The 55,827-nt window shown below is 48.5% G+C and carries 57 protein-coding genes, 1 pseudogene and 2 riboswitches (1 of these 60 only partly in view); of the genes and pseudogenes, 16 read left to right on the top strand and 42 right to left on the bottom strand.

The window, feature by feature from the left end; genetic code table 11:
- Positions 1-126 precede the first annotated feature (126 nt).
- Positions 127-594 carry a cysteine dioxygenase gene (locus ACQ5DJ_RS05145; RefSeq protein ID WP_429841484.1) on the top strand — a complete coding sequence of 156 codons (468 nt, stop codon included), beginning with the start codon at positions 127-129 and terminating at the stop codon, positions 592-594.
- 18 nt (positions 595-612) lie between these two features.
- Here the strand turns inward: ACQ5DJ_RS05145 and ACQ5DJ_RS05140 are convergent, their stop codons facing one another.
- Positions 613-1,929, bottom strand: coding sequence for a globin-coupled sensor protein (locus ACQ5DJ_RS05140; protein WP_429841483.1), 1,317 nt, complete (start codon positions 1,927-1,929; stop codon positions 613-615).
- Positions 1,930-2,053: 124 nt separating this feature from the next.
- Entirely contained in the window at positions 2,054-2,845 is a 792-nt protein-coding gene (locus tag ACQ5DJ_RS05135; RefSeq protein WP_429841482.1) for a hypothetical protein, read from the bottom strand.
- 118 nt (positions 2,846-2,963) lie between these two features.
- Here ACQ5DJ_RS05135 and ACQ5DJ_RS05130 point away from each other — a divergent pair, with 118 nt between their 5' ends.
- Genes ACQ5DJ_RS05130 through corA form a run of 3 tightly spaced genes read left to right on the top strand, consistent with a single transcriptional unit; the run spans position 2,964 to position 4,766 of the window.
- Positions 2,964-3,665, top strand: a complete 702-nt coding sequence (locus ACQ5DJ_RS05130; RefSeq protein WP_429841481.1) for an NAD(P)H-binding protein — start codon at positions 2,964-2,966, stop codon at positions 3,663-3,665.
- Between the two features lie 26 nt (positions 3,666-3,691).
- Positions 3,692-3,868: a hypothetical protein gene (locus ACQ5DJ_RS05125; protein ID WP_429841480.1), complete on the top strand. Its 177-nt coding sequence runs from the start codon at positions 3,692-3,694 to the stop codon at positions 3,866-3,868.
- On the top strand, positions 3,831-4,766 hold the full coding sequence (gene corA, locus ACQ5DJ_RS05120; RefSeq protein WP_392429581.1) for a magnesium/cobalt transporter CorA: 936 nt from the start codon (positions 3,831-3,833) through the stop codon (positions 4,764-4,766). Before ACQ5DJ_RS05125 ends, corA begins: the two co-directional genes overlap by 38 nt.
- Here corA and ACQ5DJ_RS05115 read toward each other — a convergent pair whose 3' ends face one another.
- On the bottom strand, positions 4,767-5,861 hold the full coding sequence (locus ACQ5DJ_RS05115; protein ID WP_429841479.1) for an HD-GYP domain-containing protein: 1,095 nt from the start codon (positions 5,859-5,861) through the stop codon (positions 4,767-4,769).
- Between the two features lie 159 nt (positions 5,862-6,020).
- Here ACQ5DJ_RS05115 and ACQ5DJ_RS05110 point away from each other — a divergent pair, with 159 nt between their 5' ends.
- A complete protein-coding gene (locus tag ACQ5DJ_RS05110; RefSeq protein WP_429841478.1) occupies positions 6,021-7,034 on the top strand; it encodes a DUF2804 domain-containing protein in 1,014 nt (337 codons plus the stop codon).
- Between the two features lie 72 nt (positions 7,035-7,106).
- Here ACQ5DJ_RS05110 and ACQ5DJ_RS05105 read toward each other — a convergent pair whose 3' ends face one another.
- The 5 genes from ACQ5DJ_RS05105 to ACQ5DJ_RS05085 form a co-directional block, all read right to left on the bottom strand.
- Positions 7,107-7,409 carry a YunC family protein gene (locus tag ACQ5DJ_RS05105; protein WP_429841477.1) on the bottom strand — a complete coding sequence of 101 codons (303 nt, stop codon included), beginning with the start codon at positions 7,407-7,409 and terminating at the stop codon, positions 7,107-7,109.
- A 259-nt stretch (positions 7,410-7,668) separates the two neighbouring features.
- Positions 7,669-7,908 (bottom strand): DUF6154 family protein, encoded by a 240-nt coding sequence (locus ACQ5DJ_RS05100; protein ID WP_429841476.1) that lies wholly within the window; start codon positions 7,906-7,908, stop codon positions 7,669-7,671.
- 47 nt (positions 7,909-7,955) lie between these two features.
- Complete coding sequence (locus tag ACQ5DJ_RS05095; RefSeq protein WP_429841475.1) at positions 7,956-9,410, bottom strand: bifunctional metallophosphatase/5'-nucleotidase; 1,455 nt, start codon at positions 9,408-9,410, stop codon at positions 7,956-7,958.
- 24 nt (positions 9,411-9,434) lie between these two features.
- Positions 9,435-10,259, bottom strand: coding sequence for a sulfite exporter TauE/SafE family protein (locus ACQ5DJ_RS05090; RefSeq protein WP_429841474.1), 825 nt, complete (start codon positions 10,257-10,259; stop codon positions 9,435-9,437).
- 19 nt (positions 10,260-10,278) lie between these two features.
- Entirely contained in the window at positions 10,279-11,136 is an 858-nt protein-coding gene (locus ACQ5DJ_RS05085; protein WP_429841473.1) for a DUF72 domain-containing protein, read from the bottom strand.
- Between the two features lie 52 nt (positions 11,137-11,188).
- Here ACQ5DJ_RS05085 and ACQ5DJ_RS05080 point away from each other — a divergent pair, with 52 nt between their 5' ends.
- Positions 11,189-11,695 (top strand): M67 family metallopeptidase, encoded by a 507-nt coding sequence (locus tag ACQ5DJ_RS05080; protein ID WP_429841472.1) that lies wholly within the window; start codon positions 11,189-11,191, stop codon positions 11,693-11,695.
- Here ACQ5DJ_RS05080 and ACQ5DJ_RS05075 read toward each other — a convergent pair.
- Positions 11,626-13,029 (bottom strand): aspartate kinase, encoded by a 1,404-nt coding sequence (locus tag ACQ5DJ_RS05075; protein WP_429841471.1) that lies wholly within the window; start codon positions 13,027-13,029, stop codon positions 11,626-11,628. The genes ACQ5DJ_RS05080 and ACQ5DJ_RS05075 overlap by 70 nt on opposite strands.
- Before the next feature lie 189 nt (positions 13,030-13,218).
- Here ACQ5DJ_RS05075 and ACQ5DJ_RS05070 point away from each other — a divergent pair, with 189 nt between their 5' ends.
- Entirely contained in the window at positions 13,219-13,971 is a 753-nt protein-coding gene (locus tag ACQ5DJ_RS05070) for a polysaccharide deacetylase family protein (RefSeq protein ID WP_429841470.1), read from the top strand.
- A 62-nt stretch (positions 13,972-14,033) separates the two neighbouring features.
- Here ACQ5DJ_RS05070 and ACQ5DJ_RS05065 read toward each other — a convergent pair whose 3' ends face one another.
- The 14 genes from ACQ5DJ_RS05065 to ACQ5DJ_RS05000 form a co-directional block, all read right to left on the bottom strand.
- On the bottom strand, positions 14,034-15,575 hold the full coding sequence (locus tag ACQ5DJ_RS05065; RefSeq protein ID WP_429841469.1) for an SPFH domain-containing protein: 1,542 nt from the start codon (positions 15,573-15,575) through the stop codon (positions 14,034-14,036).
- Positions 15,575-16,114: an NfeD family protein gene (locus ACQ5DJ_RS05060; protein WP_429841468.1), complete on the bottom strand. Its 540-nt coding sequence runs from the start codon at positions 16,112-16,114 to the stop codon at positions 15,575-15,577. The genes ACQ5DJ_RS05065 and ACQ5DJ_RS05060 overlap by 1 nt, the downstream gene beginning before the upstream one ends.
- Before the next feature lie 259 nt (positions 16,115-16,373).
- Positions 16,374-16,838, bottom strand: coding sequence for an NUDIX domain-containing protein (locus ACQ5DJ_RS05055; protein WP_429841467.1), 465 nt, complete (start codon positions 16,836-16,838; stop codon positions 16,374-16,376).
- 16 nt (positions 16,839-16,854) lie between these two features.
- A complete protein-coding gene (locus ACQ5DJ_RS05050) occupies positions 16,855-17,391 on the bottom strand; it encodes a suppressor of fused domain protein (RefSeq protein ID WP_429841466.1) in 537 nt (178 codons plus the stop codon).
- A 737-nt stretch (positions 17,392-18,128) separates the two neighbouring features.
- Positions 18,129-19,526, bottom strand: coding sequence for a Fe-S cluster assembly protein SufB (gene sufB / locus ACQ5DJ_RS05045; RefSeq protein WP_429841465.1), 1,398 nt, complete (start codon positions 19,524-19,526; stop codon positions 18,129-18,131).
- A gap of 39 nt (positions 19,527-19,565) precedes the next feature.
- On the bottom strand, positions 19,566-20,003 hold the full coding sequence (gene sufU, locus ACQ5DJ_RS05040; protein WP_056491927.1) for a Fe-S cluster assembly sulfur transfer protein SufU: 438 nt from the start codon (positions 20,001-20,003) through the stop codon (positions 19,566-19,568).
- Positions 19,990-21,216 carry a cysteine desulfurase gene (locus ACQ5DJ_RS05035; protein ID WP_429841464.1) on the bottom strand — a complete coding sequence of 409 codons (1,227 nt, stop codon included), beginning with the start codon at positions 21,214-21,216 and terminating at the stop codon, positions 19,990-19,992. The genes sufU and ACQ5DJ_RS05035 overlap by 14 nt, the downstream gene beginning before the upstream one ends.
- Positions 21,216-22,514, bottom strand: a complete 1,299-nt coding sequence (sufD, locus tag ACQ5DJ_RS05030; RefSeq protein WP_429841463.1) for a Fe-S cluster assembly protein SufD — start codon at positions 22,512-22,514, stop codon at positions 21,216-21,218. Before sufD ends, ACQ5DJ_RS05035 begins: the two co-directional genes overlap by 1 nt.
- A 21-nt stretch (positions 22,515-22,535) precedes the next feature.
- Positions 22,536-23,324: a Fe-S cluster assembly ATPase SufC gene (gene sufC / locus ACQ5DJ_RS05025; RefSeq protein WP_017251436.1), complete on the bottom strand. Its 789-nt coding sequence runs from the start codon at positions 23,322-23,324 to the stop codon at positions 22,536-22,538.
- Positions 23,325-23,888: 564 nt separating this feature from the next.
- Positions 23,889-25,472, bottom strand: a complete 1,584-nt coding sequence (pckA, locus tag ACQ5DJ_RS05020; RefSeq protein ID WP_429841462.1) for a phosphoenolpyruvate carboxykinase (ATP) — start codon at positions 25,470-25,472, stop codon at positions 23,889-23,891.
- A 292-nt stretch (positions 25,473-25,764) separates the two neighbouring features.
- Positions 25,765-26,907, bottom strand: a complete 1,143-nt coding sequence (locus ACQ5DJ_RS05015) for a M20 peptidase aminoacylase family protein (protein ID WP_429841461.1) — start codon at positions 26,905-26,907, stop codon at positions 25,765-25,767.
- Positions 26,908-26,965: 58 nt separating this feature from the next.
- Positions 26,966-27,307 carry an SCP2 sterol-binding domain-containing protein gene (locus ACQ5DJ_RS05010; RefSeq protein WP_429841460.1) on the bottom strand — a complete coding sequence of 114 codons (342 nt, stop codon included), beginning with the start codon at positions 27,305-27,307 and terminating at the stop codon, positions 26,966-26,968.
- Between the two features lie 504 nt (positions 27,308-27,811).
- Positions 27,812-28,204 carry a VOC family protein gene (locus ACQ5DJ_RS05005; RefSeq protein WP_007726371.1) on the bottom strand — a complete coding sequence of 131 codons (393 nt, stop codon included), beginning with the start codon at positions 28,202-28,204 and terminating at the stop codon, positions 27,812-27,814.
- Between the two features lie 22 nt (positions 28,205-28,226).
- Positions 28,227-28,667 (bottom strand): hypothetical protein, encoded by a 441-nt coding sequence (locus ACQ5DJ_RS05000; protein WP_017251440.1) that lies wholly within the window; start codon positions 28,665-28,667, stop codon positions 28,227-28,229.
- A gap of 306 nt (positions 28,668-28,973) precedes the next feature.
- Between ACQ5DJ_RS05000 and ACQ5DJ_RS04995 the strand changes: the two genes are divergently transcribed.
- Positions 28,974-31,028, top strand: a complete 2,055-nt coding sequence (locus ACQ5DJ_RS04995; RefSeq protein WP_429841459.1) for a methyl-accepting chemotaxis protein — start codon at positions 28,974-28,976, stop codon at positions 31,026-31,028.
- A 50-nt stretch (positions 31,029-31,078) separates the two neighbouring features.
- Here the strand turns inward: ACQ5DJ_RS04995 and gcvH are convergent, their stop codons facing one another.
- The 6 genes from gcvH to ACQ5DJ_RS04965 form a co-directional block, all read right to left on the bottom strand.
- On the bottom strand, positions 31,079-31,459 hold the full coding sequence (gene gcvH / locus ACQ5DJ_RS04990) for a glycine cleavage system protein GcvH (protein ID WP_429841458.1): 381 nt from the start codon (positions 31,457-31,459) through the stop codon (positions 31,079-31,081).
- A gap of 59 nt (positions 31,460-31,518) precedes the next feature.
- Positions 31,519-31,971 carry a redoxin domain-containing protein gene (locus tag ACQ5DJ_RS04985; RefSeq protein WP_429841457.1) on the bottom strand — a complete coding sequence of 151 codons (453 nt, stop codon included), beginning with the start codon at positions 31,969-31,971 and terminating at the stop codon, positions 31,519-31,521.
- 33 nt (positions 31,972-32,004) lie between these two features.
- The gene (locus ACQ5DJ_RS04980) at positions 32,005-33,195 is read right to left on the bottom strand and encodes an aminotransferase class I/II-fold pyridoxal phosphate-dependent enzyme (protein WP_429841456.1); all 1,191 of its coding nucleotides are present in this window, start codon (positions 33,193-33,195) and stop codon (positions 32,005-32,007) included.
- A complete protein-coding gene (locus tag ACQ5DJ_RS04975) occupies positions 33,192-33,557 on the bottom strand; it encodes an arsenate reductase family protein (protein WP_429841455.1) in 366 nt (121 codons plus the stop codon). Before ACQ5DJ_RS04975 ends, ACQ5DJ_RS04980 begins: the two co-directional genes overlap by 4 nt.
- A gap of 132 nt (positions 33,558-33,689) precedes the next feature.
- Positions 33,690-33,863 carry a hypothetical protein gene (locus tag ACQ5DJ_RS04970; protein WP_429841454.1) on the bottom strand — a complete coding sequence of 58 codons (174 nt, stop codon included), beginning with the start codon at positions 33,861-33,863 and terminating at the stop codon, positions 33,690-33,692.
- A 47-nt stretch (positions 33,864-33,910) separates the two neighbouring features.
- A complete protein-coding gene (locus ACQ5DJ_RS04965) occupies positions 33,911-34,723 on the bottom strand; it encodes a DUF2797 domain-containing protein (protein ID WP_429841453.1) in 813 nt (270 codons plus the stop codon).
- A gap of 141 nt (positions 34,724-34,864) precedes the next feature.
- Here ACQ5DJ_RS04965 and ACQ5DJ_RS04960 point away from each other — a divergent pair, with 141 nt between their 5' ends.
- Positions 34,865-35,566: a polysaccharide deacetylase family protein gene (locus ACQ5DJ_RS04960; RefSeq protein ID WP_429841452.1), complete on the top strand. Its 702-nt coding sequence runs from the start codon at positions 34,865-34,867 to the stop codon at positions 35,564-35,566.
- Between the two features lie 59 nt (positions 35,567-35,625).
- On the opposite strand, the gene ACQ5DJ_RS04955 is transcribed toward ACQ5DJ_RS04960, so the two are convergent.
- Positions 35,626-36,354, bottom strand: a complete 729-nt coding sequence (locus ACQ5DJ_RS04955; RefSeq protein ID WP_429841451.1) for an amino acid ABC transporter ATP-binding protein — start codon at positions 36,352-36,354, stop codon at positions 35,626-35,628.
- Positions 36,355-36,531: 177 nt separating this feature from the next.
- Between ACQ5DJ_RS04955 and sppA the strand changes: the two genes are divergently transcribed.
- From sppA to ACQ5DJ_RS04940, 3 genes are all read left to right on the top strand, one after another.
- A complete protein-coding gene (gene sppA / locus ACQ5DJ_RS04950; protein ID WP_429841450.1) occupies positions 36,532-37,497 on the top strand; it encodes a signal peptide peptidase SppA in 966 nt (321 codons plus the stop codon).
- A 29-nt stretch (positions 37,498-37,526) separates the two neighbouring features.
- Positions 37,527-38,018: an RDD family protein gene (locus ACQ5DJ_RS04945; RefSeq protein ID WP_429841449.1), complete on the top strand. Its 492-nt coding sequence runs from the start codon at positions 37,527-37,529 to the stop codon at positions 38,016-38,018.
- A gap of 116 nt (positions 38,019-38,134) precedes the next feature.
- Positions 38,135-39,145 carry a CAP-associated domain-containing protein gene (locus ACQ5DJ_RS04940; protein WP_429841448.1) on the top strand — a complete coding sequence of 337 codons (1,011 nt, stop codon included), beginning with the start codon at positions 38,135-38,137 and terminating at the stop codon, positions 39,143-39,145.
- 67 nt (positions 39,146-39,212) lie between these two features.
- Here the strand turns inward: ACQ5DJ_RS04940 and ACQ5DJ_RS04935 are convergent, their stop codons facing one another.
- From ACQ5DJ_RS04935 to ACQ5DJ_RS04895, 9 genes and pseudogenes are all read right to left on the bottom strand, one after another.
- A complete protein-coding gene (locus ACQ5DJ_RS04935) occupies positions 39,213-39,365 on the bottom strand; it encodes a hypothetical protein (protein WP_017251452.1) in 153 nt (50 codons plus the stop codon).
- Between the two features lie 133 nt (positions 39,366-39,498).
- Positions 39,499-40,682, bottom strand: a pseudogene (locus ACQ5DJ_RS04930) (MFS transporter).
- 28 nt (positions 40,683-40,710) lie between these two features.
- Positions 40,711-42,795 carry an ABC transporter ATP-binding protein gene (locus ACQ5DJ_RS04925; RefSeq protein ID WP_429841447.1) on the bottom strand — a complete coding sequence of 695 codons (2,085 nt, stop codon included), beginning with the start codon at positions 42,793-42,795 and terminating at the stop codon, positions 40,711-40,713.
- Between the two features lie 19 nt (positions 42,796-42,814).
- Entirely contained in the window at positions 42,815-44,557 is a 1,743-nt protein-coding gene (locus ACQ5DJ_RS04920; protein ID WP_429841446.1) for an ABC transporter ATP-binding protein, read from the bottom strand.
- A gap of 134 nt (positions 44,558-44,691) precedes the next feature.
- Positions 44,692-45,267 (bottom strand): GNAT family N-acetyltransferase, encoded by a 576-nt coding sequence (locus ACQ5DJ_RS04915; RefSeq protein WP_429841445.1) that lies wholly within the window; start codon positions 45,265-45,267, stop codon positions 44,692-44,694.
- A 99-nt stretch (positions 45,268-45,366) separates the two neighbouring features.
- The gene (gene mtnA / locus ACQ5DJ_RS04910) at positions 45,367-46,407 is read right to left on the bottom strand and encodes an S-methyl-5-thioribose-1-phosphate isomerase (protein ID WP_429841444.1); all 1,041 of its coding nucleotides are present in this window, start codon (positions 46,405-46,407) and stop codon (positions 45,367-45,369) included.
- Positions 46,404-47,633 carry an S-methyl-5-thioribose kinase gene (gene mtnK, locus ACQ5DJ_RS04905; RefSeq protein WP_429841443.1) on the bottom strand — a complete coding sequence of 410 codons (1,230 nt, stop codon included), beginning with the start codon at positions 47,631-47,633 and terminating at the stop codon, positions 46,404-46,406. The genes mtnA and mtnK overlap by 4 nt, the downstream gene beginning before the upstream one ends.
- 135 nt (positions 47,634-47,768) lie before the next feature.
- Positions 47,769-47,914, bottom strand: a riboswitch (SAM riboswitch).
- 96 nt (positions 47,915-48,010) lie between these two features.
- Positions 48,011-49,201 (bottom strand): anti-sigma factor, encoded by a 1,191-nt coding sequence (locus ACQ5DJ_RS04900; protein WP_429841442.1) that lies wholly within the window; start codon positions 49,199-49,201, stop codon positions 48,011-48,013.
- Positions 49,201-49,716 carry a sigma-70 family RNA polymerase sigma factor gene (locus ACQ5DJ_RS04895; RefSeq protein ID WP_429841441.1) on the bottom strand — a complete coding sequence of 172 codons (516 nt, stop codon included), beginning with the start codon at positions 49,714-49,716 and terminating at the stop codon, positions 49,201-49,203. Before ACQ5DJ_RS04895 ends, ACQ5DJ_RS04900 begins: the two co-directional genes overlap by 1 nt.
- A 130-nt stretch (positions 49,717-49,846) precedes the next feature.
- Positions 49,847-50,024, top strand: a riboswitch (SAM riboswitch).
- A gap of 86 nt (positions 50,025-50,110) precedes the next feature.
- Between ACQ5DJ_RS04895 and ACQ5DJ_RS04890 the strand changes: the two genes are divergently transcribed.
- Genes ACQ5DJ_RS04890 through ACQ5DJ_RS04875 form a run of 4 tightly spaced genes read left to right on the top strand, consistent with a single transcriptional unit; the run spans position 50,111 to position 53,176 of the window.
- The gene (locus tag ACQ5DJ_RS04890) at positions 50,111-51,325 is read left to right on the top strand and encodes a 2,3-diketo-5-methylthiopentyl-1-phosphate enolase (RefSeq protein ID WP_429841440.1); all 1,215 of its coding nucleotides are present in this window, start codon (positions 50,111-50,113) and stop codon (positions 51,323-51,325) included.
- Positions 51,322-51,990 carry a 2-hydroxy-3-keto-5-methylthiopentenyl-1-phosphate phosphatase gene (locus ACQ5DJ_RS04885; protein ID WP_429841439.1) on the top strand — a complete coding sequence of 223 codons (669 nt, stop codon included), beginning with the start codon at positions 51,322-51,324 and terminating at the stop codon, positions 51,988-51,990. The genes ACQ5DJ_RS04890 and ACQ5DJ_RS04885 overlap by 4 nt, the downstream gene beginning before the upstream one ends.
- A gap of 3 nt (positions 51,991-51,993) precedes the next feature.
- A complete protein-coding gene (locus tag ACQ5DJ_RS04880) occupies positions 51,994-52,650 on the top strand; it encodes a methylthioribulose 1-phosphate dehydratase (protein WP_429841438.1) in 657 nt (218 codons plus the stop codon).
- Between the two features lie 13 nt (positions 52,651-52,663).
- Positions 52,664-53,176: a 1,2-dihydroxy-3-keto-5-methylthiopentene dioxygenase gene (locus tag ACQ5DJ_RS04875; protein ID WP_106839160.1), complete on the top strand. Its 513-nt coding sequence runs from the start codon at positions 52,664-52,666 to the stop codon at positions 53,174-53,176.
- A gap of 52 nt (positions 53,177-53,228) precedes the next feature.
- Here ACQ5DJ_RS04875 and ACQ5DJ_RS04870 read toward each other — a convergent pair whose 3' ends face one another.
- The 3 genes in view from ACQ5DJ_RS04870 to ACQ5DJ_RS04860 are tightly spaced (each overlapping or abutting the next) and all read right to left on the bottom strand, a layout consistent with a single transcriptional unit that may run on beyond the window.
- Entirely contained in the window at positions 53,229-54,347 is a 1,119-nt protein-coding gene (locus ACQ5DJ_RS04870) for a Ger(x)C family spore germination protein (RefSeq protein WP_429841437.1), read from the bottom strand.
- Complete coding sequence (locus ACQ5DJ_RS04865; protein ID WP_429841436.1) at positions 54,344-55,444, bottom strand: GerAB/ArcD/ProY family transporter; 1,101 nt, start codon at positions 55,442-55,444, stop codon at positions 54,344-54,346. Before ACQ5DJ_RS04865 ends, ACQ5DJ_RS04870 begins: the two co-directional genes overlap by 4 nt.
- Positions 55,444-55,827, bottom strand: the end of a protein-coding gene (locus ACQ5DJ_RS04860) for a spore germination protein (RefSeq protein ID WP_429841435.1). It continues 1,161 nt past the right edge of the window; the window shows 384 of its 1,545 coding nt (coding positions 1,162-1,545); the start codon falls outside the window, past its right edge; the stop codon is at positions 55,444-55,446. The genes ACQ5DJ_RS04865 and ACQ5DJ_RS04860 overlap by 1 nt, the downstream gene beginning before the upstream one ends.

Raw genomic sequence — 55,827 nt, 5'->3', positions numbered from 1 at the left:
ATCCTGTTGATTTACAATGTAATAATAATGGTAAATAATTCCCTTTTGGACGAACTCAGGCTATCACTACTCTTGAAATTTGATCATATGGTGTAGGGAGTATGACTTTCGTTTGGGAGGTTTTTTATGAATCTTGAACGTCTGGAACAAGCATTTGGGTCCCTCGTTTCGCCTACTCCTGACCAGCTTAGACACGCTCTCATTTCCTTGTCTCCATGCATGGAACAACTCGGTCCATACATCCCGGAGCCGCTAAACCTGCCCTATGGACGCAAAGTATTATTCTCCACGCCATATGTAGAGGTTGTCTTGATCCATCTACCGACAGATCAGGAATCCATTCCGCATAATCACGGTGACTCTTTTGGATGGGAATTGGTAGTCTCAGGTACGCTAACGAATATGATTTATGTCCAAACGAATAATGAAAATGAAGTACAACGAGCACAAACCACTCATGTCAGTACGGGTGAATACTATTTTGTAGAGCCTGGGGAAATTCACGCCATTCGCAACAATGGACAAAGTCCGGTTGTTTCCGTAAACGTCTACAGTCCCCCATTGCGTAATTGCCGCCACTATTGTTCCCTTTGAACCGACAATTTCCCTTTTTTACAGGTTTTCCGTTATTTCCGATAGTTCATCCGCAGAGCTGGCTACCTGTGCCACCGCTTGGTTCATATCTTCCATGACTTTGAAGAAGTTTTCCAGCTCCCGCTGAATCCGTGAGCTCTGTTCTTTACTATCTGAGACAGCACTCATGATTCCTTCAAAAAAGGCATTCGTCTCGTTTACTACCGCAGTGCTCGATTGGACCAGCGCTTGAATTTCTACCACGACAGACGAGAGAACCACTGTCTGCTGGTTCGTCTTCTCGATCAGCTCACGCACACCGAAAACCGACTTTTTGGTCTGTTCTGCCAGCTTGCGTACCTCATCGGCTACGACGGCAAATCCGCGTCCCTGTTCGCCAGCACGTGCTGCTTCAATCGCAGCATTTAGCGCCAAGAGATTCGTCTGCTCAGCAATTGCCGTCACGACCTCTACAATCCCTTGGATTTTTTCTGCGTTTTTCTCCATCGCGTTCATTTCTTCCGAGATTTGCGTGACGCTGCTCTGAATCAAGCACATTTGTTCCTGTTGTTTTTCCAGCTTTTCTTTGCCTTCACGGGACAGATCTTGTGCTTTCGCGGAAAAGCCCGTGCCATTTTCAGCAAAACGAAGCACTTCTCTCGACTGTTCTGTCAATTGCACAACAGACGCGCTGTTTTCTTCTGAGACCGCTGCCAGCTCATGCGCAGAATTGGTCAGGAGAATTCGCAGCTCGTCCTTTTTGTCTTGTTCCGCTCGCCGCGCCTTTTCATGCTCGTTTTCGTATTCCTCAAGCACAATTTGCTGTTCGATGCTGAGAATCTTTGTGACGGCCGTGAGGGCTTGTACGAATTCGTCCTTGTCCGCGATGTTTTTTTGCAAGAGATCAATCAAGGCAACCATCATGTTTTGAAATGCACTCAAGTACCATTTTGGTTCCAAGCCTATTCGCATATGAATGACCGCAATTCTACTGCGCTGTTCAATGTAAGCGCTGTCGATGCGTCCGCTAAACATTTCGCAGATATGGCGGTTCAACGTTAATTTCAACCGTTCAATCGTACTGTTTTGGTTTACAATATTCATTAAAAGCGGTTCTTTTTCAATACTGGTATAAAAATAGTCGACAATAGCGTCAATATTTTGAATGATAAGTGGCTGAAGTGCTTTCACAATGGCCAATTCTTCTTCGGTCAGATTGATCATTGCTAGTTGCTTCGCAAGGGTGCTTTTCCCTACAATGTGCACTTCCCCCTTTTCCTTCACCCCCTGAAAAAAAGATTCACTTTTTCCTTTCCCTTTCAATCCAAAAAAGGTGGAAAACGGACATGTGCTCATAGCCTGAACTCCTTTTATCCGAGTACATATAACTCTGGAATATCCTTTCAATTATATACCTCTTTGCAAACGGGTGTAAACCGCCCACATGGGCTATGGACGGTTGTATGAACATAGCAAACACCTATAATTCCGCTTTCCTCACGACTGCCCGTTGCAGCTTCCAGCTTGTCTTGTCCCACTTCCAGTACGACTCCACATACGCGATCGTATCCGCATTGGCTACACCACTGACTCTTTGTTCTCCTTTTAATTCACAGATGCCATCGCGATTCTCATCGATGGGCTTGAGTACGCTGAACGTGTTAGGCATGACTTCTACTGGCGAAACCAGCTTCCCGTTCTTGTATACCCCATTTTCTTCATAGATTTTTTTGCGATCTGACAAATCGAGAACGACAGTCTCCCCCGTCTCCTTGATCGTCAATGGCACTTTGTAATGATCTTGATAGGAGCCCGAGATCGTCAAGGGCTGCGGAACAGGCAAAATCGCCGGCTTATTGTCCTTGTCTGCGAACAAATAAAACTCCGACGTCCCTGCACTGCCCCCAGTCGGTGCCTGAAGCAAAATTTGTTGCACACCCCCGCCGGTAAAATCACAAAAGAACATCTCCGGCTGATAAGCGCCATACGGTGTTGTAAAAAAGGTTGTTTTTTTCGCAACGGGGTCTTGAACCATGATTTTTAAGTGCTCGAAGTAAGGACTGTCTGCCGCAAACCTCTTTCCTAGCAACGTAACGAGATCTGGTCGACCATCGCCTGTCACATCCTGCCGTTTGATCTGGATTTCCTCGAACACAGTCGGAGGAGGCTGTACATCTCTCGCCTCCAAGGCAAGAGCGGCTTGTCCCCACCCGGCTCCTGTCAACATCCATACGATACAGCCAATCATTCTTACCCTCTTGTTTGTCCACATGTCGATACATCCACCTTTTCATCTGTTCAGCTTATCTGTAGTATGCAAAAAATGGCTTTGGTCAAACCGTTCGAAACGGTAAAATAAGAGAGAGGGATCGTAGAAAGTGAGGAACACTATGGCAATGAAACGTGCGGTATTATTTGGAGCGACCGGACTCGTCGGCCGTGCATTGCTACAACATCTCTTGGAAGATGACGCATATGGAAAAGTCATCGCTGTCGTCCGCAACGAGCTCCCTTTCACGCATCCTCGCTTGCAGACAGTCGTCATTGACTTTCGTCAGTTGGGAGATTGCCGACAGTTTTTAGAAGGAGCAGACATCTTTTGCTGCTTGGGGACAACCATGAAAAAGGCGGGAAGTCGCGAGGCGTTTCGCACAGTGGATTATCAGTACCCGCTCGAAATTGCTCGATTGGCAAAAGAAGAAGGAGCCAGCCAGTTTCTCATCATCACAGCAATCGGCGCAAATAGCCGATCCGTCTTTTTCTATAATCGTGTAAAAGGTGAGTTGGAGGAAGCTCTGCGCGAGTTGGCGCTTCCGAGTCTGCATATGTTCCACCCGTCGCTTTTATTAGGTACGCGACAGGAACAACGTCGATCGGAAGAGCTCAGTGCGAAGCTATCACACTCACTCTCGTTTCTATGGATCGGACCGTTACGCGCCTATCAACCTGTCACAGCAACCAATGTCGCGGGAGCCATGCATCACATCGCCTCTCTTGGACTGGCAGGTGCGCATGCATACGAATCAAGGGAATTACCACAGCTAGCCCGCAGCGGGAAAAAGGACGAGTTGACGTTCATACGTATAGGATGAAGGCTTTTATCGAGGAGGCGAACGGCATGACGACTCCCAAGCAACAGCGTGTATCACAGGCTCCGCCTAGCCGCCGAGCACTTCGTTCTGCTTATGAACTGATTCTCACACAAATCTGGCCCCGTCTACCCGCTGCAACCGAATCCACTTGCAGGAGAATCGATCATGAAGATCAGACTCGTACAAAACGGAATCATCACTGAGATAGAAGACATCGAAGAAGCTGCTACTCCACCTGTGAACGGGTTTTACTGGATTCATGCCGCACCATTCGATTTGGATATTTTACAGCCGCTGTTCGGACTGCATCATCTGGCTGTCGAGGACTGCATCGACGAGGAAGAACAGCGGCCCAAGCTACAACATTACGATGATCATTACTTTATGGTCATCAATGGCATTACCTTCCACAATCACGATATCTTCTTACGCGAGATCAATATTTTTTTGGGCAGCAGCACCATTATCACCGTAACGAAGCAGGAGGCCCCCGAATTTACTACCATGCTGTCAATCATCCGAGAAAAAGAAGTCAATCGGCCCGATGCGTTTCTGTACTACTTGGTAGATCAAATTGTCGATCGTTATTTTGATGTGACGGAAAAAATTGAAGACCTGCTTGAAGATCTGGAAGAACAAATTTTGATGCACACGAAAAAATCCCATCTTGATCAAATTATTGGGCTGCGCAGTGAAATCTTGTACGCCCGTAAAATGCTCGTTCCCCAGCGGGATTTGATTGACGCCCTACATAAAAAAGAACTCCCGCTGATTCAACCTTATCTGCGGAAGTACTTTGGCGATATTGTAGAGGATGCCAGCAAAATTGTAGAGAGCTTTGAAGCTTTTCGCGAGCTCATCGGAAACTTGCGCGAAGCGTATCAAGCGGCGCTTGCTGGCAGAGCCAACGATATTATGCGTGTTTTTACCGCCTTGACGACGATTTTTATGCCGTTGACGATTGTGACTGGTATATACGGGATGAACTTTGAAGTGATGCCTGAGCTGCATTCACCCTACGGCTACTACATCGTGCTGGGAAGTATGGCGGCGATCGGCACGACGATGTTTATCATTTTCAAAAAGAAGGACTGGCTCTGATTAGACCAAATCGCCACAGGCGATGATCATGAGCGTCAGCATTTTGGACAAGTCACACTCATAGGGATGCTCGATATCCCGACCTTCTTCATCCACCAGGACTCTGACGATCGGACGGCTCGGCATTCCTTTGTTCGAATCGACGACGACACCAGACATACCATTGTTCAGGCTGACGGTCAGACCAACAGGGTAGAGTGCAATCGTATTTCGCAAAGCCTCTACATACACATGGTCAAACAGCTTACCTGAACCGGAGTAGAGCACCTCCATCGCTTCATGAGGGAGCATTCCACGACGGTATACCCGATGCGACGTCAGGGCATCGAATACATCTGCCACTGCCATCAAGCGACCAAACGGATGAATCTCTTCTTTTTTTAGGTGCCGCGGATAACCGGAGCCATCCCAGCGCTCGTGATGCTGAAAAGCGCAGTGGGCTGCAAGCAACGGGATGTCGTCTTGACGACGCAGCATTTCAAAACCGATCTCCGTATGTCTTTTCATGATTTCAAATTCTTCTTGCGTAAGGCGGCCCGGTTTTTGCAAAATGTCGTCTGGGATATGCACTTTTCCTATGTCGTGGAGCATACCGCCAATACTAATCTCCAACACATCTTTTTCCGAACAGCCAGTATTTATGGCGAGAGCCGTGCTATACAAGGCAACGTTAAAGGAGTGCGTGAATATGTAATTGTCGAAGGCGCAAGCATCTGCCAATAAATTCATGGCTGAATCATTACTGTTCAATTCATCCGCAACGGTTTGCATGACATCCCGCAGCTTACGTCCCAAACCCTTGTCCGAAAAAAGCTGCTGCCATTTGTCTGGGACTTGATGAACGGTTCGGAATGTATCGTGAATCATGGACATTGCTTGTCTGCGAGTATTTTCGGAAATGACTGTCTCCACAATGATATCATCCGTGCGCTTGTCTTGGATGTAGAGACTGTTCACGTTTTTGTTTTTGAGTCGAGTTATCATTCGTTGGGTTAGTTCTACACCAGCGCCAACGAGAATCGTTCCGTTCTCTGTATAGATGGAACGAGCCAGTTTATCACCCGGCTGGCATTTTTGAATGGATTTCAGTCGCATTTCCTTTCCTTCGCCTTTCCTCAGGGTATCCCTATTATAGCGTGATTCGACTTGATTCTACATGAAATTTTTTCTAGATTTTCTTTTCATGTCTACCGGGGAAAGACACTGGAGGCGAGTTTGTCTGGAAGAATCCTTGTTTGCAAGGGAGATGATCGTATGTCACTTATCGAAAAAGAATTAACGCAGCCGCTGTCATTATGTAATCAGGATGGTCGCCTGCTTCCCGAAGCGATTGGCTGGTCCCGTTATCCGTTGCATAACTGCCAATTTAGAGGGCATTGGCTTCGCCGGAAAAAATGGAATTTTTGGTTTATCACTGCACCTGAATGTGTGATGTCGATTGCGATGGTCAATCTGGATTACGCGGGCATTGTCTTTGTCCATTTTATTGATCTAACGACAGGAGAGACCGCGGACAGTGCCGTAACGGTTCCTTTTGGTGCAGGGATTCGGCTGGGGGCCACCGTAGATGAGCCTTGTCATTTTGCGAGTCGCAAGCTCTCTGTCTCCTTTCAGCCAGGAGCCAGCGGAACGAGCGTAGAAGCGACTGCTATTTGTCCCGACGATAAAACTCTCTCGCTCGACATCGTGATTGATCCGCCATCCGAGTCCTTAAATGTCGTGATACCGTGGAGTGCAGAGCGCTTTCAGTTCACATCGAAGCAAACAGCCCGGCCTGTGCACGGCACCATCGCCTATAACGGGAAGACCTATTTGCTCGATCGGCAGAATACCTTTGCCAGTCTGGATTTTGGACGTGGCGTTTGGCCATATCATACTCGTTGGAACTGGACGACCTGCTCTTTCCGGCACGCGGAGGGCGTAGCAGGCTTTAACTTTGGCAGAGGATGGACGGACGGAACGGGTATGACGGAAAATGGCTTGATGATCGATGGTGTCCTCTACAAGCTGAGTGAACAAATTCGTTTTTCCTACAACCCTGACAATCGTATGCTCCCTTGGACGCTTGCGAGTGAAGAATCTTCTGCGGTACGCCTCACCTTTACGCCGCTCTTTGCTCGAACCGAGCACAAAAATTTTGCATTGGTGCGGACCACTCTGCATCAAGTAATCGGCCGTTATGACGGGACCATTTTAACCGCTGATGGAAAAACGATTGCGGTGCAAAGCAAAATCGGAATCTGTGAAGAACAATCAGCCCGTTGGTAAACAAGGCCCCAGAAAACTAAGAAACCTTTGTCATCGGACAAAGGTTTTTTCTATAGGCAAACCATTTGTTGTTTACAGCATTTTCACGACAGCATCCCGACCAGTCATACCAGCCGTAATCCCCTTTTGTTCCGCCGTCGTCGTCACAGACTCCAGCGGCGCATCCAGTAATTCCTGTATGGTCTTGACCCCTACCGCACGACCGGCAAGAATTTCCCTCGCTGCTAACCGTTCGTTCAAGAGCCCCACATCCAGCGCTCCACACATGATGTAGCCATGATCGGTCGTTACAGCCAATAGCGTCGTCTTTGGCAAACGCACGGTGACAGCAATAGCCGTCCCCTCTGAAAAGTGGATTGGTACTACCTCGACCATCAAGTTTCCTCCTTTTCTCTCCTGTCTGTTGGCGTTACCATCCTATGACGCGCAGAAGAGAAATGTGAGGTTTCTAAGAGGTGGTTCAAAAAGTTATCTTTTGATCACGATGTAGTCCTGTAAGATTATTCGACATCGAAAATGATGTTCACCTCCGAAGTCCGGTGCTCATGTAGTTAGCTACACTCCGCTCCTCCTTCGTTCGGTTCTCACCATTTTCTCGGTGCTGAAAAGCTAACTTTTTGAACTTGATCTTATTTTAATGCATGACGCTTGTCGGAAATTGCTCATCCTCCATCGCGACTTTTCGTTTCATGACCTCAATCATATACGTCGCGAGCATGTGAAACAGCTCTTCCTCGTCCATTTCCTCGACCAAGTCCAACAAATCATCCCGAGACTGCTCCGCGAGAATGCCGACGATAACTGCTGTAATGTCCTCTTCATCACCATTAAAATGCCCTCTGTACAGCTCGTATACTTCATCTATGAAGCGCATCGTTCGTCTCCTCCCGTTTTTCGATAGCATTCCCGAAAAACCGGTCTCTACGATTGGTTTTTTGACGTTGACGATATCTTTTCCCAACGTGGACAAAACGCATTTTGCAGCATCTGTTGGTCCTTTATCGTGGTGGCGAGCACTTCACGCAGCATCTCGGGCAAGAAAAACGTAACCTCACTGCCGAGCAGCAAATCGGGAAACATGCGATTGTACATAAACATGTCGATCGTCCCGACTCGATACAGACGCTCGCGATCAAGCGGTTGCCCGTTGACTTCAATCTGGATAATTTGCGGTTGGTCATCCTCACTGTAGCGGATGTGCAATCCGTCCACACACATCCAGCCTTCTATTTTGCCGCGAAAACCGTACCCTCGCAGTTCCCGATGAACCATTTCCGGTTGAATGGCTTGCTCCAGAACAGTGGTGAGCTGCTCGCCTGTAATCGTGACTGCACAGGCATTAATCGGGTGGGGCATACTGTGCAACAAATCGGCAAAAGACAAGCTGCCCCGCTGCAAATCAGCAAGCAACAGCCCTCCATTTGCCATGCCGATCTCAGCACCCGTCCATTTACGAATACTTGCTGCGATGAAGGAACCATAGGGAGTCTCCTCCGTCCAGCCTATGTGCATGTCTTGCTCCAATTGAACAATTGGCTGAAACAAACGATTCTCTGCCCATACTTTTTCACTCTCAATGAACTGGCGTAATAATTCGTCTGCCTGATACTGTTCCGTGTGAAAAAGCTCTGCGCGCACGTTTTTGATGCCATGATGATTCCTGTCCCAGACGAGCTCTACATGACCGACATACTCGCCAAATCGCCCCGCTTGTGTGATTAAGGTACCGCCTATACGCACTCCATGAGGCAGCGTCCGGTGAGAGTGTCCGCCCAAAATGATATCCAGCCCATCGACTTCCTTTGCCAGCACACAATCTGTCTGATAGCCAAGATGCGATAGCAAAATGACAACATCCACCGACGAGCGCAGTGCTGCAATCTGCTCACGCAAAATCGGGATCGGTTCGTTAATCTCCCATCCCATACTTTGATAGGAGGGACCAAAGGGAATCGTCATTCCCAAGATAGCCAACCGCAGCTCGCCTACGGTATGAATAGCATATGGTACCGCCCAAGACGGGACAGAATTTGTTGTCGGTTCAAACAGATTGCCCGTAATGATCGCAAAACGGGCATCTGTGTACAGTTCATTCAGCTTGTCTTTTGGGAGTGTGATGCCTTCGTTGTTTCCGATCGTCGCGTATTGAATCCCGCTTCTGTTCATGATCTCGACGTTAATTTTCCCAAAGCTCGCTTCCGATCGGATATCCATTCGATCCATATGGTCTCCAATATCGACCGTCAGCACATGCTCTCCCCTGCCGTCCCACTCTTCTCGATGCTTCCTCAGGCAGGTTGCAATTCGCGGCATCGTATCAAAATGGCTGTGCAAGTCATTCGTATGCAAAATGTGTAAGGTACAGGTGTCAGCCACGACTTTCCCCTCCCTCTCGTCTCATTATCCAAAAATCGCTTCTCCGATCATTTGTATGGCAATTCCCAATATCAGAACACGCAAAAATAGCACGATGGTGCGCCCCTTCATTTTACTGGCAGCAATCGCTCCAAGCTTTCCGCCCGCCCATGCTCCTGGCGCGAGCATCGCTGCATACAGCCAGTGTACGTTATCGTGGAAGATATTCGTGACTGATCCAACCACCGCTGATAAAAAGATGACCAGCATGGACGTAGCAGTGGCAATGTGTGGCGGAAAGCGAAACAAAATGATCATGGCTGGAACCATCAAGATGCCGCCACCCACTCCAAATAGCGACGAGGTAATCCCGACAAAGAAGGCAATCGTAATCACGGACCATTTGCTATACCCGTACACATATTCATTTCCTTCGTTGTCGATGAAGTGGCGTTGGACTTCCCACTCAATGCTGCGTGGTTTGATTTTGTCTTTGACCATCAATACGATGAACATGGAGAGCTGAAACAAGCCAAACAGCAGCGAAAAGCCCCCCACTGCTAGTAATGTATTAAGATACACGCCCACAATAGCACCCGGTGCACTCCCGATAAAAAAGAGCAAGGCACTCTGCTTATCTACTTTCTTTTGCTTGAGATAAGAAAGGGAGGAAGAAAGGGCGGTTACCGCAATCACAATCAACGAAGTCGCCGCTGCTACTTGCGGATTCATCGATCCAGGCATGTACCAGTTCGCAAAATTCAGCAGAGCAGGCACGAAGAAAATCCCACCACCCAGACCCGCGATGCTGCCAATGACGCCAGCCACGACTCCGATGATGACAAACAAGATGGCAATTGCTACAAGCATGAACTCCCCTTCTTTCTAGCTACGTGGAGAACAGGTCCATCTGACGAGGATTCAGACCAGTAGGTGCAAGGCCAAGCATCTCCGAAAACTGCTTCGCATTCGCTGCTGCATCTCCTCCAGAGTTATTGTTGAACAAAATGCAGACTTCATCCGCTTCCCTTTCGAGCAGTCTGATGTGTTCAACCCACTCTGCAAGCTCTGTCTCACTGTATCGATATAAATAACGGACATCCCGCCAATTTTGTCCCTCTCCGGGATCTCGCCAGCCCGCTTTGTTCCGCCCATGAAAGCGGACCAACGCCAAGGATGTCTTCGTCACGGCAGGAACAATCGGAACCGAGCCTTTTCCCACTTGGGGTTCATCACATACGACATGTGTCGCTTCGATCTTGTGCAAGAAATCCAACGTTCGCTCCGAATACCGTGATTCAAACCAGCTTTGATGGCGAAATTCAACCGCAAACGGATACGCTTGCATGGCTTGACGACAAGCGGTCACATACTGGACATGCTCTCGGGTACAATCGAACCACGGTGGAAACTGAAACAGCAGCGCTTTGAGCTTGCCAGCCTCCACGACCGGCTGAATGCTCTCTTCGAACTGACGAAATAATTCCCGTCTGCTTCCCGAAGCGTCCCCCCGTTGATGCCCCGTCATCACTTGATGAGGCTTGACGATAAAGCCAAATCGTTCAGGTGTATCCTTCAACCACGATTCGAAATTTCGCTGTGGTAAAATAGCGTAGAAAGAACTATCCACCTCTACAATTGGAAAGTGGCTGGCATATACAGACAGCTTGTCTCGATTGCGTACACCTTGTACGTACAATTCGTGCTGATCGCCCCAGCCGCAAACTCCCACTTGTATCGTAGTCATCGATTGCTAACCTCCATATCATGGCCGAATAGAGAAGAAGGACGGAAGCCGTATGAAAAATCCCGCTTGGTTGGGTGAACCCTTTGCGATTAAGGATAACAAAATATTCCTGACGAAAAAAGTAGCGAAACGCCTCCTGGCCGAAGCACAAGAGGCGTTTCCTTATGAATATTCTGCTTTGCTCGCAGGTCGTGGAGCAACGGTTACGGCCTGTGTACCGATGCCCGTCTCACCCGACAAGCACGTGTTCGCTTGGGATGGGAAAGTGTTTCTTCAAGCCTTGCAACACATCCGCAGACACAATCTTCAATGGTTGGGTGTCTTGCATACACACCCCCATACGCCGCCAATCCCTTCTGCACGCGACATAGCTGGCTGGCATTATCCCACGCTCAGCTATTGGATTGTCGGACTCGCATCCGCACAGCCAGAATGGCGTGTCTATCAATGGGTACAAGCTGGACACAGCGGCTCATTTGAAGGCCGCGACTACACACTGACAGAAGCGGCTTCTGACGATGAGGAAACCAATGATTCTTGGGCTCCGAAAAACTCTTGATACAAAGCAATCACAGCACGATCTGCCTCTTCTGCTTTTACCCCGAACATCATGCTTACTTCCGATGACCCCTGATTGATCATTTCCAGATTGATTTTCGCAGTAGCCAACGCAGCTGTGGCTCTCGCTGTTGTCCCTACCGATTGACGCATACCCTCCCCGACAATCATGACGAGTGCAAGACTATGCTGAACAGCGACATCATCAGCGAACAGTTCTCGGCGGATGCGTTCCACAATCCGCTGTTCCTTCTCTTCTGTGAGATCGCGCTCGCGCAGAATGACGGAAATGTTATCGATTCCAGATGGAGTGTGCTCATACGAAAGCTCTTCCTCCTCCAGAATTTGCAGCAGCTTGCGGCCAAAGCCAATTTCGCGGTTCATCAAATACTTGCTGACGTAAATGCTACAAAAGCCGCCATCACTTGCAATACCCGACACCCTGTTTGTAGCAGATCCTCGCTCGGCCACAATCATCGTTCCAGGCGCAGACGGATTGTTCGTATTCTTGATGCATACGGGTATATCTGCTTGATACGCGGGAATCAACGCTTCCTCATGGAACACACTAAAACCGGAATAAGACAGTTCCCTCATCTCTCGATACGTAATCTCTGTCACCTTTTTCGGATCGGCAATCAGGTTCGGATTGACCACATACACAGAATCTACATCGGTAAAATTCTCGTAGACCTCTGCCTGAACCGCCGCAGCCAAAATCGATCCCGTAATATCCGAGCCACCGCGCGAAAAAGTAACCAGATCACCGGAACGTGAATAGCCGAAAAAACCAGGGAAAATGACAATTCCCTCCCGCTCTCGCAATGTCGCCAATTTGGCATACGCTTCAGGGAGGATATGAGCATTGCTTGCTTCATCCGTAACGAGCATTCCTGCATCCTTTGGATTGATGTAGGTCGCCACCTCGCCCAAGCTCTGCAAGTAACGAGCGACAACTTTGGCGCATGTATCCTCTCCCGCAGCTTTGACCGCATCCATGAATCTTTCCTTGGACAAGCCCGCCTTATTTGCAAGAACCTCACCGAGCTCCACTTCAATCGCTTGACCAATCTCGTCAGAAAGCCCGAGGCCTGCCACTATCTCCTGATAGCGCAAGAATATTGCTTGTTTCGCTTCCTCTGTAGGCTCCCCAGCCAAAAATCGCTCAGCATATGTGATTAACAAATCAGTAACCTTCGTGTCTTCCTTATGCCGTTTTCCAGGTGCCGATACAACAATGAATCGTCTGTCCCGATCCGCCAAAACAATTTGGCATACTTTTTTTATTTGCTCGGCATTCGCCAGTGATGTTCCCCCAAATTTTGCTACCTTCATAATCGATTCCTCCATCTAACTCTCACGTCTTTTGCTTTTACTAGCTTAATTTATCCACTTAAAAAGAACAAGTGTCTTTTCCACAGGGACACCCCCGGAATAATCATCAAGATTTGTCGCATAGTAACGGAGAGTACATCATCATGTACAGCTACCTAGCAGGAAAGTCTCTGATAAAGAGGTGAACGGATGAAAAAGCATATCCTCTTTTTCCCACTTTTGTTAGCTGTCATTCTTGCTCCTTCCTTCAGCGAGACAGCCAATGCCATCCGGGAAAAAAATCGCGAGTATTACGAAACAAGAGGAGATATCGTCTGGGAAGTGCCAACAGAGAGCAAGGTGATTGCCCTTACCTTTGACGATGGTCCTGACCAGGTATACACTCCTAAGATCGCCGCGCTGCTGAAGCAGTATCAAGCGAAATCTACCTTTTTTGTCGTAGGCAATCGTGTGAGCCAGTACCCGGAAATCGCCAAATCTCTCGTGAATGATCAACATGAGATTGCGAATCACACTTACAGTCATCCAGATATTCGAAAGCTGTCAGGGAATCGACTGTTAGAAGAGGTGCAAAAAACGCAGGAGACGATTTATTCGGCAACAGGGGTTCGTCCCACCCTCTTTCGTCCTCCGGGAGGATATTATGACGAGAAAGTCGTCGATACAGCCAAGCAAGCCGGTTTTCTCGTAATTATGTGGTCGTGGCATCAAGACACACGTGATTGGAGCGATCCCGGTGTAAAAAAAATCGTCAACAAGGTTTTGAACAACGCGCGAAATGGAGACATCGTGCTATTCCACGATTACGGAGGCAATCGCAGACAGACCGTTCAAGCTCTCGAGCAAATATTGCCTGAACTGAAAAATAGAGGGTATAAGTTCGTGACGGTCAGCGAGTTGTTGAGAGGATATGGACGTGCGAAGCAGGTAGACTATCCTTGATTTTCTTCCCACGAAAAAGTGCCCCTCACCATAAAGGGGCACTTCTCCTCTGATCCATTTGATTATTTGTTTTCGTTCTCCAAAATAGCATCCGTCTCTATCTGTACTTTTACGGGTACAGGCTGTTGCTGTGTGGGTACGGCACCACCCTTTTGCATAAAGTCTGCGATCATCTTATTCATATCCAAACCAGATACGTCTTTCAGCATCTCTGGGAGTTGGGCCATCAGCTTCGTAACATTCCCGCTCAGACGATTGACGCCATCTCCTTGACCGCCTCCTGCATCCACGATCGTTACCTTGTCGATCGCCTTCATTGGCTCGGCAATTTTCTCAGCCAGCTCAGGGAGCATTTTCGAAATAATATCGAGGACAGCCGCATGACCGAATTTTTCAAATGCTTCAGCCAGCTTCTCTTTCCCTTCTGCCTCGGCTTCGAGCTTGAGGCGCGTGACTTCTGCCTCAGCGCTACCACGTGCTTTTTCGGCCTCGGCAATCGCCAAACCTTCCAGACGCTTCTGCTCAGCATTTGCTTTTGCTTCTGCTTCAATGCGGTACTTGATCGCGTCTGCTTCTCTCAGCTTCTTCGCTTTTTCCGCTTCTGCCGCCTGTTCCACAGAGTAGCGGTCGGCGTCGGCCTTTTTCTTCACTTCCGCATCATATTGCTTTTCGCGGCGAAGAATTTCTTTTTCCTCCAGCTCGATTTCCTTCTGCTTGCGGACAAGATCGACCTTCATTTCTTCTTCGGTTACCTGCTGTTTGGCGACAGCTTCTTGCAGCTTGTAGGCTTGGTCCGCGCTCGCCTTTGCTTTGTCCTGCTCTTGCTTAAACGCCGCTACCTTCAGCTCTTTTTCCTTTTCTGCTTCGGCAATGTTCGTTTCCTTCAGCAGCTCTGCCTTGCGTGCTTCTTCCTCTGCCTGCGCCTGCTTGATCCGCGCTTCTTTGTCCGCATCAGCCTGCGAGATGGTCGCATCGCGCTTCACTGCAGCGATTTGCGGTATTCCAAGGGCAGCTAAATAGCCGTTTTTGTCCCGGACATCCTTGATCGTGAAGCTGACAACGGACAGCCCCATTTTCTTCAAATCCTTTGTCGCTACCGCTTGCACCTCTTGTGCGAATCGCTCACGGTTCTTGTAAATTTCCTCTACCGTCATACTGCCGAGGATTGCCCGCAAATAGCCTTCGAGTACCTCCTGTGCTTCTCCGCGCAGTGCCTCGTCACTCTTGCCCATAAATTGCTCGGATGCGGTCGCGATATCTTCAATTGAACCGCCTACCTTGATGATCGCCACGCCATCTGCCATGACAGGAACGCCTTGCTCGGTGTACACCTCTGGCGTCGATACGTCCAGCTTATGAGACAGAAGACTCAGAAAGTTTGCTTGTTGAAAAATAGGGAGGATAAATGCGCCGCCTCCGCGGACGATCTTCATTTTGCGGCCAGATTCGTCACTAAGTACATTTTTCGAGCCTAGATAGCTACCCGTCACGATCATGGCTTCATCTGCGCCCACTGTTTTGTAACGGGCCCAAAAAGCAATACCCAAAACGAGAAAGACTGCAACGACAACACCTACTACTGTCAAAATGCCGGGATCTAACATCACTTCTCATCTCCTTCGCCAGATTCAGTGTAAAAGGGGATCACATACAAGACATGGTCACGCACCTCGACTACGACGACACGGGTTCCTTGCGGGATAATCTCGCCCTCAAGACTCGCCGCCATATGGTAAGTAGTTCCACTAATCATCGGCAGCAGCACCTCTCCCAGTCCTTCTGATGGGATCGTCGTCCCGACTTCCCCTAGCTTTCCTCCTAGTTGACTCATGGAATAGCTCGTGGAATTTTCCGCATGGCTCATCGGCTTAACCCACAGGAAGTACGAGACAAAAGCCAAAGCGATGCCAATGACAGCAGCCAGCATCAACACGACAAGCGCACCAAGCGAAGTGTATCGAGATAGCAAATACCCGGCTCCACCAAAGGCAGTCATACCGCTGACCAACAAAATGGGCTGCGCAAAAGGCAGATGCAGATGTCCCAGCCAATCCGAGAGCGTATCGCCAAACAACAGCGAGATGACCGTGTAGATTAGACCAAGTACAAGGCAGACTATGTAGACGGTTTCAAGTACGCCCACGACTGTCCCCCCTTTCTAAAATTGCCTCTATAGTGCATACGAGTGAGATGTGAATTAGTTTCATAAATAAGGAAATAATTCCTTTTCTTATCGCTTTTTCTGCTGAAGGACTCTTTGGATACGGCGAATTCCTTCCTCGATATTCGCCGGGCACTCCCACGAATAGGTCAGCCGCAGCCAGCCTGCTTCCGCTCAGCAAAAAGCGTAAGTAAAAAAACACCGCTCCTCTTCACTATGAAAAGGGCGGTGTCTTTCGTTTTTATTCTGCTCGGCTAAACATATTTCCCAAGTACATCGGTTGATAAGTGGGATCAGACAAGACTTGCTTGACTTGATCCGGGCGTGACTTGTGGTCGTTCGGCAGTTGCTTCCACTCGTCTAGTGTGACCCAGCCAGCCCATTCGATTTCTTCATCGACGATACCACCTGGCGTAGGGTTCGTCTCTTCACCGATGAGCTTCGCCAGAACTCCCACTCCGACTGTATGCTTGCCGTTCCCTTCCTGATCGATCCGATCGTCTATCCAGATCAATCGCTCCATTTCCACGAGGAGTCCGGTCTCTTCCATCACTTCTCTTTTCGCCGCATCTGGAATCGCTTCTAAATATTCTACGATTCCCCCTGGTAAGTTGTAAAAGATGCCTCGTTGTGTCTGCTCACGGATGAGGAGGACTTTCCCTTCGTGTTCCACTACTACGGTGACTCTCAAGCGAATCGCTGACATTTCGCTCGCTCCCTTCTCAGATGGCAGGCGTACGCGTAACATTCAGGGAATCGACACCGGAGTGCGCTAACCATTCCTGTAATGCCATAAGTCCATATTGTTCCAAAAACTTTGCTTCAGAATCCGCGATTGCATGAAGCATCATGAACCTGATTACGTCCTTGCCGTTTGTATAATATTCAAGTCCAGCCTCTTCATAATAGGCAGGGGTCAGTACCATATGATTCAAAACTGATTTTTCCACGATTGTATCCTCAAGCGAAAAGACGCTCCCAGACTCCATGCGGGTCGTTTGACTCTCCCACTGACGAATTGCCTGGGCCGCTACTCTTGCCAAATGCGTAATCATTCGCTGCTCAAACTGATAGGAATAGACGAGGTACTCCGTTGCCACCATCTTGTGCAGCTCAAGTGTGGCATACGTCCACCAACCTCGCTTGCGCGTAGCCGGATAGACGGCAATCAGGATATCCGCATCCTCGGATTGATACAGCTCACCTTGACTCCCAAAAAAGCGGTGGCAATGATCCATTAATTGCTTTACCACTATCATATGTGCAACCCCGCTCCAAAAAGTATGAAAACCTCTACGGCTGCCTGCTCATAGAAGGGCAACTGCGTCTTGGTGAAATGATTGTGCTCGCCCGAAAAAAGCATGCCTGGATACGTAGGCATACTTCGTTGATGTTTGGCAGCGTTATCTTGTATATACGAACATTTTATCATTGTGTGGAGCGAATGTACATGTTTCAACATGCACAAAAATGCCCATGCGATTAGAGTATTGTTACCTTTTTCCATCTGCTCTCGTCTTGTTAGTAATTCCATTTTTTAGGGAGAATCAGGCACTTATGAAAAACAAGACAGCTTGTCTCGTCCTTTCTATTAGTCAAAGCGTATATGCCATTTTCTTATTGGCTTGGGTAATTTCTGTTTTTTTTTACCATTGTGCTTCTACCTGAAGATGAATATGATACTGGAGCGCCGGAGGTATTCTATACGATCCTATCGTATCCGCTTGTACTACTTGCCTCAGCGATAGGCAGTTGGTACTACTATCACAAATTGAAATTCAAAACGAGTTACGCACTCAACGCCATTCCTTTACTTTGGGTCATTCCGATGGCGGTATTTATGATCTTATTATGGAAATTCAGTTTGTCCTCGTAAAAACAGCCCTCCAGCGAATTACCGCCAGAGGGCTAATGCGTTTCCCCTATATAACGCAGGGGCAAATAAAAAATACGTGTCTGAACGAATCAGACACGTATTTACACGTTATAGAAACGGTTACCCGATAGAACCTTCCATCTCGAATTTAATGAGACGGTTCATCTCTACCGCGTATTCCATCGGCAACTCTTTCGTGAATGGCTCGATGAAGCCCATTACGATCATTTCAGTAGCTTCTGCTTCTGACAAACCGCGGCTCATCAGGTAGAAGAGTTGATCTTCGGATACTTTGGATACAGTCGCTTCGTGCTCAAGAGTGATGCTGTCGTTCATGATCTCGTTGTACGGGATCGTGTCGGACGTGGACAGTTTATCCAGAATCAGCGTATCGCACTTGATGTTGGACTTGGAGCCTTCCGATTTGCGTCCAAACTGGGACAGACCACGGTAGGTTACTTTTCCGCCATCACGTGAGATCGACTTGGAAATGATCGTCGATGTGCAATCTGGCGCCAGGTGAATCATTTTCGCACCTGCGTCTTGGTGTTGTCCTTTTCCTGCTACTGCAATGGAAAGAACGGTACCTTTCGCGCGAGGTCCTTTCATGATAACAGCTGGGTATTTCATCGTCAGCTTGGAACCGATGTTACCATCGATCCATTCCATGTTCGCATCCGCGTAAGCAACCGCACGTTTAGTAACGAGGTTGTATACGTTGTTGGACCAGTTTTGGATCGTGGTGTAACGGCAACGAGCGCGTTCTTTTACGATGATTTCTACAACAGCAGAGTGCAAGGAATCCGTGCTGTAGATTGGAGCTGTACAGCCCTCTACATAGTGAACGAAGGAATCTTCATCCGCGATGATCAGCGTACGCTCGAATTGACCCATGTTCTCGGAGTTAATGCGGAAGTATGCTTGCAGCGGAGTTTCCACTTTTACGCCTTTTGGAACGTAAATGAAGGAGCCACCTGACCATACTGCCGAGTTCAGTGCAGAAAACTTGTTGTCTGCGATTGGAATTACCGTCGCGAAGTATTCCTTCACGATTTCCGGGTGCAGTTTTACTGCGGAATCCATGTCGCAGAAGAGAACGCCCAGTTTTTCCAGGTCTTCCTGCATGTTGTGGTAAACAACCTCAGATTCGTACTGAGCAGATACACCAGCGAGGAATTTTTGCTCTGCTTCTGGAATACCCAGCTTATCGAAGGTTGCCTTGATTTCTTCTGGTACCTCATCCCAGCTACGGCCTTGCTTTTCAGAAGGCTTTACGTAGTAAGTGATGCTGTCAAAATCGAGGTCATCCAGATCGCCGCCCCATTTTGGCATCGGCATGCTGTTGAAGATGTCCAGCGATTTCAAACGGAATTCCAGCATCCAAGCTGGCTCATCCTTGATCTTCGAAATTTCTTCGACGATCTCGCGGGTTAAACCCTTTTTCGTACGGAATACGGACACGTCTTTATCGTGAAAACCGTACTGATACTCCTGTATTTCTGGGCCTTTAACAGCCATCGTAGCTCACTCCTTCATGTTCATGTCCCTTACCTATCACTATTCCTGCTCCGCCTGTTTGACCCCTTGCTCCAATGCTTTCCAAGCCAATGTCGCGCACTTGATTCGCGCTGGGAACTTGGCTACGCCAGACAAGGCTTCGATATCACCAAGATCAATCGAGTCATCGATTTCTTTACCTTGCATCATATCGGAGAATTTCTGTGACAGCTCCAGTGCTTCAGCAACTGGTTTGCCTTTGACCGCATCCGTCATCATTGATGCAGACGACATGCTGATCGAACAGCCTTCTCCGAGGAACTTGGCATCTACCACCTTGCCATCCTCCACTTTCAAGGAGAGCGAGATGCTGTCGCCACAGGTCGGGTTATTCAAATTTACAATGAGTCCTTCGGATTCTTCCAGCTTCCCGCGGTTGCGCGGTTTCTGGTAGTGATCCATAATGACGCGGCGGTATAAATCATCAAGAGAAGACATTGCCGAAATACTCCTTCGTCTTCTTCAAGCCCGCGATCAGCACATCCACTTCTTCTTCTGTATTGTACAGGTAGAAGCTTGCCCGAGCGGTAGCCGTCACATTCAGCCAACGCATCAGCGGTTGTGCGCAGTGATGACCGGCACGAACTGCGATTCCGTAACTGTCCAGCACCGTCGCCAGGTCATGCGGATGTACTGTATCCAGGTTGAATGTAATTAAACAGCTGCGGTCCTGCTGTGGGCCGTAAATCTTCAATCCTTCGATCTCGCGCATTTGTTCCATCGCGTAATTGACGAGATGTTTTTCATGACGCTCGATATTGTCCATTCCGATCTCTTCCAAAAAGTCAATCGCTGCTCCCAATCCGATAGCACCTGCGATGATCGGAGTTCCCCCTTCAAATTTCCAAGGGAGCTCCTTCCACGTGGAATCGTACATATCCACATAGTCGATCATTTCTCCGCCGAACTCCATCGGCTCCACACGCTCCAGCACCTCACGCTTGCCATACAGGACACCTACGCCTGTCGGACCAGCCATCTTGTGCGCGGAAAACGTATAAAAATCGCAATCCAAATCCTGGACGTCGATTTTCTTGTGTGGAGCACCCTGCGCTCCGTCAACAAACAGAAGTGCACCATGCTGATGGGCGATTTGGGCAATTTCCTTGATTGGGGTAGTATCCCCCAATACGTTGGAAACATGGTGAATAGCAACGAGTTTAGTATTGTCCGTAATGGTTTCCTTGACCGCTTCCAGAGTAACGGTACCGTCCTCTGCCAGCGGAATGAACTTAAAAGTCGCTCCGGTCGCCTTGGCTGCCTGCTGCCAAGGAATGAAATTGGCGTGATGCTCCACCAATGTGGTCACGATTTCATCTCCCGGCTTAAGGAACATGCGAGCATAGCCATACGCTACCGTATTACAAGCAGATGTCGTACCACGCGTAAAGACGATTTCTGCGGCTTCACGGGCGTTGATGAAGGCGCGAACTTTTTCACGCGCGCCCTCGTACCCATCTGTCGCTATGTTACCCAAGGTGTGCACGCCACGGTGCACATTGGAGTTATACTCCCTGTAGTATTTATCCATCGCCTCAATAACCTGAATCGGTTTTTGAGAGGTTGCACCATTGTCCAGATAAACAAGCGGATGTCCGTTTATTTCCTGGTCAAGGATGGGAAAATATTTCCGAAGCTCCTTGGCGTTCATTAGCCTAACTTCCTTTCAAGCGCCTGACGGAGTCTGTTTTTCACTTCTTCTACTGGAATCTCAGCAACAACTGGCTCCAGGAAGCCGAGAATGATCAGACGTTCTGCGCCTTGACGGGAAATACCACGGGACATCAAGTAGAAGATAGACTCTTCACTAAAACGTCCTACCGAAGCTGCGTGACCCGCTTTAACGTCATCCTCGTCGATCAACAGGATCGGGTTGGCATCACCGCGAGATTTATCGCTCAGCATCAGGATGTTTTCCGCCTGTACGCCGTTTGCCTTTTCAGCGCCTTTTTCGATTTTCGTGATACCGTTCAGGATACTCACTGCTTCATTCGTCATAACAGCTTTGCTCACCATGTCAGACTCGGTGTGCGTGCCGATATGCTGAACTTGGGAAGTGAGGTTTTGACGTTGGGAACCAGTTCCTACAGAAATGGATTTGGTCTCTGCGATCGAAGCAGTTCCCTTGAGAATGGTGGTGTTGTTGGCAACGGTATTGCCATCGTTCATCTCACCCAAAATCCATTCCATTTTTCCATCACGCTCAACGGTTGCACGACGGAAGCTGTAGTCGTGAACGTCTACAGACAGTGAACGTACAGAAGCTACTTGCACAGATGCTCCCGCGCCTACATATACTTCAACTAGGCTGTTCGCAACCATGCTTTTGCCTTCGCCAGATACATATGTATCCACGTAGGTTACTTTGCTGTTCGCTTCTGCCACGATCAAAACATGTGGAGCCAACAGAGCGTTGTCGCCTGCGATTTCATACACAGCTTGCAGTGGAACATCTACTTCCACGTTTTTCGGAACGTAGAGGAATACGCCACCATTCACAACCGCCGTATGCAGAGCAGTCAGCTTGTGCTCATCAAGTGCGATAACGTTCAGCAAGTATTTTTGCACGAGATCGCCATGTGTTTGCAGTGCATCAGCAAAAGTCGTGAAAATCACGCCTTGTGCCTTCAGCTCATCGGAAACTGCTTGAAAAACAGTAGAAGCATTTTTTTGTACCAACAGGTTTTTCACGCTGTCGACATCGATTTGTGCTTTTACCAAATCGCTGAGTTCATTCGCCGCTGCCACCTTTGCAGTGGTTTGGAACGGATCGAAATCAACGGTATTCCATTTATCAATCTTCGTTTTCTCCAAGGCAGGGAGCGCCAGCTCTCCCGCCGCCTTCAGTCCAGCGAGGCGCTTTTCCAGGAACCAGGCAGGCTCCTGATTAGCTTTGGAGTACTGGGTGATCGCCTCGGAATCGAAGCGTAGCTGTACATCCACACTCATTTCACTGCTGCCTCCTTCATCCTACACGTTGGCGTTTACGGTTTCGTCCTCGATGCCGAGTTCTTCCTTGATCCAGTCATAGCCTTCTGCCTCCAGGCGTTCAGCCAGCTCAGGGCCACCGGACTTCACGATACGACCTTGCATCATGACGTGTACGAAGTCAGGCTTTACATAGTTCAGCAAACGCTGGTAGTGCGTAATAATCAAGAATCCGCGGTCTGCGGAGCGCATTTCGTTTACACCAGCTGCAACGATTTTCAATGCGTCGATGTCCAAACCGGAGTCGATTTCATCCAGAATACAGATAGCTGGCTCCAAGAGCATCATTTGCAGAATCTCGTTACGCTTTTTCTCACCACCAGAGAAACCTTCATTCAGGTAACGGTGGGAGAAAGACTCATCCATTTCCAGCGTGTTCATCTTTTTGTCCATCTCACGGATGAATTTCATCAGGGAGATTTCGTTTCCTTCGCCACGGCGTGCGTTGATCGCGGAACGCAGGAAGTCAGAGTTAGTTACACCGCTGATTTCAGACGGGTATTGCATCGCCAGGAACAGACCTGCACGTGCGCGCTCGTCTACTGCCATTTCCAACAAGTCTTCGTCATTGATCAGCACTTCGCCATCGGTTACCTCATATTTTGGGTGACCCATCAATGTGGATGCCAATGTCGATTTACCGGTACCATTTGGTCCCATGATCGCGTGCACTTCGCCGCCCTTGATCTCCAAATTCAGGCCTTTGAGGATCTCTTTGTCCTCGATCTTGGCGCGAAGGTTTTTTATTTGCAAATGCGGTACTGCTGTCATCTGAATTCCCTCCATACACGTCAAAAGTGAGTTGGTAAATTCTCAATCCATTCTCAATAACTATCTTATAATAAGAATAATTATAAATCAAGGAATGAAACATATCTGTATTTTTTATATCATTATATTTAGAAAGTCCGTTTTTGCGCATGGATCCTTCCTAAATATTGTTGCCTCCGCAGCATTTTTCCCTTTGTAACTTTTGGGCATACGTCTCCGTCTAAACTCCAGGTACTTTTTGTAAAAAAGTACCACTGGATTAACGATTGCACGACGAAGAAAGAAGTCGTTTCCAAAGGTTATGTCAAGCTGACAGGAATGAGTAATCAGTAGTTCCTCGCTATGTATCGCTATCACTCTATGGAAAAGGTCCCTTCGGAAGCTTACCTGACTCTATTTCGACAGTCAAATGGAAAAGTTGTCCCATTCCTTACTTCGAAAGTACTCGATGCAACAAGGAACGGATAAGCTCAAAACCGTCGGTCACACGCTAACGGTTTTTTTACGTTTTCACGAAGAAAAAACGGATAGACCTTATCGTCTACCCGTTTCTCTCCTGTTCGGTTACTTTACTTTAGGACCCGCATTCGCAATATCTGTTGCATTCGGGAATTTCTTCTCGAAATTCTCAATGAAGCGTGCAGCCAGATCAGCCGATTGCTTGTCGTAATCTTCTTTGTTTGCCCATGTATTACGTGGTTGCAGAACTTCAGCAGGAACGTTCGGGCAAGAAGTCGGTACTTGTACCCCGAAAATCTCGTCAGCTACATAGTCTACTTTTTCTAGCTCACCGTTCAATGCTGCTGTTACCATCGCACGCGTGTAGGACAGCTTCATACGTTGGCCAACACCTACCGGGCCACCAGTCCAACCAGTGTTCACCAGGTATACTTGAACCTTGCGCTCGTCAATCTTCTTACCGAGCATTTCTGCATATACTACAGGATGCAGTGGCAAGAATGGAGAACCGAAGCAAGTAGAAAACTCTGTTTGCGGAGCGGTTACGCCACGCTCTGTACCTGCCATTTTGCTGGTGTAGCCAGACAGGAAGTGATACATGGCTTGCTCTTTGCTCAGCTTGGAGATTGGAGGCAATACACCGAACGAATCGGCTGTCAAAAAGACGATAACATTTGGTTGCCCGCCCACGCCTGGAATCACAGCACCCGGAATTGCTTCTACTGGGTACGCAGCGCGTGTATTCTCTGTATATTTGGTGCTATCGTAGTCTGCTACACGAGTTGCTTCGTTTACGTCTACATTTTCAAGTACGGTACCGAACTGGATTGCTTTCCAGATTTGCGGTTCGCCTTCTTCAGACAGCTTGACGCATTTTGCATAGCATCCGCCTTCGATATTGAACACGCCATTGTCAGACCAGCCGTGCTCATCGTCACCGATCAAGAAACGGTCTGGATCAGCAGACAGCGTTGTTTTTCCTGTACCGGACAAACCAAAGAACAGGGCAACGTCTCCGTCTTTACCTACGTTCGCAGAGCAGTGCATCGAGAGTACGTTGCGCTCTGGAAGCAGCATGTTCATGACGCTGAAGATCGACTTTTTCATTTCGCCAGCATACTCAGTGCCACCGATCAACACTGTCTTTTGCTCAAAGCTCATCACGATGAAGGTCTCGGAGTTTGTTCCGTGTACCGCAGGATTTGCCTTGAAATTAGGCGCATAGATAACCGTGAATTCTGATTCGTGCGCAGCCAGTTCTTCTTCGGACGGACGGATGAACAACTGACGTGCAAACAGGTTGTGCCATGCGAATTCGTTCACTACGCGGATTGGCAGGCGATAGGTTGTATCTGCACCCGCAAAACCATCGAAGACAAACAGTTCATCTTTTGATTGTAAGTATTGGAGCACGTCTTGTTGAAGTGCTTGGAATTTTTCAGTACTGATTGGTTGGTTAACCGGACCCCAGTTGATTTTATCGTGTACGGAAGCTTCGTCCACCACAAATTTGTCCTTTGGCGAACGGCCGGTAAACTTCCCTGTTAGCGCATTGAGCGCCCCCTTATCGGTCAAAATCCCTTCGCCACGCTTCACTGTCATCTCAACAAGATTAGCTACAGGCAAGTTATGATACACTTTCGTAGCTCCAAGAATGTCAGAAAGCTTTTGAACCGTATTGGTTTCCATGTGTGAACGATCTCCTTCCCAAAATGTGTATCATTTATTGTGACTTTCTAATTGTCGCTCGATTTGTAATTAGTATATCACATTTAGCTAAATAAGCTACATAATTTTATAATCTCTCATGGAGAATGTGTGAATAACCCTCCTCATGCGTATTATTCCCCAACAGCAGTATTTTGTCCACAAACCAATCAGTCTATCGACTATACGGAAAGTACACAGAGACATTTTCCCCATAAAAAGAGCAACACCAAGAGTTTACTCCCTTAGTGTTGCTCTCACAAGGCATAAAGATTTACGTATTTTCAAACGTTTTTACGACTGTCTGACACAATATCGCCACACCCTTTTCCAATGCAGAGCGGTCAAAGTGCATCAGCGGATGATGGAGTCCTGGTACCAAATCACATCCAAGGGCCAGCATCGTCGCCTTGATATGAGGGCGCTCTACCGTATAGTAGTGGAAATCCTCCGCTCCCGGACTGACAGGCGCCGCTCGCAAATTCTCTTGACCGAGCACATCTACGATCGCCTGCTCCATAAATGCCTTCGCTTGATCATCGACCTCTGCCGCTACCATGCGCGACCCGGCCTCTACCTCTATACGTGCCTGAAAAGACTCCGCAACTCCGTCGATCATTTGACGAACTCGATTCACCAGGTCATCCATCGCCTGATTCGTCTGCGCTCGCAGATCAAGAGCAAAACGCGCCTTGTCCGGAATAATGTTGTAGCTCTCTCCCCCGGCTTGCAGCATGGTCATTTTAACTGTGGCAGGCACCATCGGATTGATATGGATATGTCCAAGTCCTGAAATAATCGCTCCTGCTACTTCAATCACATTGATTCCGAGATGCGGTCTCGCTCCGTGCGCAGCGACTCCTGTGATTTCCCCGTAGAGAAACATGGCTGCTCCGTTGTAAATAGCGGGTCCCGCCGTTCCATTTGCCATCTCCTGAATCGGTCTTAAGTGAACCCCGTACAAATAATCGATGTCATCGACGACACCCTTCTCCACCAGCTTCAATGCTCCCGTTCCTTTTTCTTCTGCTGGTTGGAACAAAATTTTTAACGTTCCGGGCGGTTGATATCCGGCGGCAACCAATGTTTCTACCGTTTCCACGATTAGTGTCATATGAGCGTCATGACCGCAGGAATGATTCGCGCGCCATTCACCGTCCACTTCTTGCCAAAGAGCATCGATATCTGTGCGCAAGCCAACAACTGGCTTCCCTTCGCCCCATTCAGCTACTAATCCTGTACAATCGTCAAAAGTCGTAACACGCAGTCCCAAGGCACGCATACGCTCCGCCAAATAACGAGTCGTTTCTACTTCCTTCCAGCTTATCTCCGGATTTTCATGCAGATGACGGAATGTTTCGGCAATAGCATCTTTACGTGCAGCAACCGCTTGTTGCAACGACATAACAGTAGACATCAAAGCGCCTCCTTCAAAACCGTTTCTTCCTATTATATCATACTGCCCAATAGACAGTTCACCGACAAGTTAGTCGCAAAATGGCATCGAGCTTCAATTGGTCGCGCAATGGCCCTGCTATTTGCACCTTTTCTTTGGCGAGTGCATAGACAAGCTCATCGCCGCCAAACAGCATACGCATTTGTTTCTCCGCTCCCCTGATGATCAAATCGGCAGGCTGCTCTTCTGTCCACACATCCCAGGATGTAATACCTTTTGCTATCGTCAATTGCCACTGTGATGGTAAATCATCGACCACGATTCCGATCCTGCGCTCCCATCCTGCTGTTATGAACCGCAAGTGTGCTTTTCCTTGCAGTCTCTCGCCCAGTTCAAAAAGCAGTCTGCCCATTCCGATCATCTACACGCCACCCCTCTCTTCCCAATTGGGTTCGTGGCCTGTCAGGTCGAATCCTTTGGCGAGGAATGAGAGTCACTGTCGGCTGTTGTCAGGGGGGCCATCTTTTTCTCGACATTGTAAGAAAGACCTTTAAAGAAGGCTTTTGAGTCAACATAGTGGAGGAGAAGAAAAAGCACAGTTCTCTTCGACTCTGACACGCCCGCAAGGGAGAGTGGACTGTCCGTCTACACTTCAAAAAGGGGACCGTCGAGCCAAAGCCACCCTACGGGCGGACGTTTCTCAAGGAAGAAGTGTTCGACAAGCGTGGTTCCCTTTTTGAAGTTCCGACTGGGAAGGCTTTGTCAAGGTCTGCGAGCCCTGTGCTTTTTCTTCTCACCAGCTTTGCTTGTTCATCGGTACCTTTTAAAACGTAAAGAAGATCATCTACACCCTTTATGCCGCACGACAATGTAAGATGGCAAAAAATAAAAAAGCATCCGCTTTACGCAGATGCTTCCTGAAACACTACTCATCAAACTCGTCTTTATCGAGTCGCACCTCTAGGTGGTGACCATCGGGTGTCTCAAAATACAAATTATAGCTAGTAGGCTGTGTAATTGGGCCACGATAGCAAATATTCTCTGCCTCTAGCTTATCAACCAGATAGTCCAGCTCAGCTCGGCTTTGCACAGAGAAGGCGAGATGATCGACCTGCCCTACGCCGCCTTTCCCAGCTTCCCCGCCATGAGGATGAAGACCGATCCGTGTGTATGTGCCAATTTGAAAGTAGACAGGTGCTCCTTCCGTCATATTCTCTTCCGGGATAGGGACTTCCAAAATGTCCTTAAAAAAACGAGCTACCTTCACAACATCACTACAATTCAATGCGATGTGGTGAACGGCTTTCAAATGAAACATTCACACTGCCTCCCACGTCAACTCAGGTCATGCGCTCTTGTGCGACATTAGCTTTTCTTTTATTGTACTGCTTCAATCGCTCACTTAACCGTCTTAAACGAATCATCAATGCTTCCCGCCAATCGTCATCCTGTAACTCCTTGGCGACTCCGAGCAGATCAAGTGAAATATCGATCTGCTGCTTTAATACTTCGGCGAAGCTGGCCGCTTCATCCGTCATGGTACAATTCTCAAACAACTCGGATGTATTGTCAACACTCACAAAGTCAGCAAAATCCACTTCTGGAGCCTGATCTCCCTGAGCATATTCTACTAAAATTTCGTATTCTCCCTCAATACCAGGATGAACCTCAATTCTGTCACATACAGGACAAAACATGATGGGGACATTGTGTACAAGCGTTTTATAATGACGGACTGAGCCTACGGAACCTACCATTCCAGCACCACAACAAAAACTCATATAGTCTCCCTCCCTATTCGCCAAATCAAACGTCCATGTCCGTTTTTGGTCGAAACTTCTGTCTGTATCCGCATTGTAGCTTATATACCCATTAACACTCCACCCGCAAATGATACCAATGAAGGAAATCGCATAAAGATTTGGTTTATCTATTTTACTCGATTTGCTTTGATTTCTGCAACATTTTCTGACTAGTGCGAATATTTTCCCTCATTTGCCTAAATCCATCATATAAGATAGTCTCAATCTATCCGATAATAAGGAATAATAATCGTTTTAGCAAAAATTTAAAAGGAGAGCGGTTTCATGTTTCGTTTCAAAAGTCTTCGTGCTCGGACACTGACTATTACCCTTCCTGTCATTATCTTGACACTTTTGCTCGTTGTGGGTATCGGTTTCTGGTTCTCTGTCGACCAACTGAACCAGGAAATTGAGGACAAAATGAATTATCAACTAGATATGGTCGGCAGCAATGTGGAAAAGCAACTGGAAGCCCACAGCAAGGTAACCCTGAGTATGGCTCGCTTTATTGAAATGGCTCCTATTACAAATTCGCTGGAGCAGTTAAATTCCCTGCTGTTCAAAACCGTTCTCATTAATGATACGACAGTCGGAATGGGAATTTTCATGGAACCTTACGCTTTTGACCCGAACAAAAAACTCGTTGCTACATACGGGGCAAAGAACGACGGCAAGGTTAACATTACAGATGAATACAGCAGCGCCTCCTATAACTATCCAAATCAAGACTGGTACAAGGTAGGCAGCACGACTACTAAGAAAACCGATTATTCAGAGCCGTACTTCGACGAAATTTCCAAGGTGTCGATGGTGACGGTAGTCGCTCCTTTTTACACGCCGGATAAAAAGCTTCTGGGTGTGGCCACTGACGATATTACACTCACTGACGTGGAAAAGCTCGTCTCCAGTACAAAAGTTGGCGAAACAGGCTGGGCCTTTTTGGTGGATCAAAAAGGGAGATACCTCGCTCATCCTCAATCAGACAAGCTAATGAATCAATCCGTTCTATCTGACGAGAATGCTTCCTTGGCAGCAATAGGTCCTTCTCTTTTAGAAGAGAAGACAGGAATGAAGACGTTTGACGATGAAAACGGCATCAATCGTGTTTATTTTCAAGAGCTCGGAGATACAAAATGGACAATCGCTCTCGTGATGCCCGAAAAAGAATTTGCTGATCCTCTCTATGACTTGTTCTTTGAGCTTTGTACGGTGAGCCTGATCGGGCTGTTGATCATGATTGCTGTCATTTATTACTTCAGCAAATACCTGACCAAACAAATCGAGCGCGCCAACCATCTGTCACAAGCACTCTCCAATGGCGATTTTACCGCTTCCATGGATATTCAGACAGCCGATGAGATGGGGGTTATGGCAAATCGCTTCAACTCCATGACAGCAACCTTGCGCGAAACGCTGGGTCAAGTCAGCTTCAACGCTCAACAGGTTGCTGCTACGTCTGAGCAATTGATGGCAAGTGCGGAACAGACGAGCAAAGCAACAGAGCAGATCGCTCAATCCGTTCAAGAAATTGCCAACGGTACAGAGCAGCAAGTGGATGCGACTGTTCAAGGCTATGAAGTCATCAACGAGATTGCCGTGCACATTGAAGTGATGGAAAAAGGAATTGAGGATGTAAATCTCTCTACACAAGAAGCGAACCGCCAAGCCACAAATGGCAATCAGATGGCAGCTAAAACGGTCGAGCACATGGATGTGATCCATAGCCAAATGGCCAAGACCTCTACCATTGTCAATACACTAGGCAAACGCTCCCAAGAGATTGGAGAAATGATCTCACTCATCACGACAATCGCCAATCAAACCAACCTGCTCGCTCTGAACGCCGCTATCGAAGCAGCTCGCGCCGGAGAACAAGGACGAGGGTTTGCCGTTGTAGCCGACGAGGTGCGCAAACTGGCCGAACAGTCCAGCTCTGCCGCCGAGCAAGTCAGTCACATCGTCACCGTGATTCAGCAGGACACAGGCTCAGCGATCGCGGCAATGAGTCATGGCGCTTCTATTTTGGGAGAAGGCATGACCCTCGTTCGCTCAACAGGAAATGCTTTTGAGCAAATTACTGGCTCCACGTCGGGGCTGCTCGTCCGCATGAATGAAGTGACAACAGAAATGAGCAAGATCAGTCAGCAAATGCAAACGATTGTATCCGCAATAACGCATATTACACAAATCGCAGAACAATCAGCCGGCAACTCTCAGACGGTTGCAGCAGCAGCGGAAGAACAAACCGCTTCCATGGAGGAAATCTCTTCAGCCGCTACGATGCTGGCGAAAATGGCAGAAGAGCTTAATGATGCAGTACGAACATTCAAGTTGGAGTAGTCCATAAATAAAGAACAGCCGGAGCATAAAAGCCCCGGCTTTTTTGTTTCCTATTCTTTTACCATCGCTTCGTATTTGTCTGCATCCATCAGCTTGTCCAGCCCAGCTGTATCAGACAATTCGACGACGATCATCCATGCTTGCTCGTATGGCGAGGAATTAACCAGTTCAGGTGCATCTTCCAGTTCGCCATTTACTTCTACTACTTTACCAGTTACAGGAGCGTACAGTTCAGAAACGGTTTTTACCGATTCCACGCTGCCAAACGGCTCATCCTGTTGGATTGTCGTGCCTACCTCAGGCAGTTCGACAAACACGATGTCACCCAGCTCTGATTGAGCAAAAGAAGTGATTCCGATGTACGCCTTGTTTCCTTCTACTCGCACCCACTCATGCTCTTCACTGTAACGTAGATTTTTCGGGAATTCCATCGTTTACATATCCTCCTATCGGGTACAATCCATTACACATACATAATTAGACGAACATTCTAGGATTCCTCTTCGATCCCCAAAATTCTGAACAAGCGTTTTTTTACCAGTTGGAGACCCTTCTCTCCTGCCTGAAAATGACGTAACTGAAGAGCCTCGTCAAACAAATAAAAAGCGGGGACGTATTCATTCTGGAATGCATCGGCTGTCTCTCTATCATTATCGATTGCAATAGGGTGTGTCAAATGTTGTTCTGCAATCGCCTTCTTGATCAGCTCGATGTCTGTATCTTTTTCCGAATGAGGCATATGAATTCCAATGACCTTCAAACCGTTAGCAGCGTATTGATCTCGCCATTCGTTTATGCTTGGCATCGATTCCTTGCACATGTAACAACTGACGGACCAGATATGCACCAAGACAGGACTTCCTACCAAATCAGCTTTGGTTACTTGCCCGTTGATCCACTCCGTAATCCCAGGAAAGTCAGGCATTTCTTCGTGCAAACGCATGAAAGCTCATCCCCTCTTTTTTGACTTCAACCGCTACACACTCGTTTTCATGCGAAGAATCCCGGATTGATCGATGGCAGCCACAGCCTCTAACAGGATCTCGGGAGGTTGGACAAGAGCAATTCGTACATACCCTTCTCCTTCTTCGCCGAAGGCACTTCCCGGAACGACCACGACTCCGGCTTTCTCCAGTAAAGCGAAGGCAAACTCTCGTGACGTCCAGCCATTCGGTACAGCTGCCCAGACGAACATGGTCGCCTTAGGAGATGGAATGCTCCATCCTGCCTTTGCCAATGCACCCAGCAACACATCACGCCGTTCTTGGTAAACGGGTGCGACCGTGTTTTTCCCACCCGATTCCCGATCCTTTCGCAAAGCCTCAATGGCCATTTGCTGTACAGGCAAAAAGACGCCGTAATCGATATTGGATTTTACAATCGCAAGCGGATTAATAATGTCTGCATTTCCTACAACGTAAGCGATCCGGCAACCTGCCATATTGAAGCTCTTGGAAAACGAATTAAATTCAATTCCCACTTCCTTCGCTCCTGGCACTTGCAAAAAGCTTGGCGCTTGGTAGCCGTCAAACACCATCTCCGAATAGGCCAAATCATGAACCACGATAATGTCAAAACGCTTGGCAAAAGCCACGACTTCTTCAAAAAAAGCAAGGGTAGCGACCGCGGAAATCGGATTATTCGGATAGTTCAGAATCATAAACGTTGCACGAGCCGCTATCTCCTCTGGAATGTCTGTCAGCTTTGGCAAAAATTCATTTTCTGCCCGCAGAGGCATCCGGTAAGGTACCGCTCCCGCCAAATGAACACTGCCTTCGTAGATTGGATACCCAGGATCAGGTACGAGGACGATATCTCCAGGATCGGTCCATGCCAAAGCAAAGTGAGCCAAACCATCCTGAGACCCCATCAGGGAATGAACCTCCCCATCTGGCGCTAGTTCCACCCCAAAACGATATTGATACCAGTGGGCGACCTCTTCTCGGAAGGCCGCCGTTCCATCGCTCAATGGATAGCGAAAAGCAGCTGGTTGCTGGATGGCATGGATTAACGTTTGCAGTAGCTTCTCGTCAGGCTGCTGATCAGGACTGCCGATGCTCAAGTCGTATACCGTTCTGGTTTTGGCAACTTCCCTTTTGCGAGCCTCCATCTCTGAAAAAATATCGGCGGAAAGATGGTTCAGTCTGTTGGAAGGTTGGCGCATCATGCCTTCCCTCCCCAAGCCTTCTCCAGCTCTTCTTCTTTGAAACCAAGGGTTACAATACGATCGCTTGCGATAAGAGGCCGTTTGATCAGCTTGCCATTGGAAGCCAACAGCTCTAGCATTTCATCCTCTGACATCGTAGGAAGCTTGTCCTTTAAGCCGAGCTCGCGGTAATGGACTCCACTCACATTGAAAAACTTGCGCAAATCGAGACCGCTTGTCTGCCAAATTTGACGCAGCTCTTCTTTGGAAGGCGGTGCATCCACAATCGGAATTTCTTCGAAGCCAATATTTTGATCCGTAAGCCATTTTTTCGCTTTGCGGCATGTATCACATTTGTTGTACAGGTAGGCTTTCATTGTCATATTCAATTCCTCGCTTTTTCGTTTCTGTCATTTATTTATTGTAAAAGAATTGATAGACGTGTAGCAAACAAAAACGACAGCCGTCCCTCTCTTCTGGCTGTCGTCATACGTTTTCTTCTCATGTGGAATCTGTTATTCGGTGCGCTCGCTCTTTGCGTAATCTTTCTCATTCGTCTGGTCAGGATTAACCTGCCACATTTGCGAAAGCGGCGAGAAGGGCACCCCTAGTTGCTTGGCATTCTGGTCTTCCACAGCCTCAGCCAGTGTCCCAGTTAAAGGCATGGTGTACTCAATGTGCTCATCCATCTGCCCATCCTCCTTCACATTTCCTAGTGTGAGGAGTTTGCACGTCATTATGCAGACGGTTTTGCTTTGATCTCGACTTGGTAGCCAGCATGCTTTCTCGTCTGGAATACACCAGTGTCAAAAATCAAATACTGTGCTTTTACACCGATCAATCGCCCGCCGAGCTGTTCTTCTTTATCGAGTGTCTTGGAATTAATTTTATCTAGTGACTCCAAGATCGGATAGGCAATATCTACCCATTCGTCCTCGCGATATTGGAACGCTTTAAACTGTTCAGGAAAATGACCGTATACTTCGTCACGCATGGCGAGCAAGTCAATTTCCTTCACATCTCCCTTGAGCATTTTGCGCCAGTTGGTCTTGTCCGGCAAAAACTGACTCAAGTGGAATTCAAGCTCCCCAGCCATCCGACGAGTAGGAACCTCCGCAATCGGGATTGCGCGAATCGCACCTTGATCCACCCAGCGTCTCAATTCATTATGCTTGCGAGTCAATCCTACCTTTATATCACTCGACACTGCCAGATAGACAAAATGAGGAATCATGCAATATCTCTCACCGAAGCTCTCGTCCCGGCAAGTCCCCAAGTCAAAATGACATTCGTGCGGCTTGACGATGCACAAGTCATTTTCCGGCAGCTTGGTAAAACAGGGATAGCAATACCCGCTGTTAAACGTCTTGTTTGTTTTGCGGCCACAGGCAATACAATTTTTTTCGCCTAAAAACGAAATCGTCAATTCACTGCCCAGCCATTCATTAAGCGGAAGGCGATCTTCACCGATATTCAAATAGTAGTCTACCGGCTTGTCCCCTCCATGATACTCATGTGTTAGTCCTTGCAAAATACCGCGGAGTTCCACCAAACTCTCTCCTCTCCTATGTACGGTTCTTCCATTTTAACATAACCGCCCCCTACTCTGACCGCTGTTTTCTTTTGGTAGCATGTTTTCCCTGGCAGGAGGTGAACCTAATCACATCCCAAAAGAAGGAGGCGATTGTTCATGCGCAAATGCATACGGTACGCCTTGCTTTTCGCCTGCCTTCTTGGCTACGGCACCCTACCCGCTTTTGCCCAGCAAACACTGCCTTCGTATGAGCCGATCCACAGAATCGACACAGAGAAAAAGGTCGTCGCCCTCACTTTTGATGATGGGCCAGATGCTATCTACACGCCCAAAATTCTTGAGGTGCTACACCAGTACAATGTTCGCGCTACGTTTTTTGTCCTTGGCTCACAAGTGGACAAGCATCCAAAGGTCCTGCAGTGGATTTACAAGGCCGGGCATGAAATCGGCAACCACGGCTACCACCATTTTGACCTGAACAAGCTGACCGAACATGAAGTGTACGAAGACATCAAGCATGCAGAGCGCTCCATTTTAAAGACGACCGGCATTTTGGCGCAATACTACCGTCCCCCCTACGGCATCATGACACATGACGTCATGAATGCAGTTCAATCCAGTGGCTACGACATCATTCACTGGTCGATTGATCCTCGTGATTGGTCTTTGGCACGCACGGCTAACGTCATTGCCAAAAGCGTCAAAAGCAATGTCTCCTCCGGGGATATCATCCTGTTTCATGATGGGGGTCTGAACCAGCGGCAAACAGTCGCCGCACTCCGGGAGCTCATCACAGATTTGCGTTCGCAGGGCTATCGATTTGTCACGGTCAGTCAATTGTTGGATGCAGCAAAATAATACGGCACCAGTGCCTCGTTTTTCATGAAACGAAACGAAGCGACTGGTGCCCTTCTTTTTTACGCCAATACCTTGCCCAAGAACGAGCGCAAGCGATCGTTGCTGTTCTTGCCAAAAACCTCACTGGGATGACCTTCTGCCATGATGATACCCTGATCCATAAAAATGATTCGGTCGCCCACTTCCTTGGCAAAATTCATTTCATGTGTGACGACTACCATTGTCATGCCCTCTTTGGCTAAATTTTTGATGACGGCAAGCACCTCTCCTACCAGCTCCGGATCTAGGGCGGATGTCGGCTCATCAAACAGCATAACCTTTGGATTCATGGCGAGCGCCCTTGCGATTGCGACTCGTTGCATCTGCCCCCCAGACAGCCGCTCGGGATACACATCGGCCTTATCCTGGAGCCCTACCTTCTGTAAGAGAACCAAGCCTTGCTTGCGGGCTTCTTCCTGGGACATTTTCTTCACTTTTACAGGGGCCAGCATGACGTTTTCCAGCACCGTTTTATGCGGGAAGAGATTAAAGCGCTGAAAGACCATCCCGACCTCTTCTCTGACTTTATTAATATCGGTCTTGGGGTCTGACAAATTATGTCCGTTGATGACAATCCTTCCGCTACTCATTTCCTCCAGCTGATTCAAGCAACGTAAAAACGTGCTCTTGCCCGAGCCAGACGGACCAATGACACAGACTACTTCCTTTTCTGCCACCTGAGTCGTAATGCCTTTCAACACTTTCAGATCGCCATAGTTCTTCGTCAAATCCGACACCTGTATAATCATTTGTCTGTCCCCCTATTGCGATAAAACAAGCTTGTAGTTCTTGTGCTTTCATTTTACCGCAATAGTCGAAAGATTGCATGAATTTACTATTAGTCTACCTCAATCCCATTTTTTCCAGTGCTCGTTCCATGCGTAACTCTGCCCTCGACAGCTCATGATAAGTGTGAGGTGGTTTTCATGCATCGAAAAAAATGGGTCGCGCTCGTAATCGTACTGGCCGTTTTTCTATTAGGGCTTTTGGTGGAGGGGATTTACGGGACTTATACTGATCTCGTCGACCATCCTGGGTTCGCTTGGGAAGAAAATGTAGTATCGGGCTATGGCAACAGCAAAATTGTGCAGCTGTTTGTAAACGGCGTTATTTCAGGGCAACAAAATAGCGCTGGGCTGCCTTCTATGACAGAGCTATTGACTGAACAGCTACGCCGAATTGAAGAGGATGAGATGGTGAAAGCCGTGGTCCTTCGCATTGATAGTCCAGGGGGAGAGGTCGTCGCTACCGATGAACTGCACAGACGCTTGCTACGGCTCAAGCAGGTTCGCAATCTTCCTATTGTCGTCAGCATGGGTTCCACAGCGGCCTCAGGCGGCTATTACTTGGCCACATCAGGAGATGCGATTTTTGCCAATCCCAACACACTAACTGGCAGCCTCGGCGTCATTTTCAATCTGTTTAACTATAGTGAAGCTGCGAACAAGCTAGGTGTACATCAATACGCAATCAAAAGCGGACGATTCAAGGACATCGGCAGTCCAGCCCGGCCACTGACGGACCCAGAACGGCACATTTTCCAAACACTCGTCAACGAAAGCTACAACAATTTCGTCGACGTCATCGTCAAAGGCCGCAACCTCTCCCGCCAACGCGTGCTGGAAATCGCTGACGGCCGTGTCTATTCCGGTGAGCAAGCAAAACGCCTGGGACTCATCGATGAATTCGGCGATTTGGAGGAAGCGACACGCTACGCCCTCTCTTTGTCTGGAGAAAAAGAAGCCTTGGTCATACGCTATGCAGACCAACTCTCCATCAGCAAGCTATTATTCAGCATGAAGCAGTACTGGTCGAATCCTGATCCGCTTGGCCTCAATCGAATATGGGACCGCCAAAATTCACCTCGCCTACTGTATCAGTTCATGCCTTAGCCTGTTAAATAGGAAAGGAGTGGCTTCTCATGAACCAGCTTCCCGACGATGAAAAAACACATGATCCTAATTCCTTTGATCCATATTCGGAAGCCCATCCACAGCATTCGTATGCTGGCTTCTGGATTCGTGTCGTAGCCTCGCTCCTTGATTCGATGTTCTTGATCGGGATTAGCTACCTCATTTTCAATCCGTTGCGACGTTTTTTTGCGGTTCCATACGCCTCTTTTCATTTCATCGATTTGGTAGAGGTGTTGTTTGATCTCCTCTATATGATCTTGCTGACTTGGTGGACCGGACAAACCTTGGGAAAGCTGATCACAGGCATCCGTGTCATCAGTGCCAGACAGACGCGAGGTAATCTGTCTGGCGGACAGGTATTACTACGAGAAGTCATCGGCAAATTCGTTGCTTCACTCGTATTCGGACTCGGCTATCTATGGGTTGCATGGCATCCACGTAAGCAAGGCTGGCATGATCTCATCGCCAAAACGTATGTCATCCGTGATCGTCGACCGTAACCTCCGCTCTATAGCGGGGGTTTTATTTTTGCATCCTTGGTCCCTATTTTTGTAGGTGCTTCCTGCCGATACCATTACCAACAAGGCAGATCCTATCTAACCGAGGAGGAAGATACATGCGTAAACAGAAAGTAACCAGCATCCTCGCCTTGAGCCTTTCGCTGGCTCTGCTCGGCCACGTTGCCCCTGTCCTTCCTGTTTCAGCTGCATCTGCTGTCCCTCAAGCAGCAGCCGTTAAAACGAATGACGTCTATAACCTTCAGCTAGGTATGAGCACAGATCAGGTAGAACAAACATTAGGCAAGCCTGCCCGCATTGATCCTAGTCATACGGGCGTGGAATGGTGGATTTACAATCAAGATTTGAACAACTATATTCAAGTGGGCATGCAAAACGGCAAAGTCGTGACGTTGTTTACCAATGGCGCCAAGCTGAATCTGAATGGCATCACGATTGGCTCTACGACAAAAGACCTACAAAATAGCTGGGGTGCACCGCAAGACACGCTGACGATCATCCCAAGTCTGCGTATCCAAAAAAATACCCTTACTCACCCGACCTATCTCCAAAACAATCAGGCGATAACCTTCTCTATCGATCAGCTGGGTGGAAATAAGGTCGCAGGAGTGCGCATCTCTACTCCTGAGCATTTTGCCACCGTTGCTATTGGCTTGATGTATCCCATTTCCTATTCGAAATTACCGGAACTGCCGAAACTGACAGACGCACAGATGAAGCAGGCAGCACTCGCATACGAGAAACAAAATTTGGACTTGCTCAACGTGGCAAGGCAACGTGCCAAGCTGCCCGTTATCACTTGGGATGAACAAGTGGCAGCAGTGGCCAGAGCACACAGCCAAGACATGGGCCAGAATAACTTTTTCAACCATACCTCCCCATCTACGGGAAGTCCGTTTGATCGTTTGAAGCAGGCCGGCATTCGTTACAGCTCAGCTGGTGAAAATATTGCCTACGGACAGCTAGACGGGATCGAAGCCCACATGAGCTGGATGAACTCCGCAGGCCATCGTCAAAACTTGCTCCATCCAAATTTCAAGCAGCTCGGTGTCGGTATCGTTATGAAAGACGGCCGACCGTATTTTACGCAAAATTTTGTTACTCGCTAATACTAAAGCAGCAAAAAGACACGCCGTCGTCAGTGGCGTGTCTTTTTCTGTGTACACAAGGGCAAAGCTATGGCTGCGAAGTTGCATTTGTAGTGGCAGGTGCAGGTGCAGACGGTGTCGGAGCCTGGCCGTCATCTGAGAAAAACGGAATGATTACCAAACTGAGCACGAAAAATAAGATCCAGGCAATGCCTCTTCTGAAAATGCATGGTGTCAGCATCGGGTAACCCCTTCCAATCCTGCTGTTCTACTTACTATTCATACGCTTCCCTCCTTGATGCCCGTTTATGCTTTTTTGGGCAAAAAAATAAAGACTTCGCCAAAAATTTGGCGAAGCTTATCCATCCTTGTTTTTACCCCTGTTTTTGCAATGGCATTGAATATGTCTGTTCCTGGGTTGCTTTTTGTTTGAAAAACAGGCAAGCTGCCGCAAAAACAATGAGCAGCGATCCCATCAGCCAAAAGATCGTCCACGGCTCCCACACGTCCATCAGGAGGCCATTCACATTCGGAGCCAAAATACTGGCGACACCAAAATTGACCCCCGCGATAATTCCTGCGGTAGGAACCATCGATGCTGGTAAAATATCTGCCGAAAAAGCCAAGCCCAGCGAGTAAAAGGAACCGACTGCCGCTCCAGCTATAGCCAACAACAGCATCATCAGCCATATGTTTTCACCTGCAAACGGGAACAGGAAGAAGGCCAATCCCCCTATTAGCGCACATGCGAGCATGACCTGCTTGCGTCCTATACGGTCACTCAATGCCCCAAGCGGCATCTGCAAGATAATACTTCCCACGACAAACGACGGAAGAATCAAGGAAACCCATTCAATGGACAAACCGGTACGCAAGGCATAAACGGGAAAACTGCCGTTGAGCGACGTCTCCATGAATCCGAATAAAAACGAAGGAATCAGCGCCAGCCAGGCAAGTCGTAAAACAAATGCGTATTTGTTTTGCTTCTTTTCCGTTTGTTCGATCTGTGCAGGGAACTCATTTTTGATTCGGGATAATAATAAGAAGGCAATCAGATACAGAACAAGTAAGGCGCCAAAAGGTACCCAAATCCCCAAATGCAGCACGCTTAAGCCTAATGGACCTATACTAAAGCCCACGCCATATGCTAGCCCGTAAATGGAAAGATCGCGTCCTCGATTCTCGGGAGCTGCGATCTTGGTCACCCACATTTGGCTGGCGTAATGTAAACCACTATCGCCCACACCCATCAATAAACGTAATACGAACCATACCGCCAAATGGCTGAACATCGGGATGAGCGCTGTTGCGATCGTCACCAACAGCAACCCCCATAATATTGTGGATCGGTATCCAATGCGCCGCAGTGGGATTTCCAAAAATGGATTGACCATGACCATCCCAATATACAAGGCAGCGGCGTTGAGTCCGTTCATTACGGATGAAACGCCTTGTTTTCCAATAAAACTGTCAGCATCGGGATCGTTAATCCTTGGCTTAACCCTGCAATACCGACAACCAAAATCAACACCCAAAAGGTGTAACGCGTCTGTGACATCGTGTTGTTTCTCCTTCCTAGCTCCCTACTAAGCACTCTCTACGGAAGCACTCCCCTGTTGAAGCTGATACATTTTTTGATAAAGACCATTTTGCGTCATGAGTTCATCATGGGTACCTCGCTCCATGATTGCACCACGGGACAAAACAAGAATCTGGTCGGCGTGCTGAATCGTCGACAATCGATGTGCAATAATGAATGTCGTCCTACCTTTTGATAGTACATGCAACGCTTCCTGAATAGCTAGCTCTGTTTCACTGTCAATGCTTGCCGTTGCTTCATCCAAGATCAGCATCGCAGGATCAGCAGCCAGTGCCCGAGCAAAAGAGATCAATTGGCGTTGGCCTGCGGATAGCGTCATGCCTCGCTCGACGACTGGTTCGTCATAACCGCCCGGCAGCTTGGAAATGAATTCGTCAGCTCGTACAGCATTTGCAGCCCGCTTCACTTCTTCATCCGTAATCGTATCATTGTACATGCGGATATTGAATCCAATGCTTCCCGTAAACAAGAACGGGTCCTGCAAAACGAGACCGACATGACTACGCAATGATTGCGTATCAATCTGTCTCATATCTTGCCCGTCGATCAAAATGCTCCCTTTCGTCACCGGATAGAACCCAAGCAGCAAATTCATCAAAGAGCTTTTTCCCGATCCGGTGTGTCCTACCAACGCAATCGTCTGACCAGGCTGTGCCGTAAAGGAGACGTTTTTCAAGACGTAATCGTCACCCTGATAAGCAAAAGATACGTTATCAAAAACAACCTCTCCACGCGGTCGCTCGATTTGTGCACCCGTTTCTTTCTTCTCCGTGGTCTCATCCATAATTTCGAAGACGCGCCCCGCCGAAATGGTCGCCTGCTGCATTTGTGACAACCGATTCATGATCATGTTGATCGGCTCGAAAAAACGCCCCATGTAATCGACAAAAGCAAAAAGCGCACCAAAGGAAATCGCGCTGTGGAAGGAAGTCGAGCCGTAATACCAGACGATCATGGTCAAGGAAATTTTCCAGATCAGATCTACCGCTGGTCGCAAAAGCAAGGATTCCAGATTGATTTCTTTCATCCTCACCTTGAAGTAGTCTTCGTTTACATCAGCAAACTCTTTTTGTACACCTTTCTCCCTACGAAAAGCCTGCACAATCGTCATGTTCTGAATCATTTCATTGATCGTTGTATTCATATCACCAAGCTTCGCACGAATCACCGCATAGTAGCGAGAGCTGTACTTTTGATACACGTAGACTAACAGTACGAGCACTGGCACCGTCAAAAAGCAGAAAAGGGCGAGCTCAGGCTGCAAGATGTAGAGCGCGGTCAAGATTCCAATCAAATAAAGACCGTTCTGTACAAATGTGGCAAGCACACTTACATACAGCTCACGGATGGCTTCTGTATCATTGCTCACACGGGAGACAAGCGCACCTACTGGCGTTTTGTCAAAAAAGGCAACCGGGAGCTTTTGCAAATGGATAAACAGCTTCATCCGCATTTGCTGAATGATGCGCTGAGCGATCTTTTGCAGCCACAAAATCTGGACGTAGTTGAATCCTGCTGAGAGCAAGATCAGTGCTCCATAACCTACGGACAGCCAGACAATTGGCAGGACATCCCCCTGATACATCGCCTTGACTTCCTCTGCGGTCAGCCGAATGCCTGTGGAGGTCATCTTTTGACCTGATTGATCCTTCGTTGTTACCTCGAAGCGTTCCCTGCCGCTTTCAGGCGCAATCGGGGTGAATTGCTTCTGCGTGTTTGGATTCACCTTGCCGGAAACCAAGTAATAGGTCGTGCCTTCTGTCAGCACGGTTACTTCTTTGTGACGGATACCGTCCAAAGCAAGACCCGTCTTTGCTGCGACATCTTCACGAATATAGTTCGTACCGTTCAATGAGGCCACTTGTCCAGCTGCATGTGGTGGCACTTCGTCTAGTTGATACCAAGGCTTTTGGATCGCTAGGATGTGATTATCAATCATGACCTTGGCTAAAAAAGGACCCGCCAACTCTGCACTCGTTCCCAGCAGGAGCAGGAATAGTGCGCCCAGTATTTGCTTTTGAAATGGCCTGGCGTACTCGGTCAAACGCCCCCATACATTTTCTTTACTCATGAAACGCTTTCCCCCTCTCTCAACCAGCCACATCCTGTTCCATTTGCTGACGACGGTACTGCTCTGCATACCAGCCGTTACGCTGCACTAGCTCGTCATGTGTCCCACGTTCGACGATCTGTCCCTCATCCAGCACGAGAATCAGTTGTGCATGCTGGACGGCAGATAGACGATGAGCGGTAATAATCGTCGTTTTATCTGCGCGCTCCTGTCTCAGATGACGAAGGATGCTCTCCTCTGTCCGTGCATCCACAGCCGATAAAGAATCGTCGAGAATCAAGATACCCGCATCCATCAAAAGAGCGCGTGCAATGGAAATGCGCTGTTTTTGCCCTCCAGAGAGGGTGACCCCCTTCTCTCCAACCATGGTTTGCAATCCATCTCTGAATTGCACCAGATCTCTCTTCATCTCCGCAAGCTCCAACGCATGCATCACGTCCTCGGTCGTCGCTTGTGGTTTCCCGAATCTAACATTTTCTGCAATCGTCCGTGAGAACAGCAAATGCTCCTGAGGCACATAGCCGATTTTTTCTCGCAGTGTATCGAAAGCAAGTCCCTCAATCGGGATGCCCCCGATAAACAGAGCTTTTTCCTTCATCTGATATTGATGCAATAAGGCACGGCATAGCGTCGACTTGCCGCTTCCGGTCCGCCCGACAATCCCAAGTGTCTCTCCTTCGCCCAAACGAAACGAGATGTCGGTGAGTGCCGGCTTGTCAGTACCCGGATACGTAAAGGAAAAATGGCGTGCTTCTACGGTATTGGCGATTTGGCTCGTGACCGGATTCGCTGCCTCCGTCACATCTGACTGCTCCACCATTAGCTCTGTAAAACGCTTGTGGGAAGCGCCACCGCGTTGCAACACATTGACTAGCCAACCAAAGGCGAACATCGGCCAAATTAAAAGTCCCAAGTATAAATTGAATGCAACCAAATCCCCTAAGGAGATGGCACTGGTGAAAACCAAATACGTCCCATAGCCCAGCCCGATCAAAAAGCTGAAGCCAATAATAATCGCGATCGTTGGCTCGAACAGGGCGTCGATCCGCGAAACACTCACATTTCGCTCCAACGTTTTTTCACTGACCCGGCGATATGCCTCGATATCGGCTTTTTCCTGAACAAATGCTCTCAATACCCGAACGCCCGATACGGATTGTTGAACATGATCATTCATCTCTCCAAAAGCTTCCTGCGCCAAGTAAAAGCGCTCATGCAGCAACCTTCCATAATACGCCGTTGACCAAGCCAAAAACGGCATCGGGATCAGTGCAGCCAGCGTCAGCTTCCAATCAATCGCGGTCACCATGACGCCAAGCGTTAACAAAGTCATGAACAACGCATCGACAAGCGTAAGCACCCCTGTACTAGCCGTTTGTTCAATGGCAGGAATGTCGTTGGTAGCGACGGCCATCAGATCCCCACTGCGTTTTCGATGAAAAAATGACGGGGTCATTCTCGTCAAATGGGCAAACAATCGCTCGCGCAACGTCCTCTCCAGTATCAAGGCCCCCCCATTTAACAAGTACCGCCAGAGAAAGCGCAGTCCATACAAACTAACACCCAAAACGAGCAAGATAACCACTGTTTGCGTCAAGTCAGTGTTTGTCAGGGAACTGTTGCGAATCGAATCCACCGTGTCCCCGATTAATTTCGGTGGCCAAAGCATGAGGACATCAATAATAAAAAGCACAGAGATTCCAAGGACGTACCGCTTCCAATAGGCACGGAAAAACCAAGATAATTGCCGAAGTGTCTGCATGTAAATCACCTCTATTTATTAAACCTAACAGCACGACTAAAAAAGGGCTTGCGAATCACACGCAGCCCTCTTGATCTGTCTTCCCCATCGTAATTTACAGAATTTTCATTGTCAATCGAAGCATACAGTTCAATCTATGATTTTTTCCCGGTTTTCCAGTCAAGCCATTCCTCTTTTAGCAGGCTATAAGTGGCATGATCCACGTAGTGATCGTAAAGGAATTCATTCCGGCGCAGAATCCCTTCCAGTTGAAACCCTAATCGTTCTGGAATCGATCTGCTCTTATAATTTTCCGTAGCAGCCTGAATCGTGACTTTTTCCAAATCCCATGACCCGAAGATTAATACGTCCAAGTAGGTCGCCACTGCTTCTGTCATCAGGCCCTTTCCTTGAAATTGTGAACCCAGCCAATAGCCAATGGACGTTTTATTGTTGATCCAATCCACCGTATGTACACCGACTGTACCAGCCAGACGTCCTTGGTACCAAATGCCGTAGTTGATGCCGCGATTATCGTTGTACTGATGGATCGTCGCTTGGATGAATTGGCGGGAATCCTCTACCTTCTTCGTATAATTCAGCCACGGCAGCCATTCCATAAGATTCTCCCGGTTCGAATCCGTAAGCAAAAATAACTCCTCAGCATCGGTTAATTCTAATTGTTTCAAGTACGTATCTTCATTGATTGCTATCCGTTGAATCGTTTGCATACGTATCTCCCCTTTTCTTGGATATTTTACTGGAAAACGCCAAAATGAGCAAAAAGCGCCCGCCAGCAACAACTGGGCGAACGCTTATAAGTGTTTCTTTTATTTTTTGCTATTGCCGATCTCTTCCGGCTTGAAAATGCCGGTCTCCGTGACGATCGCTGTAATGTACTTCGCAGGCGTTACATCGAACGCAGGATTGTACACCTTGATATCGTCTGGAGCTACCTGTTTGCCCAAGCCATGGGTAATTTCCTCGGCTGGACGCTCTTCAATCGGAATATCTGCGCCTGTCAGTGTGTCTAGATCGACCGAGGACAAGGGAGCTGCCACGTAAAAAGGAATGCCGTGAGCTTTTGCCAATACCGCTACCCCATACGTACCGATTTTGTTGGCGACATCGCCATTCGCTGCTACGCGGTCTGTACCCACGATGACAGCCTCTACTTTCCCTTGGGACATAACCATCGCCGCCATGTTGTCACAGATCAGCGTCACATCAATCCCTGCTTGCTGCAATTCGAATGCAGTAAGACGAGCGCCTTGCAGGACAGGACGAGTTTCGTCCGCGTACACCTTCAGGTTCCAGCCGCGTTCCTTTGCCAAATAAAATGGAGCGGTAGCCGTACCGTACGCTGCTGTAGCCAATGCTCCTGGATTACAGTGCGTGAGAATTCCCATACCGTCATGCAACAGAGTGAGCAAATGCTCTCCGATGGTCCGGCATACTTCAGCGTCTTCCTTTTGAATCACCAATGCTTCATCGAGCACTGCCGCCTTCAACTCGGCAATCGACGCTCCGCTTTCTTTTTCAACACGAGCTTTGATGCGATCCAACGCCCAGAACAGATTCACGGCTGTCGGACGGGAAGAGCCCAGGTAGTCTGCCTGCTGGTTCAGTTCCTGCCAAAACTCGTCGTAGTTACTCGCTTCACTGCCACGAATCCCAAGGTAGAGCCCGTAAGCCGCCGCCATGCCAATCGCTGGTGCACCACGCACTTCCAAGCGGCGAATGGAACCCCATACTTGCTCGGAGGTAGTCAAATTCAAATAGATCGTTTCTACTGGCAAACGCGTCTGGTCAAGCAAGACCAATGCGTCATTCTCCCACTTAACAGGTGCCAATTGGGTGCTGGTTGTCATACTGTCGTTGCCTCCTGATAGTAACGTTCGGTCACAGTGCGTACGATGTCCGTGATATCTGTCGATTCGTCTATGTCGCCGCGACCGAGAATCAGCGCTTCTCCAATCGAGAGAGCCAGACGCTCTGCTTCTGCGCGAGTCTGGTCGTCTTCAATGGCATTCAGGTCCGCTACTCCTGCCAAGCCGATGACACGGCGCAAAATTTTGCATCCGGCATAGCCTGCTGTATCCTGAATCAAACGCTTCACGTAGCTTTGCCACAGTCCTTCGACATGTGCGCTGCGCTCTTTGGCGTGCTTGTGCCAGAGCTGAACGAATTGCGAAACGAATTCATTCCAGACATCCTCGACCGTTTCCAGTAAGTATTCGCGGTACGCTTCCCGTTCTCCTTGATCTTTTTGCAAACCGTGCTGTCCTGCGTAGTTGAGCAGCAGGTTGGCAATGACCGCCCCGATGTCAAAACCGATTGGGCCGTAGTAAGCGAACTCTGGATCGATTGCTTTCAAGCTGTTTTCCGTGATGAAAATACTTCCGGTATGCAAGTCACCATGCAGCAGCGCTTCCGAGCGCGTAAGGAAATCGTATTTCAGCTTGGCGATTTCCAGCTTCAGCGGCCTGTTGTTCCAGATCGCCTCGACTTCCCGGCGAATCAACGGGTTGAAGTCGTTGGTAGGTGCATTTTCATACGGATCGGTAAACACGAGATCCTCTGTGATTTTGCATAATTCTGGATTTATGAATGTTCCGACTAGCGATTTTTTATCGTACGGATGTGCGCCCAGATCGGATGTGAAGAACAAGGTTTGCGCAAGAAAACGACCAATTTGCCTCGCGAATAGCGGGTACCGCTTTCCTTCGATCAGACCTTTGCGCATGATGATGTGGTCCCCGATGTTTTCCATGACGGTCAGCGCAAGCTCCGCGTCGAAATGATACACCTGCGGCACTAGGTCTGGAACGTATTTGTGTTGAATGCGGAGTGCCTCGCTCTCGATACGAGCCCGATCAATCGTAAGCGGCCAAGATTCTCCCACGACGCGGGCAAAAGGCAGTGCTTGCTTGACAATGACGCTCTTACCAGTTGCTGGCTCCTGAATGTCAAAAACGAGATTGAGGTTGCCATCCCCGATTTCGCGGCTGGTCAGCTCTGCTCCATCGCTAAAAAGACCCGGTATTCCTTTTACGTACTCTACTGCTTCCTGTTCAGTCAATGCGCGATATGCCATGATTCCAAAACTCCCCTCTACGTATTTTTCCTCTATCTCTACTTGTTTTGTTTGAGTACCTGGAGCAATAAAAAGACCTCTTTTCCCGAAGAAAAGAGGTCGCTGTCGTCACGTGTAAGAACCGTGTTGATGTCCCCCTTATCTTCCAGACTACTTTTGTTTCTGCAGGAATTAGCACCGTGCATGTCGCCTGTCAATCAGTCGCTTCCTCGCGTCTGAATGGCGTCATGTCGGTTGCCGGGTATCATCGGGCCAGTCCCTCCACCTTCTCTGGATAAGGTATCCAAAACGTATTCGGTTTTTGATTTAGTTTGAATCATACAACCAACGCTTCCACGATGTCAACACCCTTTTGTGCAAAAATTCGCACCGTGCTACTAGTAGGTATAATGTGTTCCCGATGCCGCAGGGCGATCCCAATTCCACCAGTCTACCTTGCCTAAAAGCGCGGCCGTTATTGACTTTTCGGCCTTGAGCTTCAGCAGTTCTTTCGTAGGTCCGGTGAGGACGGCGCCGTAGATTCGCACTCCGTTTTGCTGCATGTAGTTGTATCGTTCGGTTATCTGAGGGTCGCTACGAGATAGCAAAGATCTGCCGATATCGCGAGCCATATCTTCTTGCTCAGATAAGTACTTCATCTCTTCCAAGTAGGCGGCCATTCTTCTGTCCCCTTCCCCGTTTACCCGAATGGACGCACTTCCGTAGTCCAGTTCATGCTGAGCAAACCCCCACACGTACCCGGGACCGAGAAACCGATTGCCCCCATCGTCTTCTGCTTGCTTGCGCTCCACCCCTGTGTCTACCGCAAACCAAACCGTATCTTGTCCCGAAGAGGTAACATAGCGGGAAACCAGTTCATAGTACTCCTCATACGTCAGGAAGTGATCGAAGGAAATTGCGAGCTGAGAAACGGTTCCCTCCGGCAGCTTCTCCATCGTTGCCCAGGCAGGTGAAGTGAGAGACGTCGTATCCTCCTTTTTCCCCTCTGTCGGATAACGGAAATACAGCTTTTGCTCCCTGACTCCATTCGTCCATTGCGGCCCGGCATTTACGTTCCACAGCACGTTTGTACTTTCAAATCGCCCTGCGTTCTTATCTTCCAACCCGACTCTCTCGCGAAGCTCCATGCTGATATTGCCGTATAGCAATCCCACCTGCGAGCCACTCCCGCCCACACTAACACCGGGTTGAGTAAAATTGACCATCGACTTCGCAACGCGGAACAGATCTTCATGCATCAATGACCCAACCCAGCCATTCAGAATCAGCAACACAACTCCAGCCAAAAAGGGAAGCACTATGCTGAATCCAGCGTTGCTCAACCGATTTTTCCATTTCCCCCGGCGAACAATGGCGCGCTGTTTTTCAGCCGACAGCGTTTCAGGCTGTTTTATCTTCGCGTTGTCCTCTCCCGTTTCTTCCCCCAGCAAAAGCCTCTCCAACCGCTGTGCGTATTCCTCGTCAGCGGCTATTTCCTCCTCGAATTGTTTCGAATCTTCTTCCGCCATTTCCCCACGCAAATAAGCAAGCAGCCTTTGCTCGCGATTATTCTCATCCTTGTTCATCATCAGCTTTCCTCCCTCCACAACTGCCGCATCTTTTGTCTCCCCCGAAACAAGGAACGCTTGACGTCTGCCAACTCAATCCCGAGTACCTCTGCCATTTCCGCGTAGGAAAACTGCATGGCAGACAACAAAATGACCTGTCTCTGCTTTTCTGGAAGTCTCTCCAAATAGTCATGGGCCACTTCCCACAGCTCCTTGTTCACGACATGCTCTGCCGGATCAACCGCCGCATGATCACGTCGCTCTGGCAGGGCTTCCACAAACGCAAACCGTTGTTTCGTCTTCCTGCGATAACCGTCTACGAAAGCGTGATAGGCCACCTTGAACAGCCAAGGTCGTACTTTTCCCCCACGGTAGTCATCCAAGGAAGAGTAGGCGCGACAAAAGGTTTCCTGTGTCAGATCCTCTGCCAGCCTCTCATCTCGTGTCAGCCGGAAAAGATAGCGGTAAATATCGTTTACATGCAGCTGGTACACATCCTCCAGACCTACTTTCCCAAGCCGTTCACACCCCTTCATCCCTTACCACGCAGGAAGTGTAAAAAAGTTTCACCTTCGTCTCATTTTTCTGATTAACTGCTGCACATTCTCTGCAAAAACAAAGATTGACTCCTGACAATGAACGTCATATCATGGGGGAAACGAATAACTCTTATCGCGAGCTGGCTGAGGGACTGGCCCTATGATGCCCGGCAACCGGCGCTATACCATGAATCGTACGTTAATGATGCGTACCTTTGGATAGCGAAACGGTGCTAATTCCAACGGATAAGAGTCGAGATCGAGCATCTTTGGCTTGTCTCGGCTACTGACCCGAGAGATGAGAGGAGACGAGACGCTTTCATAGTCGACAACCGCCTCCCCGCTCAATGGGGAGGCTTTTTTTAATCATTCAAGGAGGATGAGACGTACCATGAGTGAACAACGTATCCTCGTCACCTATCTCACACAAGCAAAAGACTTGAACAAGAAAGCGCAAGCCATTGCTGTCGGCATGACAGTCGGTTCCTGGACGGACCTGCCGCTTGCCAAGCAAGCTGAGCTAGCGCCGTATCTCGGTGAAGCCGTGAGCGCGACACCGCTTGCGACACTGGAAAACGGAGAAACACGCGGTTTGATTACCGTCAGTTATCCGACCCGCAATTTTACAGCAGACATTCCATCCTTGTTGACCGGAATATTCGGCAAACTATCGATGGATGGCAAAATCAAGCTCATCGATATCGTCTTCCCTGACTCATTCCTTCAGGCTTTTCCTGGACCGAAGTTCGGCATTGATGGTCTGCGCGAACGTTTAGGGGCACAGAATCGACCGCTCTTGATGAGCATTTTCAAATCGTGCCTGGGCCTGCCTTTCGACGATCTGAAGACGCAATTCCGGGCACAAGCCTTGGGCGGAGTCGATCTGGTGAAAGATGACGAAATCTTCTTTGCAGATGACCGCGCTCCTTTTATCGAACGGATCAAAGCGTTCAAGCAAATCGCCCAGGAGACAGAAGCCGATACTGGCAAGCCCGTCCTTTATGCAGCCAACCTGACCGGACCTGTGCATGAGCTGAACGAAAAAGCGAAACGTGCCGTAGATGCAGGTGCTGACTGCCTCTTGTTCAATGTGTTGGCCTTTGGCTTCGATGCCCTGCACCGTTTGGCAGCCGATCCCGATGTACACGTACCGATCATGGCGCATCCAGCATTGGCAGGCGCTTACTATCCATCACCTGACTACGGTATCGCCACCCCGCTTCTGCTCGGAACGTTGATGCGCGTAGCTGGAGCAGATTTGGTGCTCTTCCCATCTCCATATGGCAATGTCGCCTTGGACAAGACAGAAGCGTTGCAGCTCGCCAAGCATTTGACCGACCCACTGAATGGTGTACGCCGTTCCTTCCCAGTTCCGTCTGCCGGTATTCATCCTGGGCTGGTTCCACAGCTGTATCAAGACTTCGGTCTGGATCAAATCGTCAATGCAGGTGGCGGAATCCACGGTCATCCCGGTGGAGCAACCGCAGGAGCGAAAGCATTCGTCGCCGCAATTGAAGCTGTCACCGCAGGCCGAACACTGGAAGAGGCTGCCGCAGAATCACAAGAACTGGCGATCGCCCTGGAAAAGTGGGGTGGCGCACGATGAGCAAGAAGCTCGTCCTGTTCTGCGATTTCGACGGAACGATTACCGAAAAAGACAACATTGTAGCGATTGTCCGCAAGTTTGCTCCCCCTGAGTGGGAAGCCTTGACGGAGCAAATCCTTTCGCAAAAAATAAGCGTTCAAGAAGGGGTAGGCAAGCTGTTTCAACTCTTGCCCTCCTCCTTGCGCGAGGACATTATTGATTTCATTGTCCAAGAAGCGACGATTCGCCCGGGATTTGCTGAATTCGTGAGCTATTGCCGCGAAGAAGGCATCGAGCTGTTGATCACGAGTGGCGGCATCGACTTTTTCCTGAAGCCGATCCTGGCACCTTTCGATCTCACTGATGTGCCGATCTACTGCAATGGCAGTGATTTCAGCGGAGAGCACATCACCATTACATGGCCCAACGCTTGCGATGAACATTGCACGAACGGCTGCGGTATGTGCAAGACGACAATCATCCGCCGTTACGATTCAGCAACCCATTTCCGCATCGTCATCGGCGACTCTATCACTGATTTGGCTGGAGCCAAAATCGCTGACTATGTGATTGCCCGTCACTTCCTCGCTGACAAGGCGGAAGAGCTGCAATTGCCGCATAGCAAGTTTGCCACATTCCACGACGTGATTCGCATTTTACAGCAAGTACAACAGGAGGTTGTCTAATTCATGACCGCAACACTCGAACAACGTCTGGATGCCTTTCGCCGTCTGGATGATGCCAAGCTGACATTTGCCCGCCGGGACTGGTTTCCCGGCACCAGTGGCAATCTCTCCATTAAGATACAAAACGATCCCTTGCAATTTGCCGTAACGGCAAGCGGCAAAGACAAAACCAAGCTGTCCCCCGAAGATTATCTGGTTGTGGATCAAGACTCGCGTCCGGTGGATGAAACTACGCTCAAGCCTTCCGCGGAAACGCTCATCCACGCCGCCGTTTACAAAACGTTCCCGAAGGCAGGTGCTTGCTTCCACGTCCACACCGTGTGGAACAATCTCATTTCCGAGCTGTACTTTGGACAACGAGCCTTCTCCATTCAAGGACAAGAGCTGATCAAGGGACTCGGAATCTGGGAAGAAAACGCGCGTATTACTGTTCCGATTGTTGAGAACTTTGCCGATATTCCGACCTTAACTACCGAAATTGAAAAAGTGATCACATCAGAAGTTCCCGGTGTACTCATCCGTAACCACGGTATCTACACTTGGGGCGGTAATGACTTCGAGGCCAAGCGCCACCTGGAAGCTTTTGAATTCCTATTCGAGTATCACGCCCGCTGGCTGCAATTGCGCCAAGCAGTCGTGTCCAATACAACCACCAATTAAGGAGGAATAAACGATGGCACAAATTCGTTTTCACGACAACAATGAGTACATCTCAGCACCCGAGGAAGTTGTCTCCTTCCTGGACACCCAAGAGATCATTTACGAAAAATGGGGCGTGGATCGCCTTGATCCGAAGCACCGTGATAACTACAGCCCGACAGACGAGGAAAAACAAGAGATTCTCGACACCTTCAAGCCGGAAATCGATGCGATCAGCAAACGTCGCGGTTACTTGACAGCAGACATTATCGTCCTCTCTGACAAAACACCTAATCTCGACGAGCTGTTGGTGAAATTCAAGGGCGAGCATCACCACACCGACGATGAGTGCCGCTTCTGCGTCGATGGTCACGGTATTTTCGCCATCAAAGGCAAAGATGACCGTTACTTCGACGTCGAGCTGGAGCCAGGCGATCTGATCTCCGTACCACCGAACTACCGCCACTACTTCACCCTGATGGACGACCGCAAAATCAAGGCGATTCGCCTGTTCGTCACTCCTGCAGGCTGGGAAGCCATCTATTAATAACGAACCCCTTGGCATTTACTGATTGCCAGGGGGTTTTGTCTTTCGCCCTTTACTTTATGACGCCATTTCCCTTAATCGATACGTCTGGCTTGATTTCAACTGTGGCATTGGAAAAGGCTTTCGTCCAATCATCCTCTACCTTTTTGTATTCCTTATATTCATAGGCACGCGCATAGAGACCAAACCCAAATGGATCTGCACCGATTTCCTGGCATTTCTTGATTAACTTCATGTAATCCTTCTGTAACTCGTCACTGATCATTCGCTCCATCTTTTTGTAGTCTTTTTTCATGTCGTACGGAAACATTCGCTCCGATACGGACACTCGCAAGTTGAAATGAACGTCAAAATGAAATCGACCGTTCTGATAGGTTGTTTTTACCTTTTTTTTGACGCCCTTAATAAAAAAACTGATCCTGTCTTTCGAAATTTGTTTGTAATCGTTCGGCTCTTTAATCGGAATGGTGACGGATAGTTCCCCTTGTTTTTCATGGAGTAACATTTGTAAAAGAATGGTATCCCGCGGTTCTATCGAGCCTGCGTACGTTCCATTTTCTTTTAACAAAGTCGTCCCCATTACCTTGACCGCCCGCTTTTCTTTCTTTAACTCAGTCAAGGTAGGCGTCATCCCTTTTTCAAACATTTGCCGATGGAGCTCCTGCGCCCTCGTCTTTACCGTCAGATTTCTGTGACTGGCTGTGTCAATCAGTGTTGTTACATGAATGGACAGACGAGGCTTGTCCTTTGGTTTATAATCAAACAACTCATTCACTGGACCATCATGCACAGCCATGCGGGCATTGACACTGAACTTTGCATCCCGAAAAACGACATCCAGCAACCGAAACCAGTCCGGGTAAGCCAGCAGCTTCTTCCCTAATACAAGCACCTGAATTTTGCCTGGTTGGGTCAAGCCTGTCACTCGCTCATCAAAGCCCATTCTCGCCTCTCTAATTGTAGATGACCGGATACCGTATTGCTCAGATTTTTCCTTTGCCTCCCTATTGAACACCGGGCTTGAGATATAATAGAGAAGCTCATTTTTTTCGTTCAAATCGATCCCGAGCATCAGCGTTAAAGTGGTATCTTCCAAATTGATCTGATCCTTGCAACCTGCCAACATCATTACCAGTAAGCTCCAAATCAGAATCTGAGCAAATGCCCTCATGCTTTTTTCGCTCCTTCCGCTCGTTTCGATAGCCTGATCGGCCCCCAAGCCAGTAACGGAAGCGCATAAGCAAAGCCCAAGCCTGTATAGCTCCAAATTTGTGTCGATTTCTTCAGATCGATAAAGGATGGTGTATATAACCATAACAACACTGGGACCAGAAGAAGGAACAGGCGCAAATGCTTGCGGTGATCCTTCATGCCGAATAACTGACTGGATGAAAAAACACAAAAATAGGTGTACGGTAATGCAGTCGTTGACAATATAAACAAATAAGAAGAGAGAAAAAGAATATCGACACGTTCCAAAAAGCGAAACTCGATGGCTTTCCATAAATTGAGCGTAGGCCACGTATATTGCGTGATTTCATCGGGGCTAAAGTAAGCAAAGCAAACGATAATGACAGACATATACACGAGCAACGTCAATGTATTCGCAATGACAATGCCGAGAGACGCATATTGTTTTTTTTGTAAAAAAGGGTAGGCAAAATAGCCAAACTCAAATCCAAGAAAGGAGAGTACCGTGGATTTGCTCGCTTCCCATATCGGGTGCCAGCCCTCCTTGATTACCGGCAGCAAGTTTAACCAATGAACCTCTCGATAAGCCGTCGTTAGAACAAAAGGTATCCAAAGTGTCAGATAGAAAACAAGCTCGGCGTACCTTCCTATGGCGCGAAGCCCTCCCTGGAGAACAAAATATGTTGGCAGCGCAAAAAGGAAAACGACGACATAGGCGGGTGTCTGAGACAGGAGCCACACATTAATGATTCCCGTGGCATTTATCAGTAAAACAAACGCCGCTATCGCGCAATAAATGGACATCGAAGCTATAGCGACACGACCGAGCCACTTGCCCAGGATCAATGGAAATATATCGATGATCGTCTTATCCGGGTACTGCTTCATCATGTTCGTGATGACCAGACTGATTAGCGTTGCCGCAAGCCATCCGATCAAAAGCGATATCCAACCGTCGGTGCTCGCCTTTTCCGCCAATTCTCTGGGAATCGTCAATACTCCAATCCCTACTTGTGCCCCATGAATGAGGAATATGTACTGGAGGATGCTCAATTGGTTATATGTATACTTTTTCATCACCCGTCCTCCCTTGGTCGATTATCCCCTTGTCTTTGCTCCTCAATCGTATGGGCCGACAGGGGACGATCTTTCATTTTCCACAGTGGCAGACGGACAAACAAGTCTTTCCAATCTGCGAAGCGCACAGGGGAAAGAGGACTTCCATAAGGAACGCCTAATGATTCCAGCGTAACCAAATGGCCAATCAGTGCCATTAATCCCACAATAATTCCAACGAACCCAAACATCGCAGCAAGTATCATCATCAAAAAGCGAATCAGCCTGACTGCCGAAGCCATATCATAGTTCGGGATAATAAAAGATGAGATCGCTGTAAACGCAACCACAATCACCATAATGTTGCTCACAATCCCCGCTTGTACGACCGCTTGACCGATTAC

Origin of the sequence: Brevibacillus sp. FIR094, from assembly GCF_050477165.1 — a bacterium.
In the GTDB taxonomy this organism is placed as follows: domain Bacteria; phylum Bacillota; class Bacilli; order Brevibacillales; family Brevibacillaceae; genus Brevibacillus.
Note: the sequence above shows the minus strand (reverse complement) of the source record. Positions and strands in the feature narration are given on the sequence as shown.

Excerpts from the sequence above, each read along its gene's own strand:
- ACQ5DJ_RS04890 (WP_429841440.1), top strand. The coding sequence starts at position 50,111 with ATGAGTGAACAACGTATCCTCGTCACCTATCTCACACAAGCAAAAGAC.
- ACQ5DJ_RS05125 (WP_429841480.1), top strand. The coding sequence starts at position 3,692 with ATGACGACTCCCAAGCAACAGCGTGTATCACAGGCTCCGCCTAGCCGC.
- mtnA (WP_429841444.1), bottom strand. The coding sequence starts at position 46,407 with ATGACAACCAGCACCCAATTGGCACCTGTTAAGTGGGAGAATGACGCA.
- ACQ5DJ_RS05050 (WP_429841466.1), bottom strand. The coding sequence starts at position 17,391 with ATGATAGTGGTAAAGCAATTAATGGATCATTGCCACCGCTTTTTTGGG.
- ACQ5DJ_RS05080 (WP_429841472.1), top strand. The coding sequence starts at position 11,189 with ATGAAAAATCCCGCTTGGTTGGGTGAACCCTTTGCGATTAAGGATAAC.
- ACQ5DJ_RS05085 (WP_429841473.1), bottom strand. The coding sequence starts at position 11,136 with ATGACTACGATACAAGTGGGAGTTTGCGGCTGGGGCGATCAGCACGAA.
- ACQ5DJ_RS05110 (WP_429841478.1), top strand. The coding sequence starts at position 6,021 with ATGTCACTTATCGAAAAAGAATTAACGCAGCCGCTGTCATTATGTAAT.
- ACQ5DJ_RS05090 (WP_429841474.1), bottom strand. The coding sequence starts at position 10,259 with ATGCTTGTAGCAATTGCCATCTTGTTTGTCATCATCGGAGTCGTGGCT.
- ACQ5DJ_RS04935 (WP_017251452.1), bottom strand. The coding sequence starts at position 39,365 with ATGCTGACACCATGCATTTTCAGAAGAGGCATTGCCTGGATCTTATTT.
- ACQ5DJ_RS04945 (WP_429841449.1), top strand. The coding sequence starts at position 37,527 with ATGAACCAGCTTCCCGACGATGAAAAAACACATGATCCTAATTCCTTT.
- ACQ5DJ_RS05135 (WP_429841482.1), bottom strand. The coding sequence starts at position 2,845 with ATGTGGACAAACAAGAGGGTAAGAATGATTGGCTGTATCGTATGGATG.
- ACQ5DJ_RS04915 (WP_429841445.1), bottom strand. The coding sequence starts at position 45,267 with ATGCAAACGATTCAACGGATAGCAATCAATGAAGATACGTACTTGAAA.
- ACQ5DJ_RS04920 (WP_429841446.1), bottom strand. The coding sequence starts at position 44,557 with ATGCAGACACTTCGGCAATTATCTTGGTTTTTCCGTGCCTATTGGAAG.
- ACQ5DJ_RS05000 (WP_017251440.1), bottom strand. The coding sequence starts at position 28,667 with ATGAGTTTTTGTTGTGGTGCTGGAATGGTAGGTTCCGTAGGCTCAGTC.
- ACQ5DJ_RS05100 (WP_429841476.1), bottom strand. The coding sequence starts at position 7,908 with ATGCGCTTCATAGATGAAGTATACGAGCTGTACAGAGGGCATTTTAAT.
- ACQ5DJ_RS04970 (WP_429841454.1), bottom strand. The coding sequence starts at position 33,863 with ATGGATGAGCACATTGAGTACACCATGCCTTTAACTGGGACACTGGCT.
- ACQ5DJ_RS04875 (WP_106839160.1), top strand. The coding sequence starts at position 52,664 with ATGGCACAAATTCGTTTTCACGACAACAATGAGTACATCTCAGCACCC.
- ACQ5DJ_RS04925 (WP_429841447.1), bottom strand. The coding sequence starts at position 42,795 with ATGAGTAAAGAAAATGTATGGGGGCGTTTGACCGAGTACGCCAGGCCA.
- ACQ5DJ_RS05115 (WP_429841479.1), bottom strand. The coding sequence starts at position 5,861 with ATGCGACTGAAATCCATTCAAAAATGCCAGCCGGGTGATAAACTGGCT.
- sufD (WP_429841463.1), bottom strand. The coding sequence starts at position 22,514 with ATGAGTGTGGATGTACAGCTACGCTTCGATTCCGAGGCGATCACCCAG.
- ACQ5DJ_RS05065 (WP_429841469.1), bottom strand. The coding sequence starts at position 15,575 with ATGTTAGATCCCGGCATTTTGACAGTAGTAGGTGTTGTCGTTGCAGTC.
- ACQ5DJ_RS04975 (WP_429841455.1), bottom strand. The coding sequence starts at position 33,557 with ATGACAATGAAAGCCTACCTGTACAACAAATGTGATACATGCCGCAAA.
- mtnK (WP_429841443.1), bottom strand. The coding sequence starts at position 47,633 with ATGGCATATCGCGCATTGACTGAACAGGAAGCAGTAGAGTACGTAAAA.
- sufU (WP_056491927.1), bottom strand. The coding sequence starts at position 20,003 with ATGTCTTCTCTTGATGATTTATACCGCCGCGTCATTATGGATCACTAC.
- sufB (WP_429841465.1), bottom strand. The coding sequence starts at position 19,526 with ATGGCTGTTAAAGGCCCAGAAATACAGGAGTATCAGTACGGTTTTCAC.
- ACQ5DJ_RS04985 (WP_429841457.1), bottom strand. The coding sequence starts at position 31,971 with ATGCGTTTGCACGAAGAAATGCCTGACTTTCCTGGGATTACGGAGTGG.
- ACQ5DJ_RS04995 (WP_429841459.1), top strand. The coding sequence starts at position 28,974 with ATGTTTCGTTTCAAAAGTCTTCGTGCTCGGACACTGACTATTACCCTT.
- ACQ5DJ_RS04900 (WP_429841442.1), bottom strand. The coding sequence starts at position 49,201 with ATGATGAACAAGGATGAGAATAATCGCGAGCAAAGGCTGCTTGCTTAT.
- ACQ5DJ_RS05055 (WP_429841467.1), bottom strand. The coding sequence starts at position 16,838 with ATGTCAGCGATTCGCTTGAGAGTCACCGTAGTAGTGGAACACGAAGGG.
- ACQ5DJ_RS04885 (WP_429841439.1), top strand. The coding sequence starts at position 51,322 with ATGAGCAAGAAGCTCGTCCTGTTCTGCGATTTCGACGGAACGATTACC.
- ACQ5DJ_RS05105 (WP_429841477.1), bottom strand. The coding sequence starts at position 7,409 with ATGGTCGAGGTAGTACCAATCCACTTTTCAGAGGGGACGGCTATTGCT.
- ACQ5DJ_RS05035 (WP_429841464.1), bottom strand. The coding sequence starts at position 21,216 with ATGAACGCCAAGGAGCTTCGGAAATATTTTCCCATCCTTGACCAGGAA.
- sufC (WP_017251436.1), bottom strand. The coding sequence starts at position 23,324 with ATGACAGCAGTACCGCATTTGCAAATAAAAAACCTTCGCGCCAAGATC.
- gcvH (WP_429841458.1), bottom strand. The coding sequence starts at position 31,459 with ATGGAATTCCCGAAAAATCTACGTTACAGTGAAGAGCATGAGTGGGTG.
- ACQ5DJ_RS05075 (WP_429841471.1), bottom strand. The coding sequence starts at position 13,029 with ATGAAGGTAGCAAAATTTGGGGGAACATCACTGGCGAATGCCGAGCAA.
- ACQ5DJ_RS05070 (WP_429841470.1), top strand. The coding sequence starts at position 13,219 with ATGAAAAAGCATATCCTCTTTTTCCCACTTTTGTTAGCTGTCATTCTT.
- ACQ5DJ_RS04880 (WP_429841438.1), top strand. The coding sequence starts at position 51,994 with ATGACCGCAACACTCGAACAACGTCTGGATGCCTTTCGCCGTCTGGAT.
- pckA (WP_429841462.1), bottom strand. The coding sequence starts at position 25,472 with ATGGAAACCAATACGGTTCAAAAGCTTTCTGACATTCTTGGAGCTACG.
- ACQ5DJ_RS05140 (WP_429841483.1), bottom strand. The coding sequence starts at position 1,929 with ATGAGCACATGTCCGTTTTCCACCTTTTTTGGATTGAAAGGGAAAGGA.
- ACQ5DJ_RS05005 (WP_007726371.1), bottom strand. The coding sequence starts at position 28,204 with ATGTTTCATTTGAAAGCCGTTCACCACATCGCATTGAATTGTAGTGAT.
- ACQ5DJ_RS05145 (WP_429841484.1), top strand. The coding sequence starts at position 127 with ATGAATCTTGAACGTCTGGAACAAGCATTTGGGTCCCTCGTTTCGCCT.
- corA (WP_392429581.1), top strand. The coding sequence starts at position 3,831 with ATGAAGATCAGACTCGTACAAAACGGAATCATCACTGAGATAGAAGAC.
- ACQ5DJ_RS05015 (WP_429841461.1), bottom strand. The coding sequence starts at position 26,907 with ATGTCTACTGTTATGTCGTTGCAACAAGCGGTTGCTGCACGTAAAGAT.
- ACQ5DJ_RS04865 (WP_429841436.1), bottom strand. The coding sequence starts at position 55,444 with ATGAAAAAGTATACATATAACCAATTGAGCATCCTCCAGTACATATTC.
- ACQ5DJ_RS04960 (WP_429841452.1), top strand. The coding sequence starts at position 34,865 with ATGCGCAAATGCATACGGTACGCCTTGCTTTTCGCCTGCCTTCTTGGC.
- ACQ5DJ_RS04895 (WP_429841441.1), bottom strand. The coding sequence starts at position 49,716 with ATGAAGGGGTGTGAACGGCTTGGGAAAGTAGGTCTGGAGGATGTGTAC.
- ACQ5DJ_RS05010 (WP_429841460.1), bottom strand. The coding sequence starts at position 27,307 with ATGATCGGAATGGGCAGACTGCTTTTTGAACTGGGCGAGAGACTGCAA.
- ACQ5DJ_RS04870 (WP_429841437.1), bottom strand. The coding sequence starts at position 54,347 with ATGAGGGCATTTGCTCAGATTCTGATTTGGAGCTTACTGGTAATGATG.
- ACQ5DJ_RS04980 (WP_429841456.1), bottom strand. The coding sequence starts at position 33,195 with ATGATGCGCCAACCTTCCAACAGACTGAACCATCTTTCCGCCGATATT.
- ACQ5DJ_RS04940 (WP_429841448.1), top strand. The coding sequence starts at position 38,135 with ATGCGTAAACAGAAAGTAACCAGCATCCTCGCCTTGAGCCTTTCGCTG.
- sppA (WP_429841450.1), top strand. The coding sequence starts at position 36,532 with ATGCATCGAAAAAAATGGGTCGCGCTCGTAATCGTACTGGCCGTTTTT.
- ACQ5DJ_RS04955 (WP_429841451.1), bottom strand. The coding sequence starts at position 36,354 with ATGATTATACAGGTGTCGGATTTGACGAAGAACTATGGCGATCTGAAA.
- ACQ5DJ_RS05130 (WP_429841481.1), top strand. The coding sequence starts at position 2,964 with ATGGCAATGAAACGTGCGGTATTATTTGGAGCGACCGGACTCGTCGGC.